Origin of the sequence: Gordonia araii NBRC 100433, from assembly GCF_000241265.1 — a bacterium.
Lineage (GTDB): Bacteria > Actinomycetota > Actinomycetes > Mycobacteriales > Mycobacteriaceae > Gordonia > Gordonia araii.
This window is the reverse complement of sequence record NZ_BAEE01000068.1, coordinates 1-57,671: the sequence shown is the minus strand read 5'-3', so window position 1 is coordinate 57,671 and position 57,671 is coordinate 1. Positions and strand designations below refer to the sequence as shown.

Sequence of the window (57,671 nt, the reverse complement as noted above, 5' to 3'; positions counted from 1 at the left end):
GGCCGCGAGCCGGTGGCCCGAAAGCGTGCTCGCGCGACCAGCATCGACAGGTACTCGACCGTCTCGGCGTCCGGCGACGTCGAGCGAATGACCGACAGGTGCGTCGCGGCGCGTTGGTAGAGGTCGAGCAGCTCGTCGGATTCGGCACCGTTGAGGTACCGGGTCCGCACCAGGTCATCGAGGCGATTCCACTCGGCCCGGTGTGCATCGAGGTAGGCGTCTAGGTCCACGCCCATAACCCTAGTCAGCGGGGTGGGCGGTGTCGTCCACCCGACTACCTGACCTAGAGTCGTGGTCATGTCGTATCCCGCGCCCGGACACTATGCGGCGCCGCGCGTTCCGCTGCGCCCGCTGCCGCCTCCGGTCTCACCGTCGCACAGCGGCACCCGCGGAGTCGGACGCGACGATTTCGTCGCCGGCGAGGCGGTCGCCCTCGATCTGCCGCCGGGCAACATCGGCCTGCGCATTGTGTCGGGGCTGATCGACGTCACCGTCGGGTGGGCGCTGATCTGGTTCTGGATCATCGTCGCCCTTCCGTGGCTGGCGCTCGACGTCAAGCTCGACTCCGCGTTCCTCTACGGACTGACAACGGCCTGGACGCTCTTCGCGGTGCTGGGTCTGCCGACGCTGGTTGAGACGCTGACGCGTGGGAAGACGCTCGGTCACCTGGTCATGGGTCTGCGCACCGTCAACGACGACGCGGGCCCCATCACCGCGCGTCAGGCGTTCGGCCGCGCGTTGCTGGGGATCGTTGAGATCTACATCACCGGTGGCGTGGTGGCGCTGATCAGCGCGGCGGTCAATCAGAAGAGCAAACGCCTCGGCGATCTCATCGCGGGCACCTACGTGATCCGGGACCGGACTAGGGTGCCGGCCAAGCGACACGTCTTCATGCCGCCGGAACTGGCCGAGTGGGCCGACACCGCCGACTTCGCGCCGCTCCCGCCGACGCTGGCCAACGGCATCCGCGGCTACCTCGAGCGCTACGAGTCGTTCACGCCGCAAGCCCAGGTCGTCACCGGTCAGCAGTTGGTGGCGCGCGTCCTGCCCTACGTGTCGCCGAACCCGCCCGCGGCAGCGCCGCCGAGGGATGTTCTCTCGGCGATCGCGGCTGAACGGTACCGGCGCGACTCCGCTCGCATCGCCCGCAACCAACGGTTGCAGCAGGCGCTGTTCACGCCGAACTCGCACTGACGACGGGGCGCTCCGACGCACGCCGTCGGGCGGCTACTTCAGGTCCGCGCTGGACTTGCCGAGAACCCGGCGGGAGATGATCAGCTGCTGGATCTGCTGGGTGCCTTCGAAGATGTCGAGGATCTTGGCGTCGCGCGCCCACTTCTCCAGAAGCGTGGTCTCGGCGAATCCCGCGGTCGCGCCGATCTCGACGGCCTTGTTGGTCACGTCGGTCACGGTGCGTCCGGCCTTGGCTTTCGACATCGACGCCTCGAGTGAGTTCGGCTCGCGGTTGTCCATCATCCACGCGGCACGCAGGGTGAGCAGCCAGCTGGCCTCCCAGTCCGACTCCAGCCGGATGAACTCGGCGACAGCGGCGTGCTGGGCCGCCGCCGGCTTGTCGTAGTCGATCTCGTGGCCGGCCTCTTCGATCAGGCGGCGCATCTCCTCCAGGGCGGCACGGCCGAGCCCGACCGCCATCGCGGCGACGACGGGCCGCGTGTTGTCGAAGGTCTGCATGACCCCGCCGAAGCCCTTCTTCGTGTCGATCTCCGGCGTGCCAAGCAGGTTCTCCTTGGGCACGCGCACATTCTCGAAGACGACGACGGCGGTGTCGGAGGCCTTGATGCCCAGCTTGTGTTCGAGGCGGGCGACGGTGACGCCCGGCGCATCCATCGGTACGACGAAAGACTTGATCGCCGCGCGGCCGATCGAGCGGTCCAGCGTCGCCCACACGACGACATGGCTGGCGCGCGAGCCGGCGGTGACGAAGATCTTCTCGCCGTTGATGACGTACTCGTCGCCGTCGAGGGTGGCGGTCGTCGACACGGCGGCGGAGTCGGAACCGAAGGACGGTTCGGTGATCGCCATGGCGGCCCACACGTCGCCGAAGCGTTCCAGCTGCTCGGGGTTGGCGACGGCCGCGATCGCGGCGTTGCCCAGGCCGCGGCCGGGGATCGACAGCATCAGGGCGACATCGCCCCAGCTCATCTCGGCGGCCGAGAGCACGCCGCGCATGTTGGTGCTGTTGACGTTGTCGCCGGCGGCGGGCTTGTTCTCGGCGTTCTCGGCCTTGTCCCGCTCGGCGGCCTGCTTGGCCAGCTTCGCGAAATCGTCGAGTTCGACCGGATACTCGTGCTCGGCCTTGTCGTACTTGCGGGAGATAGGGCGGAAGATGTGTTCGGCCGCGAGGTGGGCCTGCTCGACCGTCGAGTTCAGCTTCTCCGGGAGCTCGGTGTTGATTGCCATGGGCGATACCTTACTCGGCGGTAAGGTCCGGCGTCCAGTGGGGATCGTCGCTCCCGCGGCCTCGTCTCGATCCCGCACCGGCGGCCGACGGCGCGCGACCCGAACCGGGGAGCGGGACTACGTCGGCATGAGATCGAGGCGTGTCAGCCAGGCATGCAACAAGTCGAGCATCCCGCCGCTTTCCAGCATTCCCCACGTCCACCGGACGACCATGAAGCCCATGGATCGCAATTCGTCCTCGCGTTGCTTCTCCCGTACGACGGCGTCGGCGACGGATTCACCGGACCGGCGTAGTCGCCCGTACTTGACGGCGCCGTCAAATTCACCGATCAGCTTGTCTCCCCAGCAGAAGTCGCATCGGTAGCTTCTTCCGCTCGCGCAATGAAACCGCCGCTGTAAGACGGGAGTCGGCAGGCCGCCTTGGATCATTTGTGCACGACTCCACGATTCGCCGACGCTCTCCGACGCACGGTCGGCAAGCGGAAGTGCCCGTCGCGCCGGACGTGCGCCCGCGCGCCGTCGGCGAAGTGCGACCGCCATCTCCTCGCGACTGGCCTCCGCGCGCAAAGCGCCGTCGAACACGGTGAGTGCCTGAGCGAAGTTGCCGGAGCATGCGACATCGACTGCGGTGCGGCCGACCGACGTCACGGCAACGCCATCGACGACCGTCACGTCGCCGGGGTCCAATGGCGCGGCGTGCAAATGACGCAGTTTGGTCGTCTTCCCGCCGCTGGTTTTCCCGCTGGTGAGGTGTACCCGGGAGCGTTGCGGCTGGAGCAGGGGAATGCCGTGCAGTGCGGCGGCAGACACGTGGCTGAGAGGGAACGACCTGCCGATCTCGGCTGTGGCGACCGCGATCGAACGCAGTCGGTATAGCCGGTCGGAACCGGCCGGACCGCGGAATCGCTCATTGGGCTCGACGAAGACTCCGGGTGTCAGCCGGAGGAGACCACCGGACCTGACGGCCGCGCGCAGCTCGTCGTCGGAGATATCCGCGGCCAATGCGGCGGAACGCCGAACCAATCCGTGTCTGTCACAAGGGAAGCGCGTCATGCCTTCTTAGACGCATATGCCGGTCCGGCGGTTCCGCGTCCTCCTCGCGCTCCCTCGGCTCGACCACGCGCCCCCGGCCGAAGGAGCACGATCCGAACGCGACCGCGGGAGTCAGTCGAGCGCCCCGCTGAACTGGCCCTGGTACAGCCGGTAGTAGGCGCCTTGAGCGGCGAGCAGCTCGTCGTGCGTGCCCTGTTCGACGATCCGGCCCTGTTCCATGACGACGATGGTGTCGGCGTCGCGGATCGTCGAGAGGCGGTGGGCGATCACGAAGGACGTGCGGTCATTGCGCAGGGCGGCCATCGCCTGCTGGATCAGCAACTCGGTGCGGGTATCGACCGAACTGGTCGCCTCGTCGAGGATCAGGATCGTCGGTTTGGCCAGGAAAGCGCGCGCGATCGTGATGAGCTGGCGCTCACCGGCGCTCACCCCACCGCCCTCCTCGTCGATGATCGTGTCGTAGCCGTCGGGCAGCGTCCGCACGAAATGGTGAACGTGGCTGGCCTTCGCCGCCTCGATGACCTCCTCGCGGCTCGCCGCCGGGTTGCCGTAGGCGATGTTCTCGTAGATCGTGCCACCGAACAGCCACGAGTCCTGCAGCACCATGCCGGTGCGGGAGCGAAGGTCGCGGCGCGTCATCGCGCGGGTGTCGACGCCGTCGAGGGAGATCGAACCGTCGTCGATGTCGTAGAACCGCATGATGAGGTTCACCAGCGTCGTCTTGCCCGCGCCCGTCGGGCCGACGATCGCGACGAGATGGCCGGGTTCGGCGGCCAAAGACAGGTTCTCGATCAACGGGACGTCGGGCAGGTAGCGGAACGAAACGTCGCGAAACTCGATACGGCCGCGATCGTCGTCGGGGGAGTCGGGCGCCGACGGGTCGGGGACTTCCTCGGGGGCATCGAGGATATCGAAGATGCGCTCGGCAGAGGCGACGCCGGACTGCATCAGGTTGAACATCGACCCGATCTGAGTCAGCGGCTGCGTGAACTGGCGCGAGTACTGGATGAAGGCCTGCACCTCACCGAGGCTCAGTGACCCCGAGGCGACTCGCAGCCCGCCGACGACGGCAACCACCACGTAGTTCACGTTTCCGAGAAACATGATCGTCGGCATGATCATCCCGGAGATGAACTGGGCCCGCCAACTGGCGTCGTAGAGCTTCTCGTTGCGATCGTCGAAGGCGCCCATCACCTGGCGCTGGCGGCCGAACACGGTCACCAGCTCGTGACCGGTGAACGCCTCTTCGATCTGCGCGTTGAGCGTGCCCGTCGATGCCCATTGCCTACCGAAATGCGGTTTGGAGCGCTTGGCGATCATGGCGGTGGCGAGCCCGGCAGCGGGAACGGTCAGCAACGCGATGATCGACAGCAACGGCGAGATCCACACCATCATGGCGAGGATCCCGACGACCATCAGCACCGAGTTGAGGAACTGCATGATGGTCTGCTGCAGCGTCTGCGACAGATTGTCCAGGTCGTTGGTGACGCGGCTGAGCAGGTCGCCGCGCTGTGCCTCGTCGTAGTAGCGCAACGGCAGCCGGTGGACCTTGGCCTCCACATCGGCGCGCAGGCGGGTGATCGTCCCGACGACGACGATGTTCAGCAGGTAGGCGGCCAGCCAGCTGAGCAGGCTGGCCGCGACGTAGAGCGCGAGCACGATTGCCAGCACGCGTCCGACGGCGCCGAAGTCGACGCCGACGCCGGGGGTGAGGTCCATAGACGCGACCATGTCGGCGAAGGTGCTCTGGCCGCGTTCGCGCAGCCCGGCGACCGCCTGGCCCTTGGTGATGCCCGCCGGCAGGCGAGAGCCGATGATGCCATTGAAGATGAGGTCGGTGGCGTGGCCGAGCACGCGCGGCGCGACCGAGGTCGCGAGCACCGACCCGACGATCGAGGAGAGCACGACGATCATCGCCACCCGGTGTCGGGCGAGCAGGCCGATCAATCGCTTGATCGACGGCCCGAACGACCGCGCCTTCTCCTGTGGACCGCGCATCATCGCGGCGCCGGCCGGCCCGGTCATGAGGTCCTCCCGGTATCGGATCGCGGACTGCTTCCGGTGACGGCGAGCTGGGACTCGGCGATCTCGGCGTAGGTCGGACAGCCGGCGAGGAGGTCCTCGTGACGTCCCCGGCCGACGATGCGCCCGCGGTCGAGAACGACGATCTGATCGGCGTCGGCGATCGTCGAGATGCGCTGGGCCACGATGATCACCGTCGATTCGCGGGTGGCCGGCGCGAGGGCGGCGCGCAGGCGGGCGTCGGTCGCGACGTCGAGGGCCGAGAACGCGTCGTCGAACAGGTAGATCGACGGTCGCCGGACCAGGGCGCGGGCGATGGCCAGCCGTTGGCGCTGGCCGCCGGAGACCGTCGTGCCGCCCTGAGCGACGACCGTCTCGAGGCCGTCGGGCATGGCGCTGACGAAATCGTCGGCCTGGGCGATGCGCAGCGCCTCCCACAGTTCGTCGTCGGAGGCGTCGGCCTTGCCGTAGCGCAGATTGGACGCGACCGTCCCGGAGAACAGATACGGGCGTTGCGGGACGAAGCCGATGACCGAACGCAGCAGGTCGGGGTCGAGGTCGTCAACCGGTGTGCCGCCGACCGTCACGGTGCCGGCGGTCGTGTCGATGAGGCGGGGGATCAGCGAGAGCAGCGTCGACTTTCCCGATCCGGTCGACCCGACGATCGCGGTCGTCGTGCCCGGCCGGCATTCGAAGGAGAGATCGGCCAGCACGGGTTCGTCGGCGCCCGGGTAGGCGAACGCGGCCGCCTCGAACGCCACCGTCGACGGGTCGCCGCGGAACGGGACCGGCGAGTCGGGCGGCTCGACGCTCGTGCGCGTGTCGAGCACCTCCATGATGCGTTCGGCACAGACGGCCGCCCGCGGAGCCATCATCGCCAGGAACGAGGCCATCATGACCGACATCATGATCTGCATGACATAGCTCATCAGCGCGGTCAGGGCGCCGATCTCCATGTCGCCGCCGGCGATCTCGTGCCCGCCGACCCAGATGATCGCGACCATCGTCAGATTGGTGATGCCCATGACCGTCGGGAACATCAGCGCGAAGACCCGGCCGACGCGCAACGACGTGTCGGCGAGATTCGTGTTGGCCACGCCGAAGCGGGCGATCTCCTCCGGCTCGCGCACGAAGGCGCGGACCACGCGGATGCCGGTGATCTGTTCGCGCAGCACACGGTTCACCGCGTCGATCCGTTCCTGCATGGCCCGGAAACCGGGGATCATGCGGGAGATGACCACGGTCATGAACAGGCCGAGCAACGGAACGGCGACGGCGAGGACCCACCACATGCCGGGCGCCACCTTGATCCCCATGATGATGCCGCCGACGCACATGATCGGGGCCATCACCAGCAGGCTGACGCTCATCACCGCGAGCATCTGGACCTGCTGGACGTCATTGGTCGTCCGGGTGATCAGCGACGGTGCGCCGAACGTACCGACCTCGCGCTGCGAGAACGAGTTGACCCGGTGTGCGAGGTCGTGGCGGATGTCGCGGCCGGCACCCATCGCGGCGCGCGCGCCGAAATAGATGGCCGTGATGCTGCAGACGACCTGCACGAGCGTCACGATCAGCATGATGCCGCCGACGCGCACGATGTAGTCGGTATCGCCGCGCGCGACGCCGAAGTCGATGATGTCGGCGTTGAGCGTCGGCAGGTAAAGCATGGCGGCGGTCGCGATCAGCTGGAGCAGGATCACGATCGCCAGTTCGCGTTTGTACCGCGACAGGTAGATGCGCAGCAGGCGTGTCAGCACTGGAACGACGGTACTGCGCCGCGGCGGGCCGTGCCACGGGATTTCACTCGCCGACTACGCCGCGGACCTGCGGGAATCGGCCAATCCGGGCTATTGGCTGGCGGCGCTACAATCGCTCAGATGAGTGCGACGGCCGCCTCGCCGGTGTAGACGAGGAAAGTGAAGGACTCGATGAAGTAGAGGTTGACCACGTCGGCCGTGTGCGAGTCGTAGCCGATCGACACGTCCTGGCCGATGGTCAGCTCGAAGTCGCCGCCGCGTTTGGACACGACGTAGGCGCCGTCGAGAGCGGGCGCCCAGAGGATGTCGCCCTCGACCAGCTGTCGCTGTAGGTGCTGGCGAATCGGGTAACCGTGGTTGGACGTCTCACTGATCGCGTTGTAGATCGTCGTCGACGCGGCGAGCGAATAGGGGTGGTCGACCGATTCCAGCTTGAGCGCGGACAGTGCTTCGGCGAGCGCCTCGGGGTAGTCGACGACCTCCTCGGGGAGCTTGATCGGGCCGAGTGCCTGGCTGCGGATGCCGGCGATCCCCGCGGCTTCGTAGCCCTCGAAAATGGCGCGGTCCTCGGCCAGCGCGAGATCGCGGGCCGCGTCGCGGACCGGATCCCAATCGGAATCCTTGGCGCCGCGGTCCACGTTGTCGATGGCCTCGCGGGTGACGGTGAACGGCACGCGCAGCTCCACGAGGGACTGGGAATCGCGCAGCGACGCGGAGATGCCGTCGGTCGGCGAGTCGATCTTGTGGGTCCGGCCGGTGCCGACGGAGGCGGCGTCGAGGCCGAGCGGGCCGACGATATCGACGATCCGGCGGCCGGCGACGTTGCGTTTGAAGGAGCGCGACGCCTCGGTCTCGATCTCTTCCCACGCCGCCGCGGAGATGGGCGCGAGTTCGCGATGCAGGTTGTTCATGGTGTCCTCCTGTGCGGGGTGGGGGTCTGACGGGATGGGTTCAACGCAGCGATCCGATGCCGAGGGAACCGTCGGCGCGTCGCGGTTCCGGCGAATCCGCGACGAGGTCTTCGCCGGCCTCGGGAGGCGGCGGCGGGTCGTCGAGAAAGTCGACGGGGGGAGCGAAGTACTGGCTGCCGGTGACGGCCGTGGTGAAGTCGAGGAGCCGATCGGTGTTGCCGGGCGGGTCGCCGAGAAACATGTTCTCCAGCATGCGCTCGGTGATCTCGGGGGAGGAGGAGTACGCGATGAAGAGTGTGCCCCGCTCCCCTTCGGCGCTGCCGTAGGGCATGTTGTCGCGCAGAATCTCCAGTTCGTTGCCCTCGTCGTCGGTGATGACGTTGAGCGCGATGTGCGAGTTCGACGGTTTCGTCTCGTCGTCCATCTCGATGTTGTCGGCCTTGCTGCGGCCGATCGCGGCCTCCTGGTCCTCGGTGGAGAGCGACGTCCACTCCGGCATGTCGTGCACATAGCGCTGTACCGCGACGTAGCTGCCGCCCTGAAACGCCGCGTCGTCGTCGGTGACGGTGATGGCGTCGATCGCATCCTGGCCGGTCGGGTTCTCGGTTCCGTCGACGAAGCCGATGAGGTCGCGCAGGTCGAAGTAGCGGAAGCCGTGCGTCTCGTCGACGACGGTCGCGTTGGCGCCGAAATCGTCGGTGATCTTGCTGGCGACCTCGTAGCAGAGGCCGGCCGAATCGGCTTTGATGTGGATGAGCAGATCGCCGGGTGTCGACGGCGCCGTGTGCGGACCGTGGAGTTCTTTGAACGGGTGCAGCAACGCGGGCCGCGGGCCGGTGAAAAGCCGGTCCCAGGCCGCCGAGCCGACCCCGAGGATGCCGACCAGGTTCGCTTCCGGGGCGCGCGAGGACACCGAACGCACGGTGCCGGTGAACCCGGAAATGACGTCGTGCACCTGCTCGACATCGGCGTCGTCGGCGAGTGTCAAGACGAGAAAAATCGCATACGGATGCTTGCGAGTGATGATGATCTGCGGCGTGGCCACAGTTGCCCAGGCTAGTGGAAGCCGGGCGGGCGTGCCGGTCCCATGGCGATAACCGTGATGGGAATTACGTGGTCAGGGCACCCTTTGCTGGACCGGCCGGGTTCGTCGCACTAGTCGCCGGGACGAGGGCGGCGATCCGTCGACCGGCGTTCGGTCCGACACCGATCGGCGTCGTGTGCCTCACGGAGGACGGCGAGGGCGCGGGCCGTGGTTCGCGGCCCGGGATTGACCACCGCGACCCATCCGGCGGCACCGTAGACCGGATGTGGGAAGAAGGTGTCGGTAGCGGCGAAGTCGACGGACTCGGCGTCGCTCTCCCGAGGCGTGTGGCCCACCAGTTCGGCGAACCGTTTCGAGCCGACGTGGACGTTCAGGCGCCATCGACCGGGGTCGTCGAGACGGGAGGCGTCGTCGCCGGGGTAGTCCTTGGTGACGATCGTCGCGTAGGGCTGCCTGTTCCGTGGCACGGCACCGTCGGGGGCCCAGTAGAAGAAGTGATCGCCCCAGGAGAGTTCCGGATGGTCGCTGCCCGGCATCGGGGCCAGCTCGAGAACGCCGGGAAAGTCTCGAATCGTCGCCAGAATCTCGTTCATACTCATGGTTCAAGTCTGTCCTTAAAGTGCTAACGGAGGGTTTGGCGATGGAGGAGATCGACGCTCCGTCCGGCGGCTACACGACTGGGAGCCTGGCGACCGCGGCCGGTTACTCCGTGCAACAGGTCCGCGACCTCGAACGGCTCGGGGTGATCCCGCCGGCGCAGCGCGGGGCCAACGGATATCGTCGGTTCGGATCCCGTCACCTAGCCGCGCTGCGCGCGTACCGGGATGTCGCGACCGCCGTCGGCCCGGTCGTGGCCCGCGACGCGATGCGCGACGCCCAGACGCTGCCGCAGGACGAGGCGGTCGCCCGGATCGTTGTACTCCACGTCGGACTGGCCCGTTCGCGCGAGCGCACCCTGGCCGCGCTACGGGCGCTCGACGGTATCCTCCGCGAGAACGCTATCGAAGCGGAGCCGACGCCGGCCGACGTCATGACCATCACCGAACTGGCGGAGGCGATCGGCGTTCGCTCGTCGGCTCTCCGCTTCTGGGAACAGGAGGGGCTGTTGCTTCCGGAACGCGCGACCGGCCTCGGCATTCGGCGCTACCCGCTCGCCGCGATCCGGGATGCGCGGATCATCGCCGCGCTGCGGGCGGGTGGCTATCGCATCCCCGCCGTGCGTGAGGTGCTGGAGTCGATTCGCGACTTCGACGACGCCGCTGCCGCCCGCGAGGCGCTCGCGGCCCGGTTGCGGTCCATCGCCGAACGGTCGAGTGCCCTGCTCCGCGCGGGTACGGGCATCGCCGACCTCATCGCGAGCAGATGAACTACGCGTCGCGGGCGGCGGCCCGGCCCGCGGCGCGACCGGAGAAGATGCACCCGCCGAGGAAGGTCCCCTCCAGCGCGTTGTAACCGTGTACGCCGCCGCCGCCGAAGCCGGCGACCTCGCCGGCCGCGTACAACCCCTCGATGGGCTTGCCGTCCGCTCCCATGACCTGCGAATCGAGATTGGTCTGGATGCCGCCGAGGGTCTTGCGGGTGAGGATGTTCAACCGCACCGCGATCATCGGGCCGTGCTTCGGGTCGGTCAGCTTGTGCGGCTTGGCGACGCGGACGACCTTGTCGCCGAGGTACTGGCGGGCATTCGTGATCGCCATCATCTGTGCGTCTTTGGAGAACTTGTTGTCGATCTGGGCGTCGCGCGCCGACACGACCCGCTCGACCTGGTTGAGGTCGAGCACGGCTCCGCGGCCGATCTCGTTCATCTTGGCGACGAGGTCGGCGAGGTTGGAGGCGGTGACGAAGTCCTCGCCGTGTTCCAGGAAGGCCTTGATCGGCCCGGGCGCCCCCTTGGCCAGCCGGCTCTTCGCGGTGACTTTGAGGTCCTTCTCGGTGATATCGGGATTCTGCTCGGAGCCCGACAGTGCGAACTCCTTCTCGACGATGGACTGCGTGAGGATGAACCACGAGTAGTCGTGGCCGGTGGCCAGGATCGCCTTCATCGTCGAGTTGGTGTCGAAGCCGGGGAAGTTGGGGGGTTCGAGGCGTTCGCCGTTCGCGTCCAGCCACAGCGACGACGGGCCGGGGATGATCCGGATGGCGTGGTCCGGCCAGATCGGGTTCCAGTTGTGGATGCCCTCGGTGTAGTGCCACATGCGGTCGCGGTTGACCAGGTTGGCCCCGGCGTTCTCGGCGATGCCGAGCATCCGGCCGTCGACGTAGGCGGGTACTCCCGAGATCATGTGTTCGGGCACCGGGCCGAGGCGGTCGGTGGGCCAGTTGGCGCGCACGAGCTCGTGGTTGTGGCCGATTCCGCCGGTGGTGACGATGGTCTGCGGTGCGCGGAACTCGAAGTCCCCCACGACTTCTCGGGACGTGGCGACGCCGCGCTCGGCGTCGGTGGGTTCGAGAACGGACCCGCGCACGCCGACGACCGCGCCCCCGTCGACGATCAGGTCGTCGACGCGGTGGCGGAAGGCGAAGGAGACCAGGCCGCGACGCTCGGCGTCGAGGACGGGCTCGGCGAAAACGCGCATCACCTCCGGTCCCGTGCCCCAGGTGAGGTGGAAGCGGGGCACCGAGTTGCCGTGCCCGTCGGCGAACCCTCCGCCGCGCTCGGCCCAGCCGACGATCGGGGTGATGCGCAGACCCAGGTCGTGCAGGTAGCCGCGCTTCTCGGTGGCCGCGAAGTGAACGTAGGCGCGGGCCCACTGCCGTCCCCAGTAGTCCTCGTCGTCGCGGTCGAAGCCGGCCGACCCCATCCAATCGGTGAGTGCCAGCTCCTCGGAGTCGTGGATGCCCAGGCGCCGCTGTTCGGGCGTGTCGACCAGGAACAGACCGCCCAGCGACCAGAAGGCTTGGCCGCCAAGGTTGTTCCGATTCTCCTGATCGACGACCAGAACCCGCTTGCCGGCTTTCGACAATTCGTAGGTGGCGACGAGACCGGCCAAACCGGACCCGACGACGATGGCGTCGGCGCCTAAATCCTTCTGCGAACCCATGATCGTTGAGCGTAGTGGATTTCGGTCGCGGCGGGCTCGTCGTCGGGCATGCTGAACGCATGCGCCGTGTGTTGACCAGCCAATGGCTGTGGTGGGCCGTCTGCTTCGTGTTGTTCCTCCTCGTCACCGCGATGTGCGTGCTCAACGTGACGCCGACGCCGGGCGCCCTGCTGACCCGCCGCGTCTTCGACGACGGTGCGGCCTCGATGCGCGAGCGGAACGCACAGTTCGCCGATCCGAACGTCACGGTCAAACGCGACATCAGCTATGTGCCGGACGGGTCGCCGCTGGCGGGCAAGGATCCCGGCGACACCGAGTTGGACGTCTATCTGGCGCGGCAGCCGCTGACGACCCACCCGCGCTCGCCGGTGCCGATGCCGACGGTCGTCTGGATCCACGGCGGCGGCTGGGTGTCGGGCGACAAGGGCGATCCCGGGCACTACCTGACGCGGTTGGCCGGTGCCGGGTTCACGGTGGTGTCGCTGAACTACTCGCTCGCCCCCGAACGTCGCTACCCGCTGGCGATCGCCCAGCTCAACGAGGCGCTGAGATTCGTCGTCGACCACGCCGGCGAGTACACGATCGATCCGACGCGCCTGGTGCTCGCCGGCGATTCCGCCGGAGCGAACCTCGCGTCGCAACTGGCCGCGATGATCACCAACCCCGGTTTCGCGCACGAGGTCGGGGTGACTCGGGCGATCGGCCCGGAGCGTCTGCGGGGCGCGCTGCTGAACTGCGGCGTGTACGACGCCTACGCGCTGCGCCCCACCGACCACCCGAACAGCACGCCGGCGCGGATCCTCGGCTGGGGCGTCAACAACACGCTGTGGGCCTACACCGGGTCACGGCAGTCGCCGTCGGCCGCGCTGGACCAGATGTCGACGATCCGGCACGTCACGGCGCAGTTCCCGCCGACGTGGATCGGTGCCGGCAACGCCGACGCGCTGACCGCGAAGCAGAGCGTGCCGCTGGCTGCCGCGCTACGGGTACGGGGCGTCGACGTCGCCACCCTCATCTACGACGATGCGACGCCGGAACAACTCGGTCACGAGTTCCAGTTCGAGCTGGGCACCCCCGCGGGGCAACGTGCGCTCGCCGAGTCGATCGAGTTCGTACGGCGCGTCACCGGGTAGTGCCCAGTCGGCGTGGGTGGGGTGCCCAGTCGGCGGGGGTGGGGTGCCCAGTCGGCGGAGCGGCGGCTAGCTGTACTCGTAGAAGCCGCGCCCGACCTTGCGACCCAGGTAGCCCGCGTCGACCATGCGGCGCAGCAGGACCGGCGGCGCGTACTGCGGCTCGCCGAACTCGGCGTAGAGCGATTCGGCGACGGCCAGGCAGATGTCGAGGCCGACCGTGTCGCACAGGCGCAGCGGGCCCATCGGGTGGCCGCAACCGCTGACCATGCCCTCGTCGATGTCCTCGGCGCTGGCGAAACCGGTCTCGTACATCCGGATCGCGTTGGTCAGGTAGGGGATCAGCAGCGCGTTGACGATGAAGCCGGCCTGGTCCTTGGATTCGATGGTCCGCTTGCCCAGCGTGTCGCGGGCGTAGGCGGCGACCTTGTCGACGACGGTGCGGTCGACCTTGAGCGTCGTCACGATCTCCACCAGCGCCATGACGGGGACCGGGTTGAAGAAGTGCATGCCCAGCACGCGCTCGGGGTGCTTGGTGGCGTTCGCCAGGCGGATGACCGGGATCGACGAGGTGTTGGTGGCGAGGATCGCGTCGGGTGACACGATCTCGTCGAGCTTGGTGAAGTACTCCACCTTGAGTTCTTCGATCTCCGGCATCGCCTCGATGACGAGTTCGGCGTCGGCGAAGGTGGAGAGGTCGGAGGTGATGGTGATCCGGTCGAGTGCGGCCTTCGCGTCGTCGTCGGAGAGGCGGCCGGACTTCACCGCGCGGGCCAGGCTCTTCTCGATGCGCTGCTGTGCGGCTTCGATGGCCTCGGCGCGCTCGACGACTCGCACGGTCGAACCGGCGCGGGCGAGCACCTCGGCGATCCCGGCTCCCATCGTGCCGCCGCCGATAACTCCGACATTCTTCATCACTGCTGCTCCTGACAGTTCGCTCCCGAGGCGGGTCCCCGGGTCTGGGTCCGACCACCGATCCAACCGCACGGGACGGCTGCGGCCAATTCGGGCCTCTGCGGAGAGGGGTGCATGAGGCGGGTGTGGCGGAGGAGGCGGTGTGGCTAATCTGTGACGGATCCGGTGCCGTCGCCATATCTGCACGTCATACCGTGGACGGGTGAGTCTGGATGCGATCGCGGCGCTCAAGGCGGACGAGGATCTTTTGCCCCCTTGTTATCGAGCCGTTACACTCGTCTGCGACCGGAGTCACGTCATCGTCGACGTGATATCCGCGCTATTCCAGAAGACGAAGCAGCCCGGCCCGCCCACGGTGCGCAAGGCTGTCCAATCAAAGGACAACAACGAATGTTGACTCGACCACGCACGCGGCTCGTCGCCGGTGCCATGGCCCTGATGGTCGGCGCCGGCCTCGCCAGCGCAGTCAGCGCGCCGTCGGCCGAGGCCCGATCGGCCACCGACCGCGTCTACTCGCGTGCCATGCACAAGTCGATCCCGGTGTACGTCGTGCCGGCCAATCGGCCGAACGCTCCGACGATCTACCTGCTGGACGGCCTGCGCGCCCCCAAGAACGACACCGGCTGGCTGATCAACACCGACGTCGCCCGCTTCATGCGCGGCAAGGGCGTCAACCTGGTGCTCCCCTTCGGCGGCGCCGGCAGCTTCTACACCGACTGGGAGCAGCGCGACCCGAAGCTCGGCCTGAACAAGTGGGAGACCTTCCTGACCCGCGAGCTGCCGCGCTACATGAAGCGGAAGTACAAGGCCGACAACCGTCGCAACGGCATCGGCGGTCTGTCGATGTCGGGCACGTCGGCGCTGAACATCGCATCGCGCCACCCGAACCTGTACCGCTCGGTCGCTTCCTACAGCGGCTACCCGACGGTGACCATGCCCGGCTTCACCCAGGGAATCCAGGCCTCGGTGGCCGAGGTCGGCGGTAACCCCAACAACATGTGGGGGATCTACCCGGCCGGCCAGTGGTTCGCCAACGATCCGTTCCTCTCGGCGGGCAACCTCGCCGGCAAGTGGGTGTACGTGTCCTCGGGCACCGGGATCACGAGTAAGTACGACAGCGCGATCAACCCGGGCAGCCCGAACTTCGACCCGATGCGCTTCGTCCAGATGGTCCCCCTGGAGACCGCCGCGTCGATCAGCAGCCAGATGTACATCACGCGGCTGCAGACCGTCGGTGTGCGCCTGACGACCCACATCTCGCCCGACGGCGGACACTGGTGGGACTACTGGCAGCGTCGCTTCAAGGAGTCTTGGTACAAGACCTACCGCCCGTCGTTCTACACCCCCAACGGTGCACCCGTGCGCGGTGGCGGAACCGGAAGCATGGGCAGCAGCTAACGCAGCTGATGTGACGAGACAACAGGGCTCGGGGCCGCCGATTTCGATCGGTGGCCCCGAGCCTTTTCGTGCCTTTCGGCAGGTCATTGCCCCGAGGGCTGACAACCAAATAAGTTAGGGTAGCCAAAACCGCGATTTTGTACCCCCTACCTGCGGAAATGCGGCCAATCCATCTGTTGCGCGGCGCCGTTTCGGCCCATACTGTCGGTCGCGTGATTGCAGCTTTGATCCTCAGTTTCGGCGTCGTCTTCGTCGCCGAACTCGGTGACCGATCGCAGCTGATGGCCGTGATGTTCGCGATGCGCTACCGCTCGTGGATGGTCATCGCCGCGATCACCACCGCCACCGCGCTCATCCACCTCGTCTCGGTCGGGGTCGGGCACTTCCTGGGCGCGTCCATTCCCACGCACCTCACCTCGGTGGTGGCGGGCCTGGCGATGATCGTCTTCGGGCTGTGGACCATTCGCGGCGACACCATCGACCCGGGGCTGACCCGGCCGGCGAAGATCGGCCCCTCGGCTTTCGCGGCGGTCACGGGAGCGTTCTTCCTCGCCGAACTCGGCGACAAGACGATGTTCACGACGGTCGCCTTGGCGACCAACAACGACTGGTTCGGCGTGTGGATCGGGTCGACGCTCGGCATGGTCGCCGCAGACGCGCTGGCGATCGCGCTGGGCGCAGCCATGGCGCGCCACCTGCCCCCGCGGGTCATCAGCCGCGGCGCGGCGGCGCTGTTCTTCGCCTTCGGCGCCTGGCTGATCTACAAGGGCCTCGAGGGCGCGGACGTCCGGCTGGTGATCGGCGTGCTGGCGCTCGTCGTGTCGATCGTCGCTCTCGGCGTGCTGGTGATCCGTCAGGAACGGGCTAAGCAGCAGGCCAAACTGCGGGCACGGCAGGAGGCCAGGCGAACCGCCTCAGACCGTTCCGCCGAAGGCGATCCCGACGACGACGCCGAGCCTGCGGTCGAAGCCGCGCCCCTCAGCGGTCGTCGCGGTTGAAGTAGCCCTGGTCCGGCTGGTCCTGGTCGGCGACGTACTGGCCCTGCTGGTTGTAGTGCCAATGCTCGTCGGGCACCGGTCCCTGCGGCTCGGCCGGGTAGCCCGTGGAGAACTGCGTCGTCGGTGCCGCACTCGGACCACCGGCGTCGCTGCGTTGCCACGGCGATTCGTCTCGCCAGGGACTCGGCTGGACGGCCGCGGTCGGCTCGTCGTCGCGCCACTGGTCGTCGACGGCCTCACGGTCCAGTTTGGCGGTCTTGGTGACCGCGGGCGAATCGTCGTCGGAGGAGCGCCGGGTCACGAATAGCCCGACGAGCCACAGCAGCAGGAAGACGCCGCCGGCACCGGCGAAGATCAGCGGCAGGGTGTCCTGACCGAAACGCAGCTTCGACGCGTAGGTCTCGGCGCGTTCGGCCTGCGCCTTCACGGTTTCCGGGCTCCACTGGAAGGTGGCCTTGAGGGAGTCCATCCGGAAGTCGCGAACTGCGGCCGGGGTCTCCTCGCTCTGGTCGGGGAACCTGAAGTACTGGTGCTGGTCCTCCCGGCCGTCCATGATCGTGCCGGTCGACGGCTCGACCCACACGTGGCGCGTCGACGTCGCATAGCGGTGCATGGTCAGCGTCTCGGTCGGTTTGACGCCGCGACCCGCGACCCCCCACCACCGCGCCGGCTTCGAGACCATCGTGCCCAGCGCTGCCTCACCCTGCGGGGTTTCCAGATCGGCCAGATCGGTCTCGGGCACCTCGGTGACGAAGTGGTAGGCCTTCACCCCGTGGATCTCCTTCTCCTCGACGAACCGCACCCGCGTGTCCTGACGCGTGTTCAGGTCGTAGTAGAGGTAGTCGCGCTTCTTGACGTTGAAGCCGAATTTGTACTGGAAGCCCTGGCGCTTGGCCTCGACGGAAACCGTCTTCGGATCGGTGCCCTCCGGCGCCGCCTCGGTCTGGATCGCGTTGACCGCCCCGTTGGGGACCGACGTCTTGCGGTCGACCGAGACGCGGTCGATGCTGGCCGTCAGCAGCGCGTCGGTGCAGGTGCGCTCCTCGCCCGCCTTGGCCATCGTCGGCGCGGTCTCCTTGCCGTCGCGCTCCCGGATCCGGTCGATGCGGACGGTCTGAGCCGACTGCACGGTGGCCTGGCGCCGGTCCGAGGGATCGACCACGCGCGAACGGCGCTGCTGGGTCAGATGGGCGTCGAAGGTCTTTGCCCTGCGCTCGTTGATCGAGCAGCGGTCGAACAGCGTCGCGGGGAAGCGCTCGCCCGTCTTGCCGTCGGGGGCGACGGTCGTGGCGACGGACGTGATGTCCAGATCGAGGGGTACCACGCGCAGCTGCGGGACCAGGAACAACTTGGTTCCGACCGCTGCCGTCAGGCAAGCGAAACCGAGGAAGGCCAACACACCCAGGCCGTAACGTTTCATGCGGACCACCTTAACGGGAGCAACCTGGGACGACGCTTAGCCTTCCGCCCCGTCGGTCGCCTTGTCGGCGCGCCGGTCCCGTTCGGCTTCCTTCATGATCGACGCCATGTAGCCGAAGATCTCGGGATCGGACATGGCTTTCCAGCGCGGCGCGAGCAACTTGATGTACTTCTCGACGTACAGCAGCTGCTTGCCGACGAGGACGAGTTCACGCGGCAGACGGGCGTCGTGGGCCTTGGCGACCGCCGCCATCTGTCGGCCCAGATCCGTGTACGACATCTCGCCGAGTTCGGTGCTCGTCAGCGGCATCGCGACCTTCTTGATGTCGGCGCCGCCCTTGGACGTCGACCCCGGCTTGTGCACGGCGCCCAGCAGGAAGATGGCGCGCCCGGCCGAGTCGTAGTCCTTGCGGACGATCAGGTCGACGACGAGCTGGCGCAGGATCCGCCTGGTCCGCGGCGTGAACCGTCCGACGATGCCGAAGTCCAGCAGCACCAGCTTGCCGTCGGCGTCGACGAGGACGTTGCCAGCGTGCAGGTCGCCGTGGAACAGTCCGCCGTGGAAAGCGGACTCGAGCAGCGAGAGGAACAGGGTGCGGCACAGCTGGACGCCGTCGTGCCCGGCGGCCTTGACGGCTTCCGCGTCGTCGATCCGGAGCGCGTAGATCCGCTCCATCGTGAGCACCTTGGGAGTGGTGAACTCGTCGTAGACCTTGGGGACGCGGACCTGAGAACCGTATTTGCTCGGCTGCAGGCACTCGTACCACTCGCGCATGGCGGCGGCCTCGTTGCGGAAGTCCAGCTCCTCGTCGAGCCCGTTGGCGAAGTCTTCGACGATGTGGCGCGCGGAGAGCATGCGGCCGTATTCGCTGATCTCGACCAGTCCGGCGGCACGCTCGAGGATGGCGACGTCGGGGGCCAGCCGGTCGGCGATGCCGGGGCGCTGGATCTTGACGACGACCTCCTGGCCGTCGTGCAAGGTCGCGGTGTGAACCTGCGCGATCGATGCCGAGGCGATGGGCTCCGGGTCGAAGGAGGCGAAGACCTCGTCGGGGCGGGCGCCGAACTCCTGGACGAATAGTTCGGCGATCGCCTTCGGGTCGGCGGGCGGAACCCGGTCGAGCAGCGATTCGAACTCCGCAGACATTTCTTCGGTGAACACGCCGGGGCTCGACGCGATCAGCTGGCCGAGCTTCACGTAGGTGGGTCCGAGATGCTCGAACGTGGTGCGGACCTCGTGGGCGATGCCCGCCCTCGACGGTGGTCGCAGGCGTACGGCATCGGCGGCGGTGTGAACGACGAACCGTCCGACGCCGGCGGCCGCGGCGAGGCCGGTGCGGCCGGCGCGGGCGACTTCGTGCAGCGGCGACACCGACGGCAAGGTCGCGCGACGCCGCGTCGGCGCGTCGCGCTTGGATCCGGCCCGCGCGCTACCGTTCCCAGCGCCGGGCGAACTGTTTCGTCCTGTGGTCACCGCAGTGGATTCTACGAGTTGATCCCTGCGAACTCGAATCTGCCGCCGTATGCTGCGCCACATGACCCCGGCTTTCGCCTATGCCGACGTGCGCGGCGCCCGGCTCGCCTACAACGTCACCGGCAAGGGGGATCCGGTGGTGTGGGCGCACGGGATGACCTCGGCCGCCTACACCCAGGAGCGTGCCGGGCACTTCGACTGGCGGCCAGTATCGGCCAGCCATCGGCTGATCCGTTACGACGCGCGCGGCCACGGCCGCTCGACCGGCGGCACCGATCCGGTCGAGTACACGTGGTCCGAGCTGGGGAAGGATCTGCTGGGGCTGCTCGATGTCGTCGTGCTGAAAGGCAAGGTCGGGGCGATCGGGTCGTCGATGGGAACCGCGTCGATCCTGTACGCGGCGCTGGACCGGCCGACGCGGTTCAGCCGCCTGGTCCTGACGACGCCACCGACGTGCTGGGAGACGCGCCCGGCGGCCAACGGCATGCGATTGGGGTCGGCGCAGCTCGTCGAAGACAAGGGCGTCGCGGCGCTTGTGGCCCTCAGCGTCGACGAGCCGGCCTCGCCCGCGCTGGTCGATTCGCGCCGGAACATCAACCCGGTGAAGGTGTCGGCGAAGCGGCTACCCGCGGTGTTCCGCGGGTCGGCGCAGACCGATTTCCCGCCCCGGGAGCGGGTCGCCGAGCTGGAGCTTCCCGTGCTGGTGCTGTGCTGGACCGGCGATGGAACGCATCCGGTGTCGTCGGGGGAGGCACTGGCGCAGACGTTGCCGAACGCGGAGCTGGTCGTCGCGAACACGCCCGCCGAGTTGGCGACCTGGGGCGATCGGGCCGCCGCGTTCCTGCGGTAGCAAGAACAACACCACCAACACCGACACCACCACCACCTCCGCCGACCGTGCCCACATTTGCGCCGATCGTGCCCAATATCCCGCCGATCGTGCCCACATTTCCGCCGATCGTGCCCACATTTCCGCCGACCGTGCCCACATTTCCGTCGACCGTGTCTTCGCCGCCGCTCGACAAAGACACGGTCGGCGAGAGGCTGGGCACGGTCGGCAAGAAGCTGGGCACGGTCGGCGAGAAACTGGGCACGATCGGCGGGATATTGGGCACGGTCGGCGAGAAACTGGGCACGGTCGGCAAGATGCTGGGCACGGTCGGCGGGAGAGTGGGCACGGTCGGCGGGGAGAGTAGAGTTTTCGATTGATAGTCGAAAACCGGAGATCGAGCGCCATCCAGAATTGAGCGCCACCAACGATGAGCGCCACCAACGATGAGCGCCGCCCAGAAGCGAAACCGCCCAGAGGAGTCGATCATGCGCAGTGCCGACCTCGTCGTCGTCGGGGCGGGAGTCGCCGGACTGACCGCCGCGTTGCGCGCAGCCCGTGCCGGACTCCGCGTCGTCGTGCTCAACAAGGGCGCCGGTGCAGACGCCGGCGATGCCGAACGCCCGACGTCGACGTTTTACGCGCAGGGCGGGATCGCGGTCGTCCTGCCCGACAATGCCGAGGACTCAGTCGACCTTCACGTCGCCGACACGCTGGCCGCCGGCGCGGGACTCGTCGCGGCCGGACCTACCGAGACGATCGTCGCCGCCGGATGGGAGGCGGTCGCCGCTCTCATCGACGACGGTGCCGAGTTCGACCGCGACTCCGACGGGCGGCTGCTGCGGACGCGGGAAGGCGGCCACAGCGTGCGGCGCATCATCCACGCGGGCGGCGACGCGACCGGCGCCCAGGTGCAGCGCAGTCTGGAACGCGCCACCGTCGACGCGATCGCCGCCGGACTAGCGCTGACTTGTCTCGACCATGCGATGGCGACGTCGATCCTGCGCGCCGACGACGGCTCGGTGGCCGGCGTTTCCTTCCTCGTCGACGACGGCTCGTCGGGCGGTCCGACGAGCGGGACGATCACCGCGCCGACGGTGCTGCTCGCGACCGGTGGAGCGGGGCACCTCTATTCGGCGACCACCAACCCGGCCGCCGCCACCGGCGACGGGATCGCGCTAGCGTTGCGGGCCGGCGCGCGGGTCGCCGACCTTGAATTCATCCAGTTCCACCCGACGATGCTCTACGTCCCGGGTGCTCGCGGCCGGCGGTCCTTGGTCAGTGAGGCACTGCGGGGTGAGGGCGCGCGGCTGGTGGACTCCGACGGCCGATCGGTCACCGAGGGCGTCCACCCGATGGGCGACCTGGCGCCGCGCGATGTCGTCGCGCGGGCGGTGACGTCGGCGATCGAGCGGACCGGGGCGGACTGCGTCTATCTCGATATCAGCGGTATGACCGACTTCGACGGTCGGTTCCCGACGGTGAGTGCGGGCATCGCGGCGGCCGGTGTCGAGATCGACGGCGGTCTGATCCCCGTCATCCCGGGCGCGCACTACCTGTGCGGCGGCGTCGTCACCGACGATCGCGGCCGCACCTCGTTGCCGGGTCTCCTCGCGGCGGGCGAAACCGCACGCACCGGTCTGCACGGCGCCAACCGGCTGGCGTCGAACAGCCTGCTCGAGGGACTGGTGATGGGGGCGCGCGCCGCCGACGAGGCCGTCGACAGGCGCGAAACAGCAGTTGCGCGCGCGGTGGGCGACGATCGGCAACCCGCCGCCATGCGGGTCATGCCGCGCACGGATCTTCAGAACCGGATGAGCAGGTTCGCCGCGTTGAGCCGTACCCGCGACGGATTGAGTGAGCAATTGGCCGCCTTCCGCGACGCTCCTCTCGTGGAGCCCGCCGGGCGCGCGGAGTACGAGGACGCGGCGCTGACGCTGGTCGCCGCGGCCGTGTGCGCGGCAGCCGTCGAGCGCACCGAATCACGCGGGGCCCATGCCCGCGTGGATTACCCCGGCACCGACCCCGGGCAGGCGCGGTCGAATGTCTTCGCGATGGGGGAAACCGCTGACGACTTGGATCTCGTCACAGTCGAAAGAATCGCGCGACAGGGTCTCGCTCTGTAACAGGTTCGCGACTACCCTCGGACGGAGTTCCCCGGATCACACGCCGGGTTGAAAGGTGAATTCTCTATGACGGGTGCGTGCTGGTCGACTGCTGTCTGCACGGAGGCGGAGCGTCGGGCGTTGGGCCTGGCGTCCGACGGCGAGTGGCTGCTCACCTGCCGTCTCTCCGACGGCCATCCCGGCGACCACGCGACAGACGCCAGCGCCCGTGCCCGGTCTGATCGCCGCACCTGGTTGACGTGGGACGACAGCCCCGCGCCGTTGCACCGGCTCATCGACGCCGACCCGTGCCCGGTGCGCAGCCGCACCGGTACGCCCTGCCTGTTGTTCGGCGGGCACGGTGGACTGCACTACTACGGGGCGCCGGCATCGCCGGGGTCGCCCCCCGCGCCGAGCGCCATCGAATCCGCCGACGTGCGCATGCCCACCGGCCCGTCCGACCTCAATCGCCACCGGCCCGTGTCCTCGACCGCCAGCGCCCCGACGGCGGCCGGGTCGCGTCCGCGGATGCCGCATGAGCCGATCGACGTCGAGACCACCGGCGGCCCGCCGACGAATCCGAATCCGGCCGCGCGCACCGGAGAGCCTCGCGGTCCCGCCCGGCCCGTCAACTCCACGCCCATCCCCAACTCGGTCCCGGCCCCCGACTCAGTCCCGGTCTCGAAGGCGGCTCCGGCGTCGGCGCCGACCGCCGAGCGGGAACCCGACGCGGTCGCCGCGGCGCTCGCCGAGCTGGCCACCGCCATCGAGAATCTCGCCGAGGCGCTTCGAGGCGGACTTCCCCGACGCTGATCAGATACCATAGGGGGGTATATCGCCAGCGAGCGATGGGAGAAGCCATGACAGACCAGTCCACCGAAACCGGAGCCGCCGCCGAGTCCGACAGCTGCCACTGCGACGACGCGCACCACCAGCACGGCTACATCGCGGCCAAAGACGACTACCTCAAGCGTTTGCGCCGCATCGAGGGGCAGGCACGCGGGCTTCAGCGCATGGTCGAGGAAGACGCGTACTGCATCGACATCCTGACCCAGGTGTCGGCGATGACCAAAGCGCTGCAATCGGTCAGTCTCGGCCTGCTCAACGATCACATGAGCCACTGCGTCCTCGACGCCGCAGCCAAGGGCGGCGACGAGGGCCAGGCCAAGATCGACGAGGCGATGGCGGCGATCTCCAGGTTCGTGACGTAGGGCTCGACGAGGAGGCCGAAGGCGGCCCTGCGGGGTATCAGCGCCGCCAATGGGGATCGTGGACGTAGTTTTGCGGTGTGGCGGCCGGGGGTGCGCCGACCGGTTCGTTGCCGATGGTCGGACCGGTACCCGGCGCGGCGCAGTGAGCGGGCGCGTCCTGTCGGTTGGTCACCAACTCCCGGCGGACGTACCGGATGAGGGCTACCGCGGCGACGATGACGAACAGCGCATGCCCCACAATCACGGCGAGCGCCACCCAGTTCGGGCCCTCGTGACCGATTGCCTGCTCGTAGGTGAAGTCGGTGACACCGGCGCGGGTGTTGTAGCGACACCGTTCCCCCGGCCGCATCTGGCGCCATTCGCAGAACACCTTGTCGGTCTGGAACACCTGCCACACTTTGACCCCTGCAGCGAACAAGATGGCCGCCATGACAGCCAGAATGGCGCCCGTCGCGTAGTTGGCTTGCCTATGTCGCGAGAGTCGATCGCGCACTACCTGAGCTCCCTGCGGGCTCGGACCGGCCTACATACCAGAACTGTAACGTGTTCTAACTTGTGCAGTACTCTGTCCGCATGACTATCGCTGAGGCCAAGGGCACTGCGCTGCCCGACGTCATCGACGTCTCGTCCGTCACCGAATTCACCGACGAGGTCGACGTGCTGATCGTCGGTTTCGGCATCGGCGGCGGGTGCGCGGCGGTCGAGGCCGCCCGCGCCGGATCGAAGGTGTTGGTGCTCGAACGCGGAGCCGATGCCGGTGGCACGACGCGAATGGCCGGCGGACACTTCTATCTCGGCGGCGGCACGGGCGTCCAGCAGGCGACGGGCCACGACGACAGTGCCGAGGAGATGGAGAAGTACCTGACGGCGGTGTCCCCGGATCCGGAGCCGGAGAAGATCCACGCCTACTGCGTCGACAGCGTCGAGCACTTCGACTGGCTGGAGGACCTCGGGCTGAAGTTCGAACGATCCTACTTCCCGGGGAAGGCGGTCATCCAGCCCAACACCGAGGGGCTGATGTTCACCGGCAACGAGAAGGTGTGGCCGTTCAAGAACATCGCCAAGCCGGCGCCTCGCGGCCACAAGGTTCCCAAGCCGGGCGACACGGGCGGCGCGTCGATGGTCATCGACCTCCTGCAGGCCGAACTCGACCGCCTCGGCGTCGAGGTGCGCTACGAGACCGGTGCGCGCAACCTCGTCGTCGACGAGGGCCCCGAGGGCCGCACGGTCGTCGGCGTGCGATGGAAGACCACCGAAGGCGAAGGCTACATCCGCGCCGGCTCCGTGGTCATCGCCGCCGGCGGTTTCGTCATGAACCCCGAGATGGTCGCCGAACACGTGCCGCAGATGGCCGAGAAGCCCTTCGTCCTCGGCAGCACCTACGACGACGGGCTGGGTATCCGGATGGGCGCCTCGGTGGGCGCCGCGCTCAAGCACATGGACTCCGCATTCGTCACGGCACCGGTCTACCCGCCGTCGATCCTGCTGACCGGAATCATCGTCAACAAGGAAGGTAAGCGCTTCGTCACCGAGGACAGCTACCACTCGCGGACGTCGCAGTTCGTCATGGAGCAGCCGGATTCGGTGGCGTATCTGATCGTCGACGAGGCGCACATGAAGCATCCCGAGGTGCCCCTGGTGCCCTTCATCGACGGATGGGAAACCGTCGAGGAGATGGAGTCGGACCTCGGGTTGCCGACGGGCAGCCTCGTCGCCACGCTGAACCGCTACAACGAATACGCGGCGAAGGGGGAGGATCCCGACTTCCACAAGGGCGAGGAATTCCTCGCCCCCCAGGACCAGGGGCCGTGGGCCGCTTTCGACATGAGTCTCGGCAAGGCGATGTACGCCGGGTTCACCATCGGCGGCATGGCGACCAGCGTCGACGGCGAGGTCGTCGACGGCGACGGGAAGCCGATCGCGGGTCTCTACGCGGCCGGCGCCTGCGCCGCGAACCTCGCGCAGGACGGCAAGGGGTACGCGAGTGGCACGCAACTCGGCGAGGGCTCGTACTTCGGTCGGCGGGCCGGACGGCACGCGGCCGCCGCGAACGGATAGGGCCTTCCTCCCGACTCGATTCGCACTTCCCGCAGGAATCTCGTCGGGAACTGTCGATCGGTGCGGGAAGAACGCGCCACGCGGCCCGGATGCGTAGTTACACTCCGCGTGTGAGCAGTCGGATCGCGGGTTCGCTGGCAGCTGTGCTGGCCGTAACCGTCCTCGTCGCCGGTCCGACTGCCGCGCGGCCGGCGTTCCTTCCCGACACCGACGGTGCCACGGTGCTGCTCCTTCCCGGAACCGGCGATCGCGACGGTGCCGACCAGATCGGGCGGACGGTCGACGTCGGCTGGTTCGGCGACGCCTCGGTCGAGAACGGCCGCGTCGTCGTCATCGACTACCCGGCGGCGTTCGGCGCTCGGATCTTCGGCGTCCTCATCCCGATCGTCGAAACGGGTACCTACAACGAGTCGGCGACGATCGGGACCGCGAACCTGGTCGCCGCGGCGAACGAACACCAGGGGCCCGTCGTGCTCAACGGCTTCTCCCAGAGCGCCACCCCGGTGATGAGTGCGGCCTATCTCCTGCACCAATCGGGCACCAAGCCCGACAGTGATATCCAGGTCATCATCGGTTCCGACCCGCGCTTCCCGAAGACGGGAGCCGAGGTCGTTCTGCCGAGCATCATCCCCGGGCTCTACACCAACGGTGAGCGCGATCCGGCCGGGACCGGTGGCATCGCGGTCACCTCTATCTGCGTCATAGGCGATCAGACGTGCGGCATGGCCAATCCGCTGGCCGACCCGGTGGGCTTCCTCGTCTACTTCGTCCCCGGCTTCTACATCCACGGCAACATGTATCAGCACGCCGGTGAATGGGAGGTCGTCAGCGAGAAGAAGAGCGCCGACGGCAACACCACCTTCGTCGTCCTCGACGGCGGCAATCCCTGGGGGATGGTGCTGCGCGAGTTCGGCGTGCCCGTCCCGAAGGAGTTCGACGAGGCGATGAACTTCCTGGTTCCCAGACAGATGCCGGGCGAGGCCAGCACCGTGTTCGGTCACGAGGTCCCGACGCCGCGCCAGCTGCAGGCGGCGTTCTACCGCAGTGTGGGCTTGACGATGCCGGTCACCGACCCCGACGTGACTAAGCAGCCGGGCCCCGCTGAGTGGGCACCTCACCCGCGCCGAGTGGGCACCTCACCCGCGCCGAGTGGGCACCTCAACCCCGCCGAGTGGGCACCCCAAACCCGCCGAGTGGGCACTTCACCCGCGCCGAGTGGGCGCCCCAAACCCGCCGAGTGGGCACCTCGGTACGGTCGGGCGGGCACCCCGCCGTCCTCCTGGGGCCGCCCCCGCGTCCCGTGGGCGAGCGCGGGCACCGAGAGTGCACCCGGCACAGGTGCGCCGTCGCCGAACGGCGGCCGGACCGGGTACTCGCGGTGGCAGCCCCCGCGGGCATGGAGCCCCGGCCCGCCGGCCGTCTCGTCGCCGTCGCACGGCGCGCCGGATAGCAGCACCTCGTCGGCCGCGCACTGATCTCATCAAGAGTGTGAGGTACCCGACTGCGTGCTAGAGCAAGCAGGCATGCGTGTTATGTTCATCCTCAGTTTGTGACCCACGTGGCAGTCGTCAGGCTCCACGCAGCGTGTCGCCTGGCTTTGATCACCGGCTTGCGGTAAAGCGCGATCCGGTGTTCTCGTGCATGCCGAGCAAGGTGTGCGCACGCCCGTGGCGACGCCAATGACAACGAAGTCAGCAAAGGAAGCAACATGAGTGTCGGAGTCGTGCGCGAGGCGGCCGGAAAGGCAGTGACATGCTGATCGGTGTCCCCCGGGAATCGAAGGCGGGCGAGACCCTCGTCGCCGCCACCGCCAAGACGGTGGCGCAGCTGCAGCAACTCGGTTACGAAGTCATCATTGAATCCGGTGCGGGTGAACGCGCCGAGCAGGCTGACCAAGCGTTCATCGACGCGGGTGCGCGCGTCGGCTCCGCCGACGAGGTGTGGGCGGCCGACGTCGTCGTCAAGGTCAACGCGCCGACCGACGACGAGATCGCCCGCATGCGACGCGGAGCCGTGCTCATCTCGATGATGGCGCCCGCGCGCAGCCCGGAGCTGCTGGAGAAACTGCAGCAGGCTGGTGTCACCGCGCTCGCGATGGACGCGGTGCCGCGCATCTCACGCGCGCAGTCGATGGACGTGCTGTCCTCGATGGCCAACGTCGCCGGCTACCGCGCGGTGGTCGAGGCCGCCCACGAGTTCGGCCGGATGTTCACCGGTCAGGTGACCGCGGCCGGCAAGATCCCGCCGGCCCGCGTCTTCGTCGTCGGTGCGGGTGTCGCAGGCCTCGCGGCCATCGGCGCAGCGTCGGCGATGGGCGCCGTGGTCCGTGCGTTCGACGTGCGTCCCGAGGTGGCCGAGCAGGTCGAGTCGATGGGCGCCGAGTTCGTCAACGTCGACTTCGAGGCGGAGAAGTCCGAGGACGGCTACGCCAAGGAGATGACGGCCGAGCAGGAGGCCGCCACCGCGTCGATGTACGACGAGGAGGCCCGCGCCGCCGACATCGTCATCACCACCGCGCTGATCCCCGGTCGTCCCGCGCCGAAGCTCATCACCGCTGAGACGGTGGCCGGAATGCACAACGGGTCGGTGATCGTCGACATGGCCGCGGCGAACGGCGGCAACGCCGCTGGCACCGTGGCCGACGAGAAGGTCGTGACCGACAACGGCGTCACGATTCTCGGTTACACCGACCTGGCCGGCCGGCTCGCGGCGCAGACCTCGCAGTTGTACGGCACGAACATCGTCAACCTGCTCAAACTCCTCACCCCGGAGAAGGACGGCGAACTCACCCTCGACATGGACGACGTGGTGCAGCGCGGCATCACCGTCGCCCGCGACGGCGAGGGCATGTGGCCGCCGCCTCCGGTCCAGGTGTCCGCGGCTCCCCAGGCCGCGGCTGCTGAGCCCGCCCCGGTCGCCGAGCCCAAGGTGCCGATGTCCCCGGCGAAGAAGGTCGGGATCGCTCTCGTCGGCATCATTCTGTTCGGCGTGCTGATCGCGTTCGCGCCGCCTCCGCTCCCGCAGCACTTCACGGTGCTGATGCTGGCCATCGTGATCGGCTACTACGTCATCGGAAACGTCGCCCACGCGCTGCACACGCCGCTGATGTCGGTCACCAACGCCATCTCCGGCGTCGTGATCGTCGGCGCGCTGCTGCAGGTCGCCACTGACAACCTGACGATCCGGGTGCTGGCGACGATCGCGATTCTGGTCGCCGCTATCAACGTTTTCGGTGGCTTCTCGGTCACCCGTCGCATGCTGTCGATGTTCAGCAAGGGGGCCTGATCGTGACTATTAACGCTATCGCCACGGCGGCGTACATCGTCGCGTCGCTGCTCTTCGTCCTCTCCCTCGCCGGGCTGTCCAAGCATGAGACCTCCCGGAGTGGCCTGACCTACGGCATCGTCGGTATGGCGCTCGCGCTGGGGGCGACCATCGCGCTGTCGATTGACGATATGTCCGTGCTGACCGACAAGTGGATTCCGATCGGCCTGCTGGTCGGCGCGATCGCCATCGGTGCCCTGATCGGTCTGTGGCGCGCACGGATCGTCGAGATGACCGGCATGCCCGAACTGATCGCGCTGCTGCACTCGTTCGTCGGTATCGCTGCCGTGCTCATCGGCTGGAACGGCGCGATCGCCGGCTTCCACGGCGACGGCATCGATCCGGGCAATGTGCGGACGCTGACCAATGTCCACGAGGCGGAGATCGCGATCGGCATCTTCATCGGTGCCGTGACCTTCACCGGTTCGATCGTGGCCAATCTGAAGCTGTCCGCGCGGATGAAGTCGGCGCCGCTGATGCTGCCGGGCAAGAACTTCATCAACATCGGCGCCCTGATCGCCTTCGCGGTCCTGACTGTGCTCTACGTGACGACCGACGGCCATACCGGAACCAAGCCGTGGATCCTGCTCGCCGCGATCACCGTTCTGGCGCTGCTGCTCGGCTGGCACCTGGTCGCCTCGATCGGCGGCGGCGACATGCCCGTCGTCGTGTCGATGCTGAACTCGTATTCGGGCTGGGCCGCCGCGGCATCGGGCTTCCTGCTCGGTAACGACCTCCTGATCGTGACGGGCGCGCTCGTCGGCTCCTCGGGTGCCTACCTGAGCTACATCATGTGCAAGGCGATGAACCGCTCGTTCATCTCGGTCATCGCCGGTGGTTTCGGCATCGAGGCGGGTCCGGCCGACGACACCGACTACGGCGAGCACCGCGAGATCCAGGCGGACGCCGTCGCCGAGTTGCTGTCCGACGCGAAGTCGGTCGTCATCACGCCCGGCTACGGCATGGCCGTGGCGCAGGCGCAGTACCCGGTCGCCGACCTCACCGCCAAGCTGCGCGCGAAGGGTGTCGACGTCCGCTTCGGCATCCACCCGGTCGCCGGTCGTCTGCCCGGTCACATGAATGTGCTGCTCGCCGAGGCGAAGCTGCCTTACGACATCGTGATGGAGATGGACGAGATCAACGACGACTTCGGCGACACCGACGTCGTGTTGGTGATCGGCGCCAACGACACGGTCAATCCGGCGGCTGCCGAGGATCCGGGCTCCCCGATCGCCGGCATGCCCGTCCTCGAAGTGTGGAATGCCAAGGACGTCGTCGTGTTCAAGCGGTCGATGGCCGCCGGGTACGCGGGTGTGCAAAATCCGTTGTTCTTCCGGGACAACACGCAGATGCTCTTCGGTGACGCCAAGGACCGCGTCGAGGACATCATCGCCGCGCTCTGACGCGAACCATCACCAATTCGCCGATCCCACTTCGATCGAAGTGGGATCGGCGAATTTGTGCTTGCCGGATGTTGCCGATCTGATATCGGACTGAACCGGACGCGTAGCAAACCGTGGCTACTGTTACGCAAGTGACTAGTGAGACTAGTATGAAGAAGCGTGTCGTAGCGGGTGTAGTGGCCGTCGCCGTGGCCGGACTTGGCGGCCTCGGGTTGGGAACCTTGCCCAACGGATCGCCGACGGTCGTGCGGACCGCCGACGCGATCGATCCGGCCGGACTGTACAACAGCGCGCAGAAGAAGTTCGCCGCGCGCGACGTGACCGGGGGTCTGGCCGACCTCAAGTCCATGCTGGCCATGACGACCAACGATCCCGACGCGCTCACGTTGCAGGCGGTGTGGGCCGACCAGGAGTCCGACGCTGCCACGCGCGACGCTGCGCTGCAGAAGCTCACCACCGTGCGTCCGAGCGCGGCCGGCGCGGCCCGCAGCCTCGTCGAAGGAGTGGCCAGCGCGGCGGCGATCATTCCGTCGACCTCGCCGGTGAGCGCGCCGACCGGTTCGGCGATCGTGATCCTGGGCTACGGCTTGCGCCCCAACGGCTCGATGGCACCGGAACTCGTGAAGCGACTCGAAGCCGGGCTAGCCCAGGCGCAGTCGTCGCCGCAGACCCCGATCTTCGTCACCGGCGGCGTCCCGAAGAAGGGGATCACCGAGGCGGCGGCCATGAAGAAGTGGCTGGTGGGCCGAGGGATCGCCGAGTCGCGCATCACCACCGAGGACAAGTCGACGTCGACCGTCTCCAACGCGCAGAACACCACCGACCTGCTCCGGATGCGTGGAATCTCGCAGATCGTGCTGATCACCTCCCCCAACCACATCCGACGCGGCGCCGCCAACTTCGCCGGCACGGGCACCAAGGTCGTCGGCACGGTGACCACGCCGACCGAGCTGAGCAGGTACAGCAAGCCGCTGACTGGAAAGAGCGTCGCCGGCATCCGCTATGAGGCGACGCGGTCGGCCAAGATCCCGGTCACGAAGGGACCGGCGGACATGCTCCCCGACACCGGTCCGGGCATCATCGGCGACCTTGCCGACAAGCTCATCAAGGAGCTGATGCAGGGCGGGTCGTCGGGCCAGAAGTAGATCGGTCCGGGCGCGGCACGCGGAGGTGCCCACTCGGCGTTGAACGGTGGTCGAGTGCCCGACGAGGCGCTAGCCGAGTCGGGTGTATCGAGACCATCGCAAGCCGGTCTTCTCCGCCCGCCCAAAGCTGCCCAGTCGGCACAGGTGAGGTGCCCACTCGGCGTGGGTCAGGTGCCCAGTCGGCGCAGGTGAGGTGCCCACTCGGCGGATTTGTGCGCGCTACGGAATGGCCCGGAAATGCGTGATGACTCGCCCGTCGTCGTCGATTAGGTGGAAGGCGACGCCGGCGGGCTGGTCGCGATTGACCACCGAGCTGCCCTCGAAGGGCAGATTGAGCGTCGACGAGACACCGGGCGCCAGGCACAGCGGGCGGCCGTGGAAGGTCGTCACCGCCGCGGAGTGGGCGTGGCCGCAGACCAGGGCGACGATGTTGGGGTGGGCGTCGACGACGGCGCCCAGCCGCTCCGGACTGCTCTGCATGATCGAGTCCATCATCGGCATGCCGAGGGTGACGGGCGGGTGGTGGAACGCCACGACGACGCGGTCGCCTGCGCCGGCGAGCTGCTCGTCGAGCCAGCCGATCGTCTCGTCGTCGAGGAACCCCCGACGCTCGCCGGGCAGGGAGCTGTCGACGGACAGCAGCGTCACGTCGCCGACCGTCAGCGCCTCGTTCACCGGCGCCGTCGGCTCGGCGTCGGGCCGGAACGCTGCGTTGAACGACGGTCGCGCGTCGTGATTGCCGATGGTCACCAACATCGGCAGAGGACTGGTGATGAGCTTGCGCGCCTCGAGCATCTCGTCGGCGCTGCCGTGATCGGTCAGGTCACCGGTCACCAGCAGCGCGTCGATGCCGTCGGCGCGCGAGTTCACGTACTCGAAGGCGGCCTCGATCCGGGCGCGGTTGTGGTGGGTCCCGTTGACGTGGAGATCGGACAGATGGGCGATGACGAACATCGGTTTGGCGTCGCCTCCCTACAGGTCGCCGGGCAGCTTGTCGCGTCGAATCCCCCGCCAGCTGGGGTGGCGGAGGTGCCCGGTCGAGGTCCAGTCTAGGAACTGCACTTCGCCGACGATTTTCGGCAACACCCAGGTCGCACTGGATGCGACCGGCGAATCGATCTCATCGAGAAACGGGCTGCGACTGATTGTTAGCGGTTTCAGTTCTGCCACAAGGGATTTCAGTGCCGCGTCGGTGAATCCGGTGCCCACGCGGCCCACGTAGCGCAAGCCGGTCTCCTCCGGAAGTCCGACGAGAAGGGAGCCGATCGTGTTGGCGCGGTTCCCCCGGCCGGGCCGCCATCCGCCGACGACGACCTCGATGTCGGACCAGTTCTTGTGCTTGAGCCACGACTTGACGCGGCGCCCCTGCTGATAGGTCGAGTCGCGCCGCTTGGCGACCACGCCTTCGTAGCCGCGATCCCGGCTGGCGGCCATCGCCGCCTTCCCCGGACCGGGCAGCAGCGGCGGGATCTCGACGTAGCGCGATCGGCGGAACAGGGGGCCGAGTTCTTCGAGCAACGAGCGGCGCGCCTCCCACGGCGTCGACAGCAATGACTTGCCGCCCAGCGCGAGGATGTCGAACAGGAAGAGCTTCAGCTGGTAGGGCTCGTCGGTGTTGCGGCGCGCCGAGAGCAGCGTGAAGTTGGTCCGCCCCGACGAGTCCAGGGCGACGACCTCCCCGTCGAGGACCACGTCGAGCAGCCCGAGGTCCTCGGCGATGGCCGCCAGTTCGGGGAAGTCCTCGGTCATGTCGATCCCCGAGCGCGACGTGAACCGCAGCTTCCCGCCGACGTAGCGGACGATCAGCCGGTACCCGTCCCATTTGCCCTCGAACGCCCACCGGTCGTCGAGATGCTCGATCGTCTCGTCGGTGGCGAGCATCGGCCGCGGGTCGCTCAAAGATCCCGGCAACAGCGGCCGTGGCTCGTCGGCCATGAGATGGACCAGCCAGTTCTTCTCGCCCGTGCGGATCAGTACGTAACGGCCCTGCACGCGTTCGCCGCGGAGCACGACGATGATCTCGTCGTCGCGCCACTTCTCGACCGTGAACGTGCCGGTGTCCCAGATCTCGACGTGTCCGCCGCCGTACTCCCCCTTGGGGATGTCGCCGGAGAACTCGGCGTACTCCAGCGGGTGATCCTCGGTCCGGATCGCCAGCCGGTTCTGCGTCGGGTCGTCCGGCAGGTTCTTCGGCACCGCCCAGCTGACCAGCACGCCGTCGCGCTCCAGCCGGAAGTCGTAGTGCAGCCGCCGCGCGTGATGTTCCTGGATGACGAAGATCGGGCCGTCGCGACGGGCGGGTTCCTGCTCGGGCTCGTCTCCGATGTCCTCGGTGTCGACGACCCCGGATTCGACGCCGGGTTCGGGAGTCCGGCCCGGCGTCCGCTTGCGCCGGTACTCGCCGAGGTTCACGACGGGTGCGGCCGGCGCGGGCTGGGACTGGTCGCGATGCGCATCGTCGGTCGGCTCGAAGGCGCTCGACCGAGATGAGGGCGGGCCTGGAGACCCGTCGAGGCCGACGAGGAGATCCCCGTCGGCTTCCACGCGTTCGAGGACCTCGTCGAAAGTCAACTGGCGCAGGTCGTCGTCGGCGAGTTCGGACCACGTGCGAGGGGCGGCGACCCATGGCCGTTCGCGCCCGCGCAGCGAGTACGGCGCCAGAGTGGTCTTCGATCCACTGTTCTGGCTCCAGTCGACGAAGACCCGCTCGTCGCGCACCGCCTTGGTCATCGACGCGGTGATGGAGTCCGGATGGGCCGACGACAGCGCTTCGGCCACTTCGCGGGCGACGGTCCGCGCGGAGTTCGGTGCCACCGGCGGATCGATCCGCGCGTACAGGTGGATACCCTTGCCGCCGCTGGTCACCGGCCAGCAGCTCAGGCCGACGTCGGCCAGCACGTCGCGGATCAGGAGGGCCACCTGAGCGCACTGGTGCAGCGGGACGCGCGGTCCGGGGTCGAGGTCGAAGATGATCCGGTTGGCGAGATCGTCGGAGACCCGCCACTGCGGCACGTGGAGTTCCAGGGCGGCCATCTGCGCCAGCCACACCAGATCGGCGCGGCCGGTGATAACCGGATAGACGATGGCGCGCTGGCTGTGGCCGACCGTGTGCCGGTCGAGCCAATCGGGGCTTCCCGCCGGGAGGTTCTTCTCGAAGAAGGGCGCGGCCCCGACTCCCGACGGCCAGCGTTTGCGGGTGACGATGCGGTCGCGCACGTGCGGCAGCATGACCTCGGCGATGCGCGTGTAGTAGTCGATGACCTCGAATTTGCGGGTACCCGTCGCCGGATACAGCACCTTGTCGAGGTTGGTCACGCTGATCGTGCGGCCGTCGACGTCCAACACCCCGCCACTGCTCACACCGTCACCTCCCTCGCTTCGCTTGAACCATTCTCGCAACACCGCGTAATCCCCGCCGACAATGGCACAATTGGGGTCATGCGCTCGATCTGGAACGGCGATCTGAGCTTTGGCCTGGTCAACGTGCCGGTCAAGGTGTATTCGGCGACGGAGAGCCACGATCGGAAGTCGCATCAGGTCGATGCGAAGGACGGTACGAGGGTTCGGTACAAGCGTGTGCGCGAGGGAACGGATACCGAGGTCGAGTTCTCGAACATCGCCAACGCGTACGAATCCGAGGAGGGCGAGACGGTCATCCTCACCAAGGAGGACCTTGCGACCTTGCCGGTGACGCGCAGCCCGGAGATCTCGATCCTGGAATTCGTGCCGGCCGAGCAGGTCGACCCGATCTACTTCGACAAGCCCTACTACCTCGAGCCGTCGTCGAAATCGCCGAAGGCCTACGTCTTGCTGACCAGGGCGCTGGAGAGCACCGACCGGCTGGCCATCGCCAATTTCACGCTGCGCAACCGCACGCGCCTGGCCGCGCTGCGCGTCGTCGACGGGGTGATGACCCTGCAGACGCTGTTGTGGCCCGACGAGGTGCGTAAACCCGACTTCGACTTCCTCGGTTCCGACGTCGAGATCCGCGACCAGGAGCTGGAGATGGCCAAGTCGCTGATCGAGACGATGGCCAACGACTTCGAACCCGACGAATATTCCGACACCTACACCGAGGAGCTGGGCAAGCTCATCGAATCGAAGGTGGGCGGGACGCCGGCGTTCACCGAGGATGACGCGCCGGCACCGGCGGACGACGGCGAGGTCGCGGATCTGCTCGCCGCGTTGCGCGCCTCGGTGAAAGACCGGGCCGGCCCCGCGAAGTCGTCGGCTGCGCAGGGCGCCAAACCGCCGGCGAAGAAGGCCGCCAAGAAGGCAGCTGCTAAGAAGGCGCCCGCGAAGAAGGCGGCAGCCAAGAAGGCCGCCAGCTAGGCGGGCGACCCCACGGGTATGACAATGTGGATTGTCACATTGGGCTACGATTCGCAGAGCACCGATCGAGGGAGAAACTCATGCCCGCTACGAAAACCGACGTCCTCGACGTCCTCATCGTCGGCGCCGGCCTGTCCGGCATCGACAGCGCCTACCGGCTGACCGAGCGCAACCCAGACCTCACCTACAAGATCGTCGAGCAGCGCGACCAGATCGGTGGCACCTGGGACCTGTTCCGGTACCCGGGCGTGCGCAGCGACTCCGACATCTTCACCCTCAGCTTTCCGTGGTACCCGTGGAAGGGCACCCGCACCGTCGCCCTCGGCCACGAGATCCGCGAGTACCTGCAGGACACGGCGGCGCACTTCGGCATCGACAAGCACATCGATTACGGCGTCAAGGTCGTATCCGCCGACTTCGACACCTCGACCGACCTGTGGACCGTGAAGACCGAGGTCGGCGGCAAGAAGCGCGAGTACGTCGCACGGTTCCTCTACGTCTGCGCCGGCTACTACCGCTACGACCGCGGCTACGAGCCCGACTTCCCCGGCATCGACAAGTTCAAGGGGCAGGTCGTGCACCCGCAGTTCTGGCCGGAGGATCTCGACTACCAGGGCAAGAAGGTGGTGGTGATCGGCTCGGGCGCGACCGCCGTGACGCTGATTCCGTCGATGGCCGACGACGTCGAGAAGATCACCATGTTGCAGCGTTCGCCCACCTACATGCTGTCGCTGCCGTGGGACGACCCGATGACCAAGGTCGCCCTCAAGGTGCTCCCGGGGAAGGCTGCCCATCACCTCATCCGGGTGCGCAACGCGCTGGGCACCTACGCCTTCTACCAGTACTGCCGACTGTTCCCGAAGCTGTCGCGCCGGACGCTGCGGCGCATGGCGAAGTTCCAGCTGCCGAAGAACTATCCCGTCGACGTGCACTTCAAGCCGAAGTACGAACCGTGGGACCAGCGCCTGTGCGTGATCCCGGCCGGTGACCTGTACACCGCGATCCGCAAGGGCAAGGCCGAGGTCGTCACCGATCAGATCGAGACGTTCACCGAGAACGGGATCGACCTGAAGTCGGGCAAGCACCTCGACGCCGACATCGTGGTCACCGCGACCGGCCTGGAACTCGTCGCGATGGGCGGGGCGGCGCTCTCGGTCGACGGCGTCGAGCAGAAGCCGGGCGAAAAGTACGCCTACCGCGGCTACATGCTCAACGACGTGCCCAACCTCGCGTGGGCCGTCGGCTACACGAACGCCTCGTGGACGCTGCGCGTCGACCTCACCGCGCAGGCGGTGGCCAAGCTGATCGCGCACATGCGCGAACGCGGCTACACCCACGCGTACCCGAGCACCGGCGGCGCGATCCTCGAGGACGCCCCGCTGCTCGAGCTCGACTCGGGCTACGTCCAGCGCGCACAGGGCAACATCCCGAAGGCGGCTCGGACGCAGCCCTGGGTGGTCCGGCACAACCTGGTACTCGACGCCTACGACGCGCGGCGCTACGACATCACCGAATCGATGGTGTTCGGCACGGTGGAGAAGCCGGCGGCGGTCAGTGCCTGAGGTCGACGCCGCCGGGCAGATCCTGGCCCGGATCGATTCCGGCGACCTGAATTCGGCCGAGGCGCTCGACGAGTTGTGGGCACAGCTTCCGACCGTGCGGGTCGAGGAGATCCTCGGTTCGTGGCGCGGCGGTGAGCTGCCGACCGGGCATCCGATGGACGGTCAGTTGGAGCAGGTCGGCTGGTACGGCAAGAACTTCATCTCGCCGACCGATGTCCAGCCGTTGGTCTGCCGAGGCGCCGACGGCGAACTGTACTCCAACAAGGAACTCGGCAAGGGCGAGGCCAGTCTGTGGCATGTGGAGTTCCGCGGCGAGGTCACGGCGTCGATGGTCTACGACGGCCAGGCGGTCATCGACCACTTCAAACGCGTCGATGACCGCACACTGATGGGCATCATGAACGGCAAGTCGCCGCTGGTGCGGGACAAGCACTTCTACTTCTACCTCGTGCGGGACTGAACCACCCCCGGCGGGTTAACGACGTCCGGGCCGATCGCCGGGCGTTCTAGAGTCGCAGTAGGACGACCCGAGGGTGGTGGAGTACGGTGCTCGAATCGTGGAACAACGGAGCGGCGAAGGCCGCGCTCGTCGACTTCGTCGAGGGCTCGGCACAGTCGGTACCGGTCGACGAGCGGGTCGCGGTCTTCGACAACGACGGCACGCTGTGGTGCGAGAAGCCCGCGTACATCCAGCTCGACTACCTGGTCCGACGCGCGGCAGACCAGGTCGCCGCGGATCCGTCGCTCGCCACTGACCCCGCATATGCCGCAGCGCAGTCGGGCGATCTGGCGTGGTTCGGCAACGCGGTGGAGAAGCACTACAACGGTGACGACAGTGATCTGAAGACGATGGCGGCCGCGCTGCTGAAGGCCAATGCCGCGGCCACCACCGACGAGTTCGCCAGTCGGGTCGCCGCGTTCTTCGCAGACGGAACGCACCCGACCCTCGACCGGCCGTACCGGGCGTGCGGCTACGCGCCGATGATCGAACTGCTGCGCTACACCGAGGCCAACGGGTTCACCAACTACATCGTGTCCGGTGGCGGCCGCGACTTCATGCGCCCGGTCACCGGCGAGCTCTACGGGATACCGCCCGAGCGGGTCGTCGGGAGCAGCGTCGGCGTCACCTACGGCGACGGTGACATCGCGGTGACCGACAAGTTCGAGTTCATGGACGACGGGCCGGGCAAGCCGGTCGCCATCTGGAGCCACATCGGCCGGCGGCCGATCCTGGCCGTCGGCAACTCCAACGGCGATCTGCAGATGCTGGAATACGCCACGGCCGGATCCCGGCCGTCGTTGGGCGTGCTCGTCCGTCACGACGACCCCGACCGCGAATTCGACTACATTGCGGGCGCCGAGCAGGCGCTCGAGCAGGCCGCGCACCGCGGGTGGACGGTGGCGAGCATCCGCGACGACTGGCGCACCGTCTTCGCGGGCGAAGCGATGCCAGGTGCCCGGTGACACTAGGCTGATCCACGTGGATCAGGGATTCGGACGCGCACGCCAAGACGCCATCTATCGGGCCGGCATAGCCGACCACCGCCCCAAGATCCCCACCGATTTCGCCGAACTCGAGCGCCGCGCGCGCGACGCCATGTCGGAGAAGGCATGGGCCTACATCGCCGGGGGTGCCGGGGAGGGCGAGACGATGCGCGCCAACCGGCGCGCGCTCGACCGGTGGGCCATCGTGCCCCGGGTCTTGCGCGACACCTCGCAGCGATCGCTGAGTATCGAGCTGTTCGGCCAGACGCTGCCTGCTCCGCTGCTCGTGTCCCCGGTCGGGGCGGGCGGACTCGTCAAGCGCGACGCCGACGTCGAGATCGGCAAGGCCGCCGCGGCGCTGGGCCTGCCCTACATCCTGTCCAACCAGGGCAGCGCGGCGATGGAGGACGTCGCGGCGGCGATGGACGCGGTCACACTGGGTGCGCCCCGCTGGTTCCAGCTCTACTGGTCGGTCGACGACGATCTCGTCGACAGCTTCCTGCGGCGTGCCGAGGCGATGGGTGCCGCCGCGGTCGCGGTCACCCTCGACACCACCATGCTCGGGTGGCGTCCCCAGGATCTGAACCTGGGGTCGCTGCCGTTCGCGCGCGGCGAGGGCATCGCCCAGTACACCCGCGACGAGCGTTTCCGGGCGATCGTCGACGAGAAGGTGCGCAACCCCGACCCCGATGCGCAGCAGCCGAAACCGTCGGTCGGGGCGATCAAGACGCTGGTGTCGATCGCCCGCAACGCGCCGGGCAGCTGGTGGCGCAACCTGGTCGACAAGCACCCGCGCGCCGCGGTCGAGACCTTCCTGTCGATCTATTCGCGTCCGAGCCTGTCCTGGTCGGACATCGAGGGACTGCGGGAGCGGACGAGTTTGCCGATCGTGCTCAAGGGCGTGCTGCACCCCGACGATGCACGGCAGGCCGTCGACCTAGGCGTCGACGGAGTCCTCGTCTCCAACCACGGCGGACGCCAGATCGACGGATCGATCGGGTCCATCGACGCGCTCGTGGACGTCGTCGACGCGGTCGCGGGGCGTACGAAAGTCCTGGTCGATTCAGGGATCCGCACCGGCGCGGATGTGTTCAAGGCGCTGGCACTCGGCGCCGACGCCGCCTGTATCGGTCGGCCGCACATGTACGGCCTGGCCATCGACGGCGAGGCGGGAGTGCGCGACGTCCTGGCGAACATCGCGGCCGAACTTGACCTCACCGTCGGACTGTCCGGCCACACCGACGTGGCCGCGTTGGACCGCGGAGCGCTGAAGAAGGTCGACTAGACCAGCGGGCGGCCGGTCCGCTGCCGACGGCGGACGTCGGCCAGCAGCAGCCGGAACGGCAACTCCTGCAACGGTTTGGGCGTCAGCCGCGTCGCCGCCCGGAGCACCACGTTCTGCGCGGCGAAGAATCGCTGCTGCGCCGGGGTCGGGTGCAGCCGCATCATGTCGCGGAACTCCGGCGGCAGGTAGCCGAGGGTGAGGGCTTCGCCGAACCAGCCGAAGAGGAAGGCCGGCACTTTGCCGGTGAAGGTCAGCTTGACCAGTTTGGTGAGGTAGGCGCGCACCTCGGGGTCCATCTCGATTCCCGCGACGGTCTCGTCCCAGTACCGCTGGAAGTCCGCGCGGGTCGCCGGCCACATCTCGTAGGGCATTTGCAGTGTCGTGCCCATCGTCGCGGCTTGCCGGTAGGTCTTCTCCGAGAGGTCGGAGGGGCGGCCGTAGAGCCGCGCGATGTCTTCCCACCCGCGGTAGAGACAAGCCGCCACCCATAGCTGCAGCTTCGGGTCCATCGCGTTGTACTTGACCGGCGAATCGTGGGTGGAGTGGACCTGGCGGTGTGAGGAGTTCACCGCCTCGCGGTAGGCCTTGCGGTCCTCCGGCGTCCCGATGGCGGCGACGGCGAGATAGGTGAGGGTGGTGCGGGTCCGCTTGACCGGGTGCTTGAGGATGTTGCCGGACTCGACCTTGCTCTCCACGACGCCGCGGCCGACCGGCACGTTGGCGAGCTGCATGACCACGTTGGCGGGTCCGGCCAGCAGGGCGGCGATGTACAGGTTGATGTCGGGCGACGTCAGCGCATCCATCTCGTCGCGGGACATCCGCTTGGGGCGTTGGTCGGCGGGGACGTGCGTCATTGCAGTCATGGTCGCTCCTCGTTCTATGGCCGATTGTCCCACCTGCCGAACGGATTTGGTGTGACAACGTTCGTTATCACTTAATTCAACGCCGGTGCGAGGGCGTTGTCAACGGATGGCAGCTAGACCAGCGGTAAGCCGAGGCGACGGCGCAGTCGGACGTCGACGAGAAGCAACCGGAAGGGGAGCTGCTGGATCGCCTGCGGGGTGACTCGGCCGGTGGTGCGTCCGACCAACGTCATGGCCTCGAACAGTCTCTTCTGGGCGGGCGTCGGATGCAGCCGCATCATGTCGCGGAACTCGGCGGGCAGGTAGCCGATCGTCATGGCCTCGGAGAACCAGCCGAACAGCGCCTCGACGACCGGCCCGAGGTTGGCGACGCGTGCGAGCCGGGCGAGATAGTCGCGCACCTCGGGATCCATCTCGATCCGGGCGACCGTTTCATCCCAGTACTGCTGGAAGTCCGCGCGGGTTGCGGGCCACATCTCGTACGGCATCTGCAGCGTCGTACCCATGACCGCACCCTGCCGGTAGGCCTCTTCGGTGAGGTCCGACGGCCAACCGTTGAGTCGGACGGTGTCCTCCCACCCCTTGTACAGGCAGGCCGCGACCCATTTCTGCAGCTCGGGGTCCATCGCGTGGTAGGAGACCGGCGACTCGCTCGTCGACCGGACGTGACGGTGGACCGAGTTGACCGCGTCGCGGAAGGCCTTGCGGTCCTCGGGCGTGCCGATCGCGGCGACGGCCAGGTAGGTGGCGGTGGTGCGGGCGCGTTTTATCGGGTGCTTGAAGGCGCTGCCCGACTCGACCTTGCTCTCCACGACCCCGCGGCCGACGGGGGCGTTGGCGAGCTGCATGATGACGTTGGCGATGCCGGCGAAGATCCCTGGTGCGTACATCTTGAGGTTGGCGGCCTGCAGCGCGTCGCGTTCCTCCCGGCTCATCCGCGCGGGCGTCTCGATTGTCGTCGCGCTGGTCGATGCGGTCATGTGTTGCTCCCTTGCAACCCGGGCGTCGCCGACTGACAACGACCGTGCCCACTTCGCATTGAACGCCTGCCGCCCGTCGTTGTCCAGTACCGTGGGTCCCGGGTATGCCGATCCGACGGCGCGTGGGGCGCGTGGCCGGAACGCCGTTGCCCTCGTCGGCGTCGATGACACAATGGAAGGCATGCCTTCCCAGTCAATGACCGCGCTGCGTACGTACGCCGGCGAACACGGCGACGAACGCGTCGCCCGTCGTCGCCAACAGCTCTTGGACGCCGCGCTGGAAACCCTCGGGTCCAGCGACGGCGGTTCGATCAGCGTTCGCGGGGTGTGTCGGGAGGCGCGGCTGACGGCGCGCTACTTCTACGAGAGCTTCGCGTCGGCCGACGATCTGGTGGCGGCGACCTACGACCGGGTCATCGAAGAGATCATGGTGAACGCCAGCGAGGCGTTCTCCCGGCGGACCAATATTCGCGATCGGGTCCGCGAGGCCGTCGCCGCCATCGTCGCCGTGATCGACGGCGACCGTCGCAAGGGGCGGCTGCTGTTCTCGCCGACGCTGGTGTCGGCGACGCTGGCGACCCGCCGGCTGGCCGCCACCCAGAAGTTGGCCGCGATAACCGCCCAGTCCGCCGCCGGCGCGCACCACACGGCGTCGCCCGCCGACGTCGCGGCCGCCTACTACCGGGTCGGGGGGTTGGCCAACCTGCTGGCGGCGTGGCTCGACGACCGGGTCCAGATGAAGCGTGACGAGCTGATCGACGCCTGCACCGAGCTGCTTCTCGGTGGCTAATTCCGCACCCGCCGCCGACTCCGCGAGGGGTGCGTGGCGGGAGTACGCCCCCCGCTCCCTGCCTGCGCCGCTCGAAGCGGCGCTGGAGGCTTTCGCCGAACACGGCTACCACGGCACCTCGGTCCGGGAGATCGCCTCGCGGGCCAATCTGTCGGTCCCCGGCCTGTATCACCACTACCCGTCGAAGCAGTCCTTGCTGCAGGGGCTGATGGAGCTGACCATGCTCGACCTGCTGCAACGGTGCGAGAGCGCGGTCGCCGAGGCCGGGCCGGACGCGGTCGGGCAGTTCGACGCCATCGTCGAGGCGCTGCTGCGCTTTCACATGTTCCGCCAGAAGCAGGCCTTCATCGGTTCATCGGAGATCCGCAGCATCAACGACGACTACCGGGCCACCTATATCGGTTACCGCGACCGGCTGCAGCACATGGTCGACGACATCATCGTCGCCGGGATCGCCAGCGGGGACTTCGCCACGTCGTCCCCTGGCGGGGCCGGCCGCGCGATCGCGACGATGTGCATCGGCGTGTCCACCTGGTACCGGTCCGACGGCGAGATGACCCCCGACGAAATCGTCGCCGAGAACCTCCGGTTCGCGCGGGCCATCGTCGGGTACGCGGCCTAGCCGGCCAAAATCGTCCTCGTAGCGGCCCGTCGTGGTCATATCGTCCATCACGGCGGCCCTGGGCGACGTTTTTGTACGGGTCCGTGTCCGACCCGGGTGACACCATTCCGGAATGAGAATCGGTCCGGGTGAACGCAGCGAGGCATCGATCCTGCACGCCGACCTGGACTCCTTCTACGCGTCGGTCGAGCAGCGCGACGACCCGACCCTGCGAGGCCGGCCCGTGCTGGTCGGAGGGGGCGTCGTCCTCGCCGCGAGCTACGAGGCTAAGGCGCTCGGCGTCCGCACCCCCATGCCCGGTCGGGAGGCGCGGGTCCTGTGCCGGGGGCGGGCCGCGGTCGTGCGGCCCCGGTTCCCCGCCTACGTCGAGGCCAGTCGCGCGGTGTTCGAGGTCTTCCACGACACCACACCGGTCGTCGAGGGCATCTCGGTCGACGAGGCTTTTCTCGACGTCGGCGGGCTGCGCCGGATCGCCGGGACGCCCGAGCAGATCGCCGCCCGCCTGCGCGAGCGGGTCCGCGACGAAGTCGGCTTGCCCATCACCGTCGGGGCCGCGCGCAGCAAGTTCCTCGCCAAGGTGGCCAGCGCCGTGGGCAAACCCGACGGACTGCTCGTCGTGCCGCCGGGTGGCGAGCTCGATTTCCTCCACCCGTTGCCGGTGCGACGCCTGTGGGGTGTCGGCGCCAAGACCGAGGCGCGTCTGGCCGACGCCGGGATTGCGACGGTCGGGGACCTCGCCGCGCTCGGCGAGCAGCATCTCGGCCGGCTGCTGGGGCCGGGCGCCGGCAGGCATCTGTACGCGCTGTCCATGGCGCGGGACCCGCGCAGGGTGGAGACGGGACGCCGGCGGAAGTCGATCGGGGCCCAACGCGCACTGGGGCGCCGGATCAAGTCAGAAGACGACATCGAGGCGACGTTGATCGCCATCGTCGACGGGTTGGGTAAGCGGCTGCGCACGGCACGGCGGCTGTGTCGAACCATGGTGCTGCGACTACGTTTCGACGACTTCGAACGGGTGACGCGCTCCCGTTCGATCGGTGAGCCGACCGACTCGACGGCCGTGGTTCTGGCCGTCGCCCGCGGACTGTTCGAAGAGGCACTGCCCCTCATCCGCGAGCGCGGCTGCACCCTCGTCGGGCTGTCGCTCACGAACCTGTGCTCCTACGACGCGGTCCAGCTGGTCCTGCCCTTCGAGGAGGATCACGACGCCGAACTCGACGTGGCGATCGACGATCTGCGCACCCGATACGGCCGGGATGCCGTCACCCGCGGCCGGCTCGTCGGACGCCACCACGGCGACGACGCCCCGATGCTGCCGGACTGAGGGCTTCTCGTCCCGGGTGAAACCCGCACTCGGCCCGGTGACGCTGGCCTACAGTGGCCCCCATGACCGCAACCGAAACGTCCGACATCGTCGTCGTCGACGTGCCGACGCACTGGTACAACCTCGCCGCCGAGCTGTCCGAACCCATCCCGCCGCACTTGCACCCCGGCACGAAGGAGCCGGTCGGTCCCGACGATCTCGTCGCGCTCTTCCCGATGGGACTCATCGCGCAGGAGGTGGCGAGCGAGCCGTATGTCGAGATCCCCGAAGCAGTGCGGGAGATCTACAAGATGTGGCGGCCGTCGCCGTTGCTGCGCGCTCGCAAGTTCGAGGAGGCGCTGAACACCAAGGCGCGGATCTACGTCAAGTACGAAGGCGTCAGCCCGGTCGGCAGCCACAAGACGAATTCCGCTGTCGCGCAGGCCTATTACAACTACGTCGACGGAGTCACCAAGCTGACGACGGAGACCGGTGCCGGCCAGTGGGGAAGTGCGCTCGCCTTTGCCGGCGCCCAGTTCGGCATCGACGTCGAGGTGTGGCAGGTGCGGGCCTCCTACGACTCCAAGCCCTACCGCGGCTATCTGATGCGGACCTACGGGGCGACGGTGCACCCGAGCCCGTCGGACCTCACCGAGTCCGGCCGGGCCATGCTCGCCAAAGACCCGGATACAACGGGCAGCCTGGGGATGGCGGTCAGCGAAGCCGTCGAGGTCGCGGCCAATGACCCGGCGGCCCGTTACGCTCTGGGCAGCGTCCTCAATCACGTCGTGCTGCATCAGAGCGTCATCGGCCAGGAGGCCGTCGAGCAGCTGTACCGCGTGGAGCCCGACGGCGCCGACATCGTCTTCGGTTGCGCCGGTGGCGGATCGAACCTCGGCGGCTTGGCGTTCCCGTTCATCCGCGAGAAGATCCACGGCCGGTCCAGCCCGCGCATCGTCGCGGCCGAGCCTGCCGCGTGTCCGTCGATCACGCAGGGCGAGTACCGCTACGACCACGGCGACGTCGCCGGGCTGACGCCGCTGCTGAAGATGCACACCCTCGGGATGGACTTCGTCCCCGACCCGATCCACGCCGGCGGCCTTCGCTATCACGGGATGGCGCCGGCGTTGAGCCACACCGTCGAACTCGGCCTGGTCGAGGGCGTCGCGATCAGCCAGCACGACGCCTTCGCCGCCGGGGTGCAGTTCGCCCGCACCCAGGGGATCGTGCCTGCGCCGGAATCGACGCACGCGATCGCGGCCTGTGCCGCCCGCGTCGCCGACAGCGACAACGAGGAGGTCGTGGTCATCGGCCTGTCCGGACACGGCCAGCTCGACCTGCCCGCCTACGCGGAGTTCCTCGACGGCGGCTTCTAAAACTCTGCCGTGTTCAGAGTGGTGAGATCGGCGGCAGGCTGCGAGCGCCGAGGTGCTGCGTATTATATACAATTCACGGGAGATGATTGAGCTCAAGGACGGTGGCGCATGGCGCTGACCAAGGACGAAGAAGAGATGGTCGCGCTGGTGCGCGACTTCATCGACCAGCGGGTCGTCGGGAACGTGCGGGAATTCGACGAGCCCGATGTGTACCCGGAGGCATTCATCGAGGAGATGAAGGAGCTGGGATTCTTCGGCCTTCTCGCTCCCGCCGAATACGGCGGCGTCGACGTCAGCATGGCCTGCTTCGCCCGCGTGTGCGAGGAACTCGCCCGGGGCTGGATGAGCCTGGCGGGCGCGATCGGCGGCCACTCGGTGATCACCTATCTGATCAAGACCTTCGGCACCCAGGAGCAACGGGACAAGTACCTCGTGCCGATGGCGGAGGGAAAGATCCGCGCGACCATGGCGCTCACCGAGCCCGGTGGCGGCAGCGACCTGCAGGCGATGCGCACCAATGCGGCACCGTCCGGTGACGGCTACGTCATCAACGGGTCGAAGACGTGGATCTCGAACGCGGCGCACTCCGGTCTATTCGGACTGCTGTGCCTCACCGACCGCGCCGCCAAGCCGGCGCACAAGGGCATGAGCGTCCTTCTGGTCGAGCCGGGGGAGGGCTTCACCATCTCCAAGAAGCTCCCCAAGCTCGGCTATCGCGGCGTCGAGGCCTGCGAGCTGGTGTTCGACGGCATGAAGGTGTCCGCCGATGCCGTCCTGGGCGGGGAGCCGAATAAGGGCTGGGCGCACATGATGCGTGGGCTGGAGGTCGGCCGCATCCAGGTCGCGTCCCGCGCGCTCGGCGTCGGGCAGGCCGCGCTGGAAGCCGCCACCAGATACGCGCAGGAGCGCGAGTCCTTCGGCCAGCCGATCTGGAAGCACCAGTCCGTCGGCAACCTGCTCGCCAACATGGCGACCAAGCAGCAGGCCGCGCGGCTGCTCACCGTCGACGCCGCCGACAAGCTCGATCACGGCGTGCGCGCCGACATGGAAGCCGGCATGGCCAAGCTGTTCGCCTCCGAGACGGCCATGGAGATCGCGCTCGACGCGATCCGCGTGCACGGCGGTTACGGCTACTCCAAGGAATACGACGTCGAGCGCTACTTCCGCGACGCCCCGCTGATGATCGTCGGCGAGGGCACCAACGAGATCCAGCGCAACGTGATCGCGGCGCAGCTGATCGCCCGCAACAAGATCTGAGAGGACTGACAGATGACAGCCCAAGGATTGCGCCGCGCGGCCATCGTCGCCCCGCTGCGCACCCCGGTCGGCACGTTCGGCGGTGCGCTCAAGGACCTGCCCGTCGAAGACCTGGGGGCCACCGTGGTGCGGGCCGTGGTCGAACGTTCCGGCATCGACCCGGGACGCATCGACGACGTGGTGTTCGCCCAGTCGTACGCCAACTCGGAGGTGCCGTGCGTCGGCCGGTGGCTGGCGCTGCACGCCGGGCTGCCGATCGAGGTGCCCGGCATGCAACTCGACCGCCGCTGCGGCGGCGGGCTGCAGGCCATCGTGACCGCGGCGATGATGGTGCAGACCGGCGCTGCCGATGTTGTCTTGGCCGGTGGCGTCGAATCGATGAGCCGGATCGAGTATTACTCGACGACGCAGCGGTGGGGTGCGCGCAGCGGCAATTCGGTGCTCTACGACCGGCTCGACCGGGGCCGCGAGCGGTCCCAGCCGGAGGACCGGTTCGGCAAGATCTCCGGGATGATCGAGACCGCGGAGAACCTCGCCAGCGACTACGGCATCAACCGTGAGGCAGCCGACGCCTACGCCGCCCGCAGCCATCGGCGCGCGTCGGCGGCCTGGGATGCCGGAAAGTTCGACGCCGAGGTCGTGCCGGTTACCGTGCCGAAGCGCAAAGGCGATCCCGTCGTGTTCGCGCGCGACGAGGGCATCCGGCCCGACACCACCCCGGAGTCGCTCGCGACGCTGCGCACGATCATGCCCGACGGGACCGTCACGGCGGGCAACGCCAGCCAGCAGAACGACGCGGCGGCGGGGCTGCTCGTCGTCGCCGAAGACCGGTTGGAGTCCCTGGGCCTGCAGCCGATCGGCTTCCTCACCGGTTGGGCAGCTGCCGGTTGCGACCCGGCCCGGATGGGCATCGGACCGGTGCCCGCCGTCACCAAGCTCGCACAGCGCGCCGGCACGACCGTCGGCGGGCTGCTCGACGCCACCGACGTCGTCGAGCTGAACGAGGCATTCGCCGTCCAGGTGCTCGCCGTACTCAAGGGCTGGGGCTGGGACGACCAGGACCGGGTGAACGTCAACGGGTCGGGCATCTCGCTCGGACACCCGATCGGCGCGACCGGCGTCCGGATGGTCACGACGATGCTGCACGAACTGCAGCGTCGCGGGGGCGGCACCGGACTCGCGACCATGTGTGTTGGCGGCGGCCAGGGGCTGGCGGCCACGTTCGAGGGCATCTGACAGCACAGTTCGACCGGATCAACCAGGTCACTTCCGGTGCGGCACCGGCCCCAGCAGCCGGCAGATTCGGCATAATGGATAAAGCTTGCAGCCCAAGGGAAAGGTTGAGCGGGTGGTGGAGACCTATGGGGCCTTGCCCCGTCCTTCTGGTGCGCGACAGCAACTATCCGAGGACGTGGCGGCGTACGTCCGCGAGTTGATCATCTCCGGCAGCGTGCTCCCCGGCGAATTCCTGCGCACCGAGCCGATCGCCGCTGCGGTCGGTGTCAGCAACACGCCGGTTCGGGAAGGGCTGCTGATCCTCGCCGGTGAGGGTTTCGTCGAGCTGGTGCCGCGGCGCGGGTTCGTGGTGAGCGCGTTCAGTCCACAGGACGTGCGCGACCTGTTCTGGGCACAGGCGGCGTTCGCCGGAGAACTTGCCCAGCGGGCGGCCGAGAAGATTTCCGAGGCCGAGCTGGACCACCTGCGCGAAGTCCTGGATCTGCACCAGAAGGCGCTAGAACGTGGAGACCACGAGACGACCGTCCGTTGCGGCCACGACTTTCATCGCACGATCAATCTCGCCGCGGATTCGCGACGGTTGGCGATGATGCTCGGCGGCATCGTCAAGCAGCTGCCGAACCGCTTCTACAACGACATCGAAGGCCACAACGACGACACGATGGAGGCGCATCCGCGCATCATCGACGCGCTGGCATCGCGCAACGGTGAACTCGCCGCCGAACTCATGCGCGCGCACATCATGTCCGGCGCCGACGAACTCGTCTCACAGTTGTCCAAGCAGGGGCTCTGGGCAGAGAGTCCGTGATCACACCCGAGCCCGACGTGCCACCGATCGTGCCCAGAATCTCGCCGACCGTGCCCAGAATCTCGCCGACCGTGCCCAGAATCTCGCCGACCGTGCCCAGAATCTCGCCGACCGTGCCCACTTTTTCGGCGACCGTGCCCAGATTTCCGGCGATCGTGCCCAATCGCCACCGCGCCGGCTTGCGCCGGACTACGGAGCGCACGACCAGCACGATGAATCATCCGACAGGCGTTAGCGGCGGATTGGTACTCGCCAACCTCAGGAATCACACTAGATAACAAAGCGCTACTGGAGTGTTCAACTTTCTTGACTATCTCGCGATCTTGCGCTGGCAGGATTCATCCGGGATCGACTCACCCCCGACCAGGGGGAGGAGCCCGATCTACCGCTTGACGATCACGCTTGTCAACGACCGTATGCGAGATCGCACGTCAGAGTGAGAAGGCGATGGGCAGTGAACGTAGTCAGTGAGATGACCCAGCTGGCGGTCGCGCGCCCTTCCCCCGATGCAGCCCCCGATGTCATCTCGGAGTGGTACGCGGCGAAGGCCAGACTGCATGCCCATCTCGCCTCGGCCGGCGGTCCGGACAGTGCGCGCGAAGCGGCCCTCTCCTTGCAAGCGGAGCTCCGAGCAAAGCAGATCTTGAGTAGCTAATAGCCACCGTCGTGGCACGGTGGGCGCAAAGGCGGGCACGGTCGGCGAGATTCTGGGCACGGTCGGCGGAAATCTGGGCACGGTCGGCGCAAAAGTGGGCACGGTCGGCGAGATTCTGGGCACGGTGAGCCGCTGACACGCCGTCAGGGGGTGATGACGACGAGTGTCTCGGCGACGCACGCCGGCTTGGCGGCGCCGTCGGCGGACACGACGTACTTCACGGTCAGCACGGCACCCGCCGCACTCTCGCTCAGATCGGTGAAGGTCGCCGTCGCCGTCAGCGAGCTGTCCACCGGCACCGGCGACGGAAAGCGGACCTTGTTGGCGCCGTAGTTGATTCGCGCGCCCCCGAAATCGAGGTTGAACAGGTCGGCACCGAACAGTGGGATCAGCGACAGCGTGAGGAAGCCGTGCGCGATCGGGGTGCCGAACGGGCCGGCCTTGGCGCGCTCGGGATCGACGTGGATCCACTGGTGGTCGCCGGTCGCGTCGGCGAAGGCGTTGATCCGCTCCTGATCGATGACCAGCGGCGAGCTCGGGCCGATCTCCTCGCCGATCGCGGCGCGTGCTTCGTCGAGGGAGGTGAACGTACGGGACATGGTGGCTCCTAGCGGTTCAGGCGAGTTCCAGTTCGACAGTCGTGTGCGCCCCGGCGTCGCTGCCGCCGGGACCCAGTAGTTCGACGGTAGTTCCTGAAGGGGTCGGTGTGGCCACCAGTTGTGCCGATTGTCCGCAGAACAGAGGCGCGGAGTTCCGGTGCGCCAGCGCGGTGACCCGGCTGGTGCCGGCCAAGCGGTGGGTCTCGGCCAGCGCCAGTGTCATCAGCGGACCGTGTACGACGAGGCCCGGGTAACCCTCGACGCCGGTCGCGTAGGGCCAGTCGTAGTGGATGCGATGCGCGTTGGCCGTCGCCGCGGAGAACCGCATTAGGAGCGTCGGATCGGTGCGGAACTCCCACCGACCGTCCCCGGCGTGGACGATGGGCGGGCCGGCCGGCGTCATCGCCGCGGGTTCGGCGGGCGACGGCGATTGGTCGCCGGATGTACCGGCGGCCTCCCGGTAGATGATGTTCTGCTTCTCGATCACGGCGGGGGTTCCGTCGGGGGCGAGCAGGGTCGTCGACGTCACGACGATGACGAGTCGCCCACTGCGACCGTGCTTTTCAGTCACCGACTCGACGCTGGCCTCGCGGCGAATCTCGTCACCGACGCGCAGCTCCCCGTCGAAAGTTGCCGATCCGCCGGCGAACATGCGGCGCGGCAGCTCGACCGGCGGCAGGAAGGAGCCGCGGAACGGGTGGCCGTCGATGCTCAGTCGCGACGACGGCGCCCAGCGCGGCAGCGCCACCCAGTGCCAGAGCGTCGGCAGCGGATCGCCGGGGCCGGGGACGGGGAGACCGTCGTCGAAGAGTGCGGCGAGGGCGGCCACCGGTCCGGGGTCGAGGAGTTCGGTGGAGACGACGGTGTGCGGTTCCCAGTCGGAGAACCCGGCCATCACATGTACCTTCCGCCGGTAACCTCCAGGACCGTTCCGGTCATGTACGAGGAGAGGTCGGACGCCAGGAAGACGGCGACCTTGGCGATCTCGTCCGGCTCGCCGGCGCGGCCCATCGGGATCTCGGCCATCTTCGACTCCCACGCCTGCTCGGGCATCGCCTCGGTCATCGGCGTGCGGATCAGACCGGGCTGGATCGCGTTGATCCGAATGCCCTTGGCGGCGACCTCTTTCGCCGCGGCCTTGCTCAACGCGACGATGCCGGCCTTGGCCGCCGAGTAGTTGGTCTGGCCGAAGTTGCCGACCTTGCCCGAGATCGACGACATGTTCACGATGGCGCCGCTGCCCTGTTCCCGCATGATCTCCGCGGCCAGCTTGGTGCCCAGCCACGTGCCTTTGAGGTGCACGTTCATCACCTGGTCGAACTGTTCCTCGGTCATCTTCCGCATCGTGGCGTCGCGGGTGATGCCGGCGTTGTTGACCATCACGTCGAGGGTGCCGAAGCGGTCCACCGACGCTTTGAGCAGCTTGGCGATGTCGTCGGACGAGGTCACGTCGCAACCGACGCCGATGGCGACGTCGCCGCCGATCCCGGCCGCGGCGGCCGCCACGGCATCGTCGTTCATGTCGCCGAGGACGACGTTGGCGCCCTCGTCGACGAAGCGCTTGGCGATGGCCAGGCCGATGCCCTGGGCGCCGCCGGTGATGACGGCGGTCTTGCCGGCGAGAAGGTCAGACATGACAACTCCGTTTCTCTTGTCCGATGCTCGGTATCAGGCTTGGGCGTCGTGCTTGGCTTGCTTCACCAGGCCGCCGCCGATGATGAGGCGCTGGATTTCGCTGGTGCCCTCGTAGAGGCGGAGGAGGCGGACGTCGCGGTATATGCGTTCGACGGGCATCTCGCGCATGTAGCCGCTGCCGCCGTGGACTTGGACCGCCTTGTCGGCGACCTGCCCGACCATTTCGGTGCAGAAGAGTTTGGCGACCGACGGGGCGATGCGGCGGTCTTCGCCGCTCACCCATTTGGCGGCCGCGTCGCGGGCGAGGGCGCGGCCGGCCATGATGCCGGTTTGCATGTCGGCGAGGTGGGCTTGGACGAGTTGGAAGTCGCCGATGGGAACGCCGCCCTGGGTGGTGACGGCGACGTGGCGCAGCGACTCGTCGAGGGCGCGTTGGGCGGCACCGACGGCCATGCCGGAGATGTGCACCCGGCCGCGGGCCAGCGACACCATCGCCGCTCGGTAGCCGGTGTCGACGTCGCCGCCGACGACCGCAGAGTCGGGCACCCGGACACCGCTGAAGGAGACGTTCGACGTCCAGGCGCCCTGCTGGCCCATCTTCTCGTCGTGGGGGGCCACCGAGACGCCTTCGGTGGCGGCCGGGACGAGGAATACCGCGATGCCGGGGCCGTTCTCGTCGGCGGGGCGGGTGCGGGCGAAGGTGACGAAGAGGTTCGCCGTCGCGGCGTTGGTGATGAAGCACTTCTCGCCGTCGATCACCCACTCGTCGCCGTCCTTGACGGCCCGGGTGCGCAAACCCGCGGGGTTGGAGCCGGCGCCGGGTTCGGTGAGGGCGAAGGAGGCGACGACCTCGCCGGAGGCGATCTTCTCCAGCCACTGGGCCTTTTGTTCGTCGGTGCCGAAGTTCACCAGGACCTGTCCGGCGATGCCGTTGTTGGTGCCGAACATCGAGCGCACGGCCAGCGAGGTGTAGCCCAGTTCCATGGCCAGCTCGACGTCCTGGGCCAGGTCGAGGCCCAACCCGCCCCACTCCTGCGGGATCGCGTACCCGAACAAGCCCATGTCCTTGGCCTGTTGCCGCAGATCGTCGGGGATGGCGTCGTTGTCGGCGATCTCGCGTTCACGCGGAACCACCCGAGTGCGGACCCATTCACGCACGGAGTCGCGGATCTGGGCGAAGTCGTCGGCGTCCACTTCGGGACCCGCGATGGCCGGGCTGGCTTCTGGCATCGATGTCTCCTAGTCGGGTGGTTCGGCGGTCGTGGGTCTATAGCGCGTAGTTCTCCAACAGCCTGCGGCCGACAATCATCCGCTGGATGTCGGCGGTGCCCTCCCCGATCAACAGCATCGGAGCCTCCCGGTACAGCCGTTCGATCTCGTACTCCTTCGCGAAGCCGTAGCCGCCGTGAATGCGGAATGAGTCCTCGACGACGTCGCGACAGTTCTCCGATGCGAGGTACTTGGCCATCCCGGCCTCGAGGTCGTTGCGCTTACCGGCGTCTTTGAGGCGCGCGGCCCGGACGACCATCTGGTGAGCGGACTCGACCTTGGTGCCCATCTCGGCGAGCCGGAACAGCACGGCCTGGTGCTCGGCGATGGGTTTGCCGAAGGCCTCCCGCTGCTGTGCGTAGGCGACGCCGAGTTCGAAGGCGCGATGAGCGACACCGACGCCGCGGGCCGCGACGTTGACGCGCCCCACCTCGACACCGTCCATCATCTGATAGAAGCCGCGTCCGGGTTCCCCGCCGAGGATTTGGTCGGCGCCGATACGGAAGCCGTCGAAGAGGAGTTCGGTGGTATCGATCCCCTTGTAGCCCATCTTCTCGATCTTCCCCGGAATGGTCAGACCGGGAGCGACCTCGCCGAAGCCCGGCGATTTCTCGATCAGGAAGGTCGTGAGGTTCTGGTGGGAGCGCTCGTGGCCGAGCGGGGTGCGGACCAGGACCGCGACGAGGCTGGAGGTACCGCCGTTGGTCAGCCACATCTTTTGGCCGTTGATGACGTAGTCGTCGCCGTCGCGCGTCGCCGTGGTGGTGATGGCGGCGACATCGGAACCCAGGGCCGGCTCGGACATGGAGAAGGCGCCGGTCAGTTCTCCGGCGGCAAGGTGGGGCAGGTACTCGGCCTGCTGCGCCGGGGTACCGTGCTGCTGCAGCAGATAGGCGACGATGAAATGGGTGTTGACCACGCCGGACACGCTCATCCAGCCACGCGAGAGTTCCTCGACCACCAGCGCATACGTCAGCAGCGATTCACCGAGGCCGCCGAACTCCTCGGGAATGGTCAGCCCGAAGATGCCCAGTTGTTTGAGCTGCTCGACGATCGCGGTGGGGTATTCGTCGCGGTGCTCCAGTTCGGTCGCGACCGGGAGGATCTGCTCATCGACGAACGCGCGGATCGTGACCAGCATGTCGCGCTGGACATCGGTTAGGTCTGCGGTATCGCAGAGTCTGCCCATTGTTTGCCTCTCGGAGGTTCGTGCGCGGTGCGAGACGCTTGGTCGCTCGTACGCATAGTATATTTTACGAACATTGAGAAGTTGGCGCCGGGTTCTCGGAGGCGGTTGTGCGCGATGCAGTGATTTGTGAGCCGATTCGTACGCCGGTCGGTCGCTATGGCGGCATGTTGGCGACCGTGCCCACCGCGGATCTGGCGTCGACGGTGGTCAGGGCGCTGGTCGAGCGGACCGGCATCGCCAGTGGCGACATCGACGATTGCCTGTTCGGTCAGTGTTACCCGAACGGCGAGGCGCCGGCGATCGGGCGGGTCGCGGTCCTCGACGCCGGGCTCGATGTCTCCGTCCCGGGTTTGCAGCTCGACCGCCGGTGCGGATCCGGGCTGCAAGCCGTGATCGACGCGGCGATGCGCGTGCAGACCGGGATCTGCGACCTCGTTCTGGCGGGTGGCGCGGAGAGCATGAGCCAGGCCGAGCACTACGCGCTGGGACTGCGGTTCGGGCTGCGCGGTCTCGATACCCAACTGTCCGACCGCATCAACCGGGGGAGGGTGACCGCTGGCGGGAAGTTTCATCCGGTGGACGGCGGGATGCTGGAGACGGCGGAGAATCTGCGCGCCGAGTACTCGATCGCTCGCGAAGCGCAGGACCAATTGGCCTACAACTCGCATCGGAAAGCGGTCGCGGCCCAGGAGGACGGGCGGTTCGACGACGAGATCGTGCCGGTCGTCGTCACCACGAGAAAGGGCGAGGTCACACACGAGCGGGACGAGCATCCACGACCGGACATCTCGATGGACTCCCTTGCGGCGCTACGCCCGGTCCGCGCGAAGATCGACGCCGAGTCCACGGTCACGGCCGGTAATGCCAGCGGCCAGAACGACGGTGCCGCGGTCTGCATCGTGACGACCCGGGAGAAGGCAGAGGCGTTGGGGTTGCGGCCGCTGGCGCGACTGGTCACGTGGGCGGTGTCGGGTGTCGAGCCGTCCCGGATGGGCATCGGGCCGGTTCCCGCGACTAAGGCCGTGTTGGAACGCGCCGGAATCGGTCTCGGCGACCTCGATCTGATCGAACTCAACGAAGCGTTCGCCGCGCAGGTGCTGGCGTGTACCGCGGCGCTGGAGCTCGGCGCCGACGATTTCGACCGGGTGAACGTCAACGGTTCCGGTATCTCGTTGGGCCATCCGGTGGGCGCGACCGGTGTCCGAATCCTGTCCACGATGCTGCGCGAACTCGACCGGCGCGACGGTCGCTACGCGCTGGAAACGATGTGCATCGGCGGCGGGCAGGGTCTTGCGGCGATCTTTGAGCGAACGACGTGACAACCGTGGACGTGTATGGCGAGGGAGGTTGGTGGAGCTGGTGAGCAAACCACTCGCCGGGATCCTTGTCGTCTCCCTGGAACAGGCCATCTCGGCGCCGCTGGCGACTCGGCACCTCGCCGACCTGGGAGCCCGGGTCATCAAGGTGGAACAACCCGGGACCGGCGACTCCACTCGTCACTACGACAGCGTGGTGGACGGGATGAGCGCGCACTTCGTGTGGCTCAACTACGGCAAGGAGTCCGCCGCGCTGGACCTCAAGTCCGATGCCGATCTCGCGGTGTTGCGCGGCATCCTCGACAGGGCCGACGTCTTCGTCAGCAATCTGGCTCCCGGCGCCATCGACCGTCTCGGGCTGGGTCTCGACGAGCTGGCGGCCGCGCATCCGCGGCTCATCGTCGTCGATGTCTCCGGTTACGGGAAGGGTGGACCGCTCGACCACAAGCGGGCCTACGACATGTTGGTCCAGTCCGAGGGCGGATCTTGCACGATCACCGGTACACCGGGCCATCCCGCGAAGCCGGGCATCCCGATCGCCGATTGCGGCACGGCGATGTACGTCTACTCGACCGTCCTCGCTGCGTTGTACGAGCGGGAGAAAACCGGCCGCGGGGCCGTCGTCGAGATCTCGATGCTCGACGTCGTCGCCGAGTTCATGGGGCCGGTCCTCAACCAGTACATCCACGCCGGCGTCGACGCGGATCCGGTGGGGATGGGCTCGCCGATGATCGTCCCCTACGGCGCCTACCCGACGGCCGACGGTCAGACCGCCGTGCTCGGCACTACCAGCGATCGCGAATGGCAGCGGTTGTGCGCGATCATCGATCGCCCGGATCTCGCGGTTGACGAGCGCTATGCGCACAATGCCGATCGAGTCGAGCACCGCGGGGATCTCGACGCCGCGGTGGCGCAGTGGTGCGCTGGGCGCAGTCTCCAAGATATTCAGGCCGCCGCCGACGAAGCGGGGATCGGCAACGCGCGGCTCAACCGTGTCGGCGACCTCGTCGAGCATCCGCAGCTCCGGGCGCGTGACCGCTGGCGCGATGTCGGGACGCCCGGCGGTGCGGTGCCTGCGTTGAAGCCGCCCGCCGCGGCCCGGCACTGGGACACGGTTTCCGGTTCGGTTCCCGCGCTCGGCGCCGACACCGAGGCGATCCGCACCGAGTTCGGTTGACTTCAGCGTGACCGCCCGGTCTACAACCCGGACGGAGAGCCAAGCGTAGCCTCGCACCCAGAATCTATCTCGACGAAAGAGGCCGACCTTGTCGGAGAATGCGCGCCCGCTGGACGGGTTGCGGGTCGTGGAGTTCGCCAGCTTCGTCGCCGGCCCGTCGGCGGGGATGACGCTCGCCCAGCTGGGCGCCGACGTGATTCGCGTCGACCCGCTCGGCGGCAACTCCGACTACCGGCGCTGGCCGGTGGACACCGGTTCGGAGAACAGCCT

52 protein-coding genes and 1 pseudogene (1 of these 53 running past the window's edge) are annotated in these 57,671 nt (G+C 67.9%); 30 read left to right on the top strand and 23 right to left on the bottom strand.

The window, feature by feature from the left end:
* Positions 1-230: the 5' portion of a stage II sporulation protein M gene (locus tag GOARA_RS16065; protein WP_040523787.1), read on the bottom strand. Its footprint begins 766 nt before the window's first position; the window shows 230 of its 996 coding nt (coding positions 1-230); its start codon is at positions 228-230; its stop codon lies beyond the left edge, outside the window.
* 67 nt (positions 231-297) lie between these two features.
* On the opposite strand from GOARA_RS16065, the gene GOARA_RS16060 reads away from it, so the two are divergent.
* Positions 298-1,194, top strand: a complete 897-nt coding sequence (locus GOARA_RS16060; RefSeq protein WP_083834907.1) for an RDD family protein — start codon at positions 298-300, stop codon at positions 1,192-1,194.
* A gap of 33 nt (positions 1,195-1,227) precedes the next feature.
* Here GOARA_RS16060 and GOARA_RS16055 read toward each other — a convergent pair whose 3' ends face one another.
* The 7 genes from GOARA_RS16055 to GOARA_RS16025 form a co-directional block, all read right to left on the bottom strand.
* Positions 1,228-2,421, bottom strand: coding sequence for an acyl-CoA dehydrogenase family protein (locus tag GOARA_RS16055; protein WP_007323468.1), 1,194 nt, complete (start codon positions 2,419-2,421; stop codon positions 1,228-1,230).
* A gap of 117 nt (positions 2,422-2,538) precedes the next feature.
* Complete coding sequence (locus GOARA_RS16050) at positions 2,539-3,231, bottom strand: hypothetical protein (RefSeq protein ID WP_306302182.1); 693 nt, start codon at positions 3,229-3,231, stop codon at positions 2,539-2,541.
* A gap of 354 nt (positions 3,232-3,585) precedes the next feature.
* Positions 3,586-5,499 carry an ABC transporter ATP-binding protein gene (locus tag GOARA_RS16045; protein WP_007323466.1) on the bottom strand — a complete coding sequence of 638 codons (1,914 nt, stop codon included), beginning with the start codon at positions 5,497-5,499 and terminating at the stop codon, positions 3,586-3,588.
* Positions 5,496-7,256 (bottom strand): ABC transporter ATP-binding protein, encoded by a 1,761-nt coding sequence (locus GOARA_RS16040; RefSeq protein ID WP_007323465.1) that lies wholly within the window; start codon positions 7,254-7,256, stop codon positions 5,496-5,498. Before GOARA_RS16040 ends, GOARA_RS16045 begins: the two co-directional genes overlap by 4 nt.
* Positions 7,257-7,372: 116 nt before the next feature.
* Positions 7,373-8,167: a family 1 encapsulin nanocompartment shell protein gene (locus tag GOARA_RS16035; protein WP_007323464.1), complete on the bottom strand. Its 795-nt coding sequence runs from the start codon at positions 8,165-8,167 to the stop codon at positions 7,373-7,375.
* A 40-nt stretch (positions 8,168-8,207) separates the two neighbouring features.
* Positions 8,208-9,212, bottom strand: coding sequence for a Dyp-type peroxidase (locus tag GOARA_RS16030; RefSeq protein WP_007323463.1), 1,005 nt, complete (start codon positions 9,210-9,212; stop codon positions 8,208-8,210).
* Positions 9,213-9,322: 110 nt separating this feature from the next.
* Positions 9,323-9,811, bottom strand: a complete 489-nt coding sequence (locus GOARA_RS16025) for a DUF6194 family protein (protein WP_007323462.1) — start codon at positions 9,809-9,811, stop codon at positions 9,323-9,325.
* Positions 9,812-9,852: 41 nt separating this feature from the next.
* On the opposite strand from GOARA_RS16025, the gene GOARA_RS16020 reads away from it, so the two are divergent.
* Positions 9,853-10,578, top strand: coding sequence for a MerR family transcriptional regulator (locus tag GOARA_RS16020; protein WP_007323461.1), 726 nt, complete (start codon positions 9,853-9,855; stop codon positions 10,576-10,578).
* 1 nt (position 10,579) lies between these two features.
* Here the strand turns inward: GOARA_RS16020 and GOARA_RS16015 are convergent, their stop codons facing one another.
* The gene (locus GOARA_RS16015; protein ID WP_007323460.1) at positions 10,580-12,253 is read right to left on the bottom strand and encodes an FAD-binding dehydrogenase; all 1,674 of its coding nucleotides are present in this window, start codon (positions 12,251-12,253) and stop codon (positions 10,580-10,582) included.
* A gap of 59 nt (positions 12,254-12,312) precedes the next feature.
* Here GOARA_RS16015 and GOARA_RS16010 point away from each other — a divergent pair, with 59 nt between their 5' ends.
* Complete coding sequence (locus tag GOARA_RS16010; protein ID WP_040523783.1) at positions 12,313-13,386, top strand: alpha/beta hydrolase; 1,074 nt, start codon at positions 12,313-12,315, stop codon at positions 13,384-13,386.
* A 66-nt stretch (positions 13,387-13,452) separates the two neighbouring features.
* Here the strand turns inward: GOARA_RS16010 and GOARA_RS16005 are convergent, their stop codons facing one another.
* Entirely contained in the window at positions 13,453-14,298 is an 846-nt protein-coding gene (locus tag GOARA_RS16005; RefSeq protein ID WP_007323458.1) for a 3-hydroxybutyryl-CoA dehydrogenase, read from the bottom strand.
* Between the two features lie 202 nt (positions 14,299-14,500).
* On the opposite strand from GOARA_RS16005, the gene GOARA_RS19970 reads away from it, so the two are divergent.
* The 3 genes from GOARA_RS19970 (at position 14,501) to GOARA_RS15995 (ending at position 16,694) form a co-directional block, all read left to right on the top strand.
* Positions 14,501-14,695 (top strand): hypothetical protein, encoded by a 195-nt coding sequence (locus tag GOARA_RS19970; RefSeq protein WP_138947736.1) that lies wholly within the window; start codon positions 14,501-14,503, stop codon positions 14,693-14,695.
* Entirely contained in the window at positions 14,689-15,696 is a 1,008-nt protein-coding gene (locus GOARA_RS16000) for an alpha/beta hydrolase (RefSeq protein WP_007323457.1), read from the top strand. The genes GOARA_RS19970 and GOARA_RS16000 overlap by 7 nt, the downstream gene beginning before the upstream one ends.
* Before the next feature lie 212 nt (positions 15,697-15,908).
* Positions 15,909-16,694, top strand: coding sequence for a TMEM165/GDT1 family protein (locus GOARA_RS15995; protein WP_083834902.1), 786 nt, complete (start codon positions 15,909-15,911; stop codon positions 16,692-16,694).
* On the opposite strand, the gene pgfA is transcribed toward GOARA_RS15995, so the two are convergent.
* Positions 16,675-18,114 carry a cell envelope lipid trafficking protein PgfA gene (gene pgfA, locus GOARA_RS15990; RefSeq protein WP_007323455.1) on the bottom strand — a complete coding sequence of 480 codons (1,440 nt, stop codon included), beginning with the start codon at positions 18,112-18,114 and terminating at the stop codon, positions 16,675-16,677. The two genes, GOARA_RS15995 and pgfA, sit on opposite strands and share 20 nt — an antisense overlap.
* 36 nt (positions 18,115-18,150) lie before the next feature.
* On the bottom strand, positions 18,151-19,485 hold the full coding sequence (locus GOARA_RS15985; protein WP_007323454.1) for an ABC1 kinase family protein: 1,335 nt from the start codon (positions 19,483-19,485) through the stop codon (positions 18,151-18,153).
* A 163-nt stretch (positions 19,486-19,648) separates the two neighbouring features.
* Here GOARA_RS15985 and GOARA_RS15980 point away from each other — a divergent pair, with 163 nt between their 5' ends.
* Entirely contained in the window at positions 19,649-20,437 is a 789-nt protein-coding gene (locus tag GOARA_RS15980; RefSeq protein WP_050947326.1) for an alpha/beta fold hydrolase, read from the top strand.
* 233 nt (positions 20,438-20,670) lie between these two features.
* Here GOARA_RS15980 and GOARA_RS20855 read toward each other — a convergent pair.
* Positions 20,671-20,841 (bottom strand): annotated as a pseudogene (locus GOARA_RS20855) (hypothetical protein); the annotation flags it as partial.
* A 63-nt stretch (positions 20,842-20,904) separates the two neighbouring features.
* On the opposite strand from GOARA_RS20855, the gene nadB reads away from it, so the two are divergent.
* From nadB to GOARA_RS15965, 3 genes are all read left to right on the top strand, one after another.
* A complete protein-coding gene (gene nadB / locus GOARA_RS15975; protein WP_007323451.1) occupies positions 20,905-22,542 on the top strand; it encodes an L-aspartate oxidase in 1,638 nt (545 codons plus the stop codon).
* Positions 22,543-22,608: 66 nt separating this feature from the next.
* On the top strand, positions 22,609-23,334 hold the full coding sequence (locus GOARA_RS19090; RefSeq protein WP_007323450.1) for a hypothetical protein: 726 nt from the start codon (positions 22,609-22,611) through the stop codon (positions 23,332-23,334).
* Positions 23,335-23,381: 47 nt separating this feature from the next.
* Positions 23,382-23,732 carry a metal-sensitive transcriptional regulator gene (locus GOARA_RS15965; protein WP_007323449.1) on the top strand — a complete coding sequence of 117 codons (351 nt, stop codon included), beginning with the start codon at positions 23,382-23,384 and terminating at the stop codon, positions 23,730-23,732.
* A 37-nt stretch (positions 23,733-23,769) separates the two neighbouring features.
* On the opposite strand, the gene GOARA_RS15960 is transcribed toward GOARA_RS15965, so the two are convergent.
* A complete protein-coding gene (locus GOARA_RS15960; RefSeq protein WP_040523728.1) occupies positions 23,770-24,162 on the bottom strand; it encodes a hypothetical protein in 393 nt (130 codons plus the stop codon).
* 143 nt (positions 24,163-24,305) lie between these two features.
* Between GOARA_RS15960 and GOARA_RS15955 the strand changes: the two genes are divergently transcribed.
* The 5 genes from GOARA_RS15955 to GOARA_RS15935 all read left to right on the top strand — a co-directional run bounded on the left by GOARA_RS15955 (position 24,306) and on the right by GOARA_RS15935 (position 31,662).
* Positions 24,306-25,790, top strand: coding sequence for an FAD-binding protein (locus GOARA_RS15955; protein WP_040523726.1), 1,485 nt, complete (start codon positions 24,306-24,308; stop codon positions 25,788-25,790).
* 110 nt (positions 25,791-25,900) lie between these two features.
* The gene (locus tag GOARA_RS15950; RefSeq protein WP_170265464.1) at positions 25,901-27,265 is read left to right on the top strand and encodes a PE-PPE domain-containing protein; all 1,365 of its coding nucleotides are present in this window, start codon (positions 25,901-25,903) and stop codon (positions 27,263-27,265) included.
* A 277-nt stretch (positions 27,266-27,542) separates the two neighbouring features.
* The gene (locus tag GOARA_RS15945; RefSeq protein WP_007323445.1) at positions 27,543-29,075 is read left to right on the top strand and encodes a Re/Si-specific NAD(P)(+) transhydrogenase subunit alpha; all 1,533 of its coding nucleotides are present in this window, start codon (positions 27,543-27,545) and stop codon (positions 29,073-29,075) included.
* Between the two features lie 2 nt (positions 29,076-29,077).
* On the top strand, positions 29,078-30,517 hold the full coding sequence (gene pntB / locus GOARA_RS15940) for a Re/Si-specific NAD(P)(+) transhydrogenase subunit beta (protein ID WP_007323444.1): 1,440 nt from the start codon (positions 29,078-29,080) through the stop codon (positions 30,515-30,517).
* 149 nt (positions 30,518-30,666) lie between these two features.
* Positions 30,667-31,662, top strand: coding sequence for a YdcF family protein (locus GOARA_RS15935; RefSeq protein ID WP_040523722.1), 996 nt, complete (start codon positions 30,667-30,669; stop codon positions 31,660-31,662).
* Between the two features lie 219 nt (positions 31,663-31,881).
* Here the strand turns inward: GOARA_RS15935 and GOARA_RS15930 are convergent, their stop codons facing one another.
* The gene (locus GOARA_RS15930; protein WP_007323442.1) at positions 31,882-32,616 is read right to left on the bottom strand and encodes a metallophosphoesterase; all 735 of its coding nucleotides are present in this window, start codon (positions 32,614-32,616) and stop codon (positions 31,882-31,884) included.
* Positions 32,617-32,634: 18 nt separating this feature from the next.
* Positions 32,635-35,022 carry an ATP-dependent DNA ligase gene (locus GOARA_RS15925; protein ID WP_007323441.1) on the bottom strand — a complete coding sequence of 796 codons (2,388 nt, stop codon included), beginning with the start codon at positions 35,020-35,022 and terminating at the stop codon, positions 32,635-32,637.
* A 78-nt stretch (positions 35,023-35,100) separates the two neighbouring features.
* Between GOARA_RS15925 and ku the strand changes: the two genes are divergently transcribed.
* The 5 genes from ku (at position 35,101) to GOARA_RS15900 (ending at position 40,326) form a co-directional block, all read left to right on the top strand.
* Positions 35,101-35,994, top strand: a complete 894-nt coding sequence (gene ku, locus GOARA_RS15920) for a non-homologous end joining protein Ku (protein WP_007323440.1) — start codon at positions 35,101-35,103, stop codon at positions 35,992-35,994.
* A gap of 80 nt (positions 35,995-36,074) precedes the next feature.
* Complete coding sequence (locus tag GOARA_RS15915) at positions 36,075-37,556, top strand: flavin-containing monooxygenase (protein WP_007323439.1); 1,482 nt, start codon at positions 36,075-36,077, stop codon at positions 37,554-37,556.
* A 19-nt stretch (positions 37,557-37,575) separates the two neighbouring features.
* Positions 37,576-38,016 (top strand): DUF4334 domain-containing protein, encoded by a 441-nt coding sequence (locus GOARA_RS15910; RefSeq protein WP_040523764.1) that lies wholly within the window; start codon positions 37,576-37,578, stop codon positions 38,014-38,016.
* 86 nt (positions 38,017-38,102) lie between these two features.
* The gene (locus GOARA_RS15905; RefSeq protein ID WP_007323437.1) at positions 38,103-39,020 is read left to right on the top strand and encodes an HAD family hydrolase; all 918 of its coding nucleotides are present in this window, start codon (positions 38,103-38,105) and stop codon (positions 39,018-39,020) included.
* 16 nt (positions 39,021-39,036) lie between these two features.
* Positions 39,037-40,326, top strand: a complete 1,290-nt coding sequence (locus tag GOARA_RS15900) for an alpha-hydroxy-acid oxidizing protein (RefSeq protein WP_040523719.1) — start codon at positions 39,037-39,039, stop codon at positions 40,324-40,326.
* On the opposite strand, the gene GOARA_RS15895 is transcribed toward GOARA_RS15900, so the two are convergent.
* Complete coding sequence (locus GOARA_RS15895; protein WP_007323435.1) at positions 40,323-41,189, bottom strand: oxygenase MpaB family protein; 867 nt, start codon at positions 41,187-41,189, stop codon at positions 40,323-40,325. The genes GOARA_RS15900 and GOARA_RS15895 overlap by 4 nt on opposite strands.
* 113 nt (positions 41,190-41,302) lie before the next feature.
* Entirely contained in the window at positions 41,303-42,169 is an 867-nt protein-coding gene (locus GOARA_RS15890; RefSeq protein ID WP_007323434.1) for an oxygenase MpaB family protein, read from the bottom strand.
* Positions 42,170-42,350: 181 nt separating this feature from the next.
* On the opposite strand from GOARA_RS15890, the gene GOARA_RS15885 reads away from it, so the two are divergent.
* From GOARA_RS15885 to GOARA_RS15855, 7 genes are all read left to right on the top strand, one after another.
* Positions 42,351-42,959, top strand: a complete 609-nt coding sequence (locus tag GOARA_RS15885) for a TetR/AcrR family transcriptional regulator (protein ID WP_007323433.1) — start codon at positions 42,351-42,353, stop codon at positions 42,957-42,959.
* Entirely contained in the window at positions 42,952-43,581 is a 630-nt protein-coding gene (locus GOARA_RS15880; protein ID WP_007323432.1) for a TetR/AcrR family transcriptional regulator, read from the top strand. Before GOARA_RS15885 ends, GOARA_RS15880 begins: the two co-directional genes overlap by 8 nt.
* Before the next feature lie 112 nt (positions 43,582-43,693).
* Positions 43,694-44,905: a DNA polymerase IV gene (gene dinB / locus GOARA_RS15875; RefSeq protein ID WP_007323431.1), complete on the top strand. Its 1,212-nt coding sequence runs from the start codon at positions 43,694-43,696 to the stop codon at positions 44,903-44,905.
* A gap of 62 nt (positions 44,906-44,967) precedes the next feature.
* Positions 44,968-46,260: a TrpB-like pyridoxal phosphate-dependent enzyme gene (locus tag GOARA_RS15870; RefSeq protein WP_040523714.1), complete on the top strand. Its 1,293-nt coding sequence runs from the start codon at positions 44,968-44,970 to the stop codon at positions 46,258-46,260.
* A 108-nt stretch (positions 46,261-46,368) separates the two neighbouring features.
* On the top strand, positions 46,369-47,517 hold the full coding sequence (locus tag GOARA_RS15865) for an acyl-CoA dehydrogenase family protein (RefSeq protein ID WP_007323429.1): 1,149 nt from the start codon (positions 46,369-46,371) through the stop codon (positions 47,515-47,517).
* 12 nt (positions 47,518-47,529) lie between these two features.
* On the top strand, positions 47,530-48,753 hold the full coding sequence (locus tag GOARA_RS15860) for an acetyl-CoA C-acetyltransferase (RefSeq protein WP_007323428.1): 1,224 nt from the start codon (positions 47,530-47,532) through the stop codon (positions 48,751-48,753).
* Positions 48,754-48,928: 175 nt separating this feature from the next.
* The gene (locus GOARA_RS15855) at positions 48,929-49,561 is read left to right on the top strand and encodes a GntR family transcriptional regulator (RefSeq protein WP_245548443.1); all 633 of its coding nucleotides are present in this window, start codon (positions 48,929-48,931) and stop codon (positions 49,559-49,561) included.
* 798 nt (positions 49,562-50,359) lie between these two features.
* On the opposite strand, the gene GOARA_RS15845 is transcribed toward GOARA_RS15855, so the two are convergent.
* From GOARA_RS15845 to GOARA_RS15825, 5 genes are read right to left on the bottom strand one after another with little or no spacing between them, the layout of a single operon-like run.
* A complete protein-coding gene (locus GOARA_RS15845) occupies positions 50,360-50,815 on the bottom strand; it encodes a MaoC family dehydratase (protein ID WP_007323425.1) in 456 nt (151 codons plus the stop codon).
* A gap of 16 nt (positions 50,816-50,831) precedes the next feature.
* Positions 50,832-51,710: an HTD2 family dehydratase gene (locus GOARA_RS15840; RefSeq protein WP_007323424.1), complete on the bottom strand. Its 879-nt coding sequence runs from the start codon at positions 51,708-51,710 to the stop codon at positions 50,832-50,834.
* The gene (gene fabG / locus GOARA_RS15835; protein ID WP_007323423.1) at positions 51,710-52,450 is read right to left on the bottom strand and encodes a 3-oxoacyl-ACP reductase FabG; all 741 of its coding nucleotides are present in this window, start codon (positions 52,448-52,450) and stop codon (positions 51,710-51,712) included. Before fabG ends, GOARA_RS15840 begins: the two co-directional genes overlap by 1 nt.
* A 33-nt stretch (positions 52,451-52,483) precedes the next feature.
* The gene (locus GOARA_RS15830) at positions 52,484-53,680 is read right to left on the bottom strand and encodes an acyl-CoA dehydrogenase family protein (protein ID WP_007323422.1); all 1,197 of its coding nucleotides are present in this window, start codon (positions 53,678-53,680) and stop codon (positions 52,484-52,486) included.
* A 37-nt stretch (positions 53,681-53,717) separates the two neighbouring features.
* The gene (locus GOARA_RS15825) at positions 53,718-54,908 is read right to left on the bottom strand and encodes an acyl-CoA dehydrogenase family protein (RefSeq protein WP_007323421.1); all 1,191 of its coding nucleotides are present in this window, start codon (positions 54,906-54,908) and stop codon (positions 53,718-53,720) included.
* Positions 54,909-55,015: 107 nt separating this feature from the next.
* Here GOARA_RS15825 and GOARA_RS15820 point away from each other — a divergent pair, with 107 nt between their 5' ends.
* From GOARA_RS15820 to GOARA_RS15810, 3 genes are all read left to right on the top strand, one after another.
* Complete coding sequence (locus GOARA_RS15820) at positions 55,016-56,227, top strand: acetyl-CoA C-acetyltransferase (RefSeq protein WP_007323420.1); 1,212 nt, start codon at positions 55,016-55,018, stop codon at positions 56,225-56,227.
* Between the two features lie 40 nt (positions 56,228-56,267).
* Entirely contained in the window at positions 56,268-57,401 is a 1,134-nt protein-coding gene (locus GOARA_RS15815; RefSeq protein WP_040523757.1) for a CaiB/BaiF CoA transferase family protein, read from the top strand.
* 88 nt (positions 57,402-57,489) lie between these two features.
* Positions 57,490-57,671, top strand: a 182-nt coding sequence (locus GOARA_RS15810) for a CoA transferase (RefSeq protein WP_007323418.1), incomplete at its 3' end; no start/stop codon positions are given.

Bases quoted from the DNA above. Each gene is read 5' to 3' on its own strand.
- GOARA_RS16060 (WP_083834907.1), top strand. From the start codon at position 298: ATGTCGTATCCCGCGCCCGGACACTATGCGGCGCCGCGCGTTCCGCTG.
- GOARA_RS16055 (WP_007323468.1), bottom strand. From the start codon at position 2,421: ATGGCAATCAACACCGAGCTCCCGGAGAAGCTGAACTCGACGGTCGAG.
- GOARA_RS16045 (WP_007323466.1), bottom strand. From the start codon at position 5,499: ATGACCGGGCCGGCCGGCGCCGCGATGATGCGCGGTCCACAGGAGAAG.
- GOARA_RS16035 (WP_007323464.1), bottom strand. From the start codon at position 8,167: ATGAACAACCTGCATCGCGAACTCGCGCCCATCTCCGCGGCGGCGTGG.
- GOARA_RS16025 (WP_007323462.1), bottom strand. From the start codon at position 9,811: ATGAGTATGAACGAGATTCTGGCGACGATTCGAGACTTTCCCGGCGTT.
- GOARA_RS16020 (WP_007323461.1), top strand. From the start codon at position 9,853: ATGGAGGAGATCGACGCTCCGTCCGGCGGCTACACGACTGGGAGCCTG.
- GOARA_RS16015 (WP_007323460.1), bottom strand. From the start codon at position 12,253: ATGGGTTCGCAGAAGGATTTAGGCGCCGACGCCATCGTCGTCGGGTCC.
- GOARA_RS16010 (WP_040523783.1), top strand. From the start codon at position 12,313: ATGCGCCGTGTGTTGACCAGCCAATGGCTGTGGTGGGCCGTCTGCTTC.
- GOARA_RS16005 (WP_007323458.1), bottom strand. From the start codon at position 14,298: ATGAAGAATGTCGGAGTTATCGGCGGCGGCACGATGGGAGCCGGGATC.
- GOARA_RS16000 (WP_007323457.1), top strand. From the start codon at position 14,689: ATGTTGACTCGACCACGCACGCGGCTCGTCGCCGGTGCCATGGCCCTG.
- pgfA (WP_007323455.1), bottom strand. From the start codon at position 18,114: ATGAAACGTTACGGCCTGGGTGTGTTGGCCTTCCTCGGTTTCGCTTGC.
- GOARA_RS15980 (WP_050947326.1), top strand. From the start codon at position 19,649: ATGACCCCGGCTTTCGCCTATGCCGACGTGCGCGGCGCCCGGCTCGCC.
- nadB (WP_007323451.1), top strand. From the start codon at position 20,905: ATGCGCAGTGCCGACCTCGTCGTCGTCGGGGCGGGAGTCGCCGGACTG.
- GOARA_RS19090 (WP_007323450.1), top strand. From the start codon at position 22,609: ATGACGGGTGCGTGCTGGTCGACTGCTGTCTGCACGGAGGCGGAGCGT.
- GOARA_RS15965 (WP_007323449.1), top strand. From the start codon at position 23,382: ATGACAGACCAGTCCACCGAAACCGGAGCCGCCGCCGAGTCCGACAGC.
- GOARA_RS15960 (WP_040523728.1), bottom strand. From the start codon at position 24,162: ATGGCGGCCATCTTGTTCGCTGCAGGGGTCAAAGTGTGGCAGGTGTTC.
- GOARA_RS15955 (WP_040523726.1), top strand. From the start codon at position 24,306: ATGACTATCGCTGAGGCCAAGGGCACTGCGCTGCCCGACGTCATCGAC.
- GOARA_RS15945 (WP_007323445.1), top strand. From the start codon at position 27,543: ATGCTGATCGGTGTCCCCCGGGAATCGAAGGCGGGCGAGACCCTCGTC.
- GOARA_RS15935 (WP_040523722.1), top strand. From the start codon at position 30,667: ATGAAGAAGCGTGTCGTAGCGGGTGTAGTGGCCGTCGCCGTGGCCGGA.
- GOARA_RS15930 (WP_007323442.1), bottom strand. From the start codon at position 32,616: ATGTTCGTCATCGCCCATCTGTCCGATCTCCACGTCAACGGGACCCAC.
- ku (WP_007323440.1), top strand. From the start codon at position 35,101: ATGCGCTCGATCTGGAACGGCGATCTGAGCTTTGGCCTGGTCAACGTG.
- GOARA_RS15915 (WP_007323439.1), top strand. From the start codon at position 36,075: ATGCCCGCTACGAAAACCGACGTCCTCGACGTCCTCATCGTCGGCGCC.
- GOARA_RS15895 (WP_007323435.1), bottom strand. From the start codon at position 41,189: ATGACTGCAATGACGCACGTCCCCGCCGACCAACGCCCCAAGCGGATG.
- GOARA_RS15890 (WP_007323434.1), bottom strand. From the start codon at position 42,169: ATGACCGCATCGACCAGCGCGACGACAATCGAGACGCCCGCGCGGATG.
- GOARA_RS15885 (WP_007323433.1), top strand. From the start codon at position 42,351: ATGCCTTCCCAGTCAATGACCGCGCTGCGTACGTACGCCGGCGAACAC.
- dinB (WP_007323431.1), top strand. From the start codon at position 43,694: ATGAGAATCGGTCCGGGTGAACGCAGCGAGGCATCGATCCTGCACGCC.
- GOARA_RS15870 (WP_040523714.1), top strand. From the start codon at position 44,968: ATGACCGCAACCGAAACGTCCGACATCGTCGTCGTCGACGTGCCGACG.
- GOARA_RS15865 (WP_007323429.1), top strand. From the start codon at position 46,369: ATGGCGCTGACCAAGGACGAAGAAGAGATGGTCGCGCTGGTGCGCGAC.
- GOARA_RS15860 (WP_007323428.1), top strand. From the start codon at position 47,530: ATGACAGCCCAAGGATTGCGCCGCGCGGCCATCGTCGCCCCGCTGCGC.
- GOARA_RS15845 (WP_007323425.1), bottom strand. From the start codon at position 50,815: ATGTCCCGTACGTTCACCTCCCTCGACGAAGCACGCGCCGCGATCGGC.
- GOARA_RS15840 (WP_007323424.1), bottom strand. From the start codon at position 51,710: ATGGCCGGGTTCTCCGACTGGGAACCGCACACCGTCGTCTCCACCGAA.
- fabG (WP_007323423.1), bottom strand. From the start codon at position 52,450: ATGTCTGACCTTCTCGCCGGCAAGACCGCCGTCATCACCGGCGGCGCC.
- GOARA_RS15830 (WP_007323422.1), bottom strand. From the start codon at position 53,680: ATGCCAGAAGCCAGCCCGGCCATCGCGGGTCCCGAAGTGGACGCCGAC.
- GOARA_RS15825 (WP_007323421.1), bottom strand. From the start codon at position 54,908: ATGGGCAGACTCTGCGATACCGCAGACCTAACCGATGTCCAGCGCGAC.